The 57,671-nt window shown below is 40.5% G+C and carries 51 protein-coding genes (1 of these 51 running past the window's edge); 29 read left to right on the top strand and 22 right to left on the bottom strand.

Annotated elements, in window-relative coordinates; all coding sequences use genetic code 11:
- The 8 genes from UYI_RS0130655 to UYI_RS0130620 form a co-directional block, all read left to right on the top strand.
- On the top strand, window positions 1-1,765 hold the 3' portion of the coding sequence (locus tag UYI_RS0130655; RefSeq protein WP_016870511.1) for a trans-splicing intein-formed DNA polymerase III subunit alpha N-terminal partner DnaE-N. It extends 869 nt beyond the left edge of the window; the window shows 1,765 of its 2,634 coding nt (coding positions 870-2,634); its start codon lies off the left edge, out of view; it ends in the stop codon at window positions 1,763-1,765.
- Window positions 1,766-2,486: 721 nt separating this feature from the next.
- Window positions 2,487-3,239 (top strand): alpha/beta fold hydrolase, encoded by a 753-nt coding sequence (locus UYI_RS0130650; protein ID WP_016870510.1) that lies wholly within the window; start codon window positions 2,487-2,489, stop codon window positions 3,237-3,239.
- Between the two features lie 315 nt (window positions 3,240-3,554).
- Window positions 3,555-4,601 (top strand): type I glyceraldehyde-3-phosphate dehydrogenase, encoded by a 1,047-nt coding sequence (gene gap / locus UYI_RS0130645; RefSeq protein ID WP_016870509.1) that lies wholly within the window; start codon window positions 3,555-3,557, stop codon window positions 4,599-4,601.
- A 363-nt stretch (window positions 4,602-4,964) separates the two neighbouring features.
- Window positions 4,965-5,426: a cupin domain-containing protein gene (locus tag UYI_RS0130640; protein ID WP_016870508.1), complete on the top strand. Its 462-nt coding sequence runs from the start codon at window positions 4,965-4,967 to the stop codon at window positions 5,424-5,426.
- Window positions 5,427-5,531: 105 nt separating this feature from the next.
- Window positions 5,532-6,482 carry a branched-chain amino acid ABC transporter permease gene (locus UYI_RS0130635; protein ID WP_016870507.1) on the top strand — a complete coding sequence of 317 codons (951 nt, stop codon included), beginning with the start codon at window positions 5,532-5,534 and terminating at the stop codon, window positions 6,480-6,482.
- 63 nt (window positions 6,483-6,545) lie between these two features.
- Window positions 6,546-7,316: an ABC transporter ATP-binding protein gene (locus UYI_RS0130630; protein WP_016870506.1), complete on the top strand. Its 771-nt coding sequence runs from the start codon at window positions 6,546-6,548 to the stop codon at window positions 7,314-7,316.
- 93 nt (window positions 7,317-7,409) lie between these two features.
- Window positions 7,410-8,141 carry an ABC transporter ATP-binding protein gene (locus tag UYI_RS0130625; RefSeq protein ID WP_016870505.1) on the top strand — a complete coding sequence of 244 codons (732 nt, stop codon included), beginning with the start codon at window positions 7,410-7,412 and terminating at the stop codon, window positions 8,139-8,141.
- A 33-nt stretch (window positions 8,142-8,174) separates the two neighbouring features.
- Window positions 8,175-8,738: a Uma2 family endonuclease gene (locus tag UYI_RS0130620; RefSeq protein ID WP_016870504.1), complete on the top strand. Its 564-nt coding sequence runs from the start codon at window positions 8,175-8,177 to the stop codon at window positions 8,736-8,738.
- A gap of 337 nt (window positions 8,739-9,075) precedes the next feature.
- On the opposite strand, the gene UYI_RS0130615 is transcribed toward UYI_RS0130620, so the two are convergent.
- On the bottom strand, window positions 9,076-11,121 hold the full coding sequence (locus UYI_RS0130615; protein WP_016870503.1) for an elongation factor G: 2,046 nt from the start codon (window positions 11,119-11,121) through the stop codon (window positions 9,076-9,078).
- Between the two features lie 278 nt (window positions 11,122-11,399).
- Between UYI_RS0130615 and UYI_RS0130610 the strand changes: the two genes are divergently transcribed.
- Window positions 11,400-12,308, top strand: coding sequence for a tetratricopeptide repeat protein (locus UYI_RS0130610; protein WP_016870502.1), 909 nt, complete (start codon window positions 11,400-11,402; stop codon window positions 12,306-12,308).
- 56 nt (window positions 12,309-12,364) lie between these two features.
- Here the strand turns inward: UYI_RS0130610 and lgt are convergent, their stop codons facing one another.
- Complete coding sequence (lgt, locus tag UYI_RS0130605) at window positions 12,365-13,222, bottom strand: prolipoprotein diacylglyceryl transferase (protein ID WP_016870501.1); 858 nt, start codon at window positions 13,220-13,222, stop codon at window positions 12,365-12,367.
- A gap of 519 nt (window positions 13,223-13,741) precedes the next feature.
- On the opposite strand from lgt, the gene coaD reads away from it, so the two are divergent.
- Entirely contained in the window at window positions 13,742-14,257 is a 516-nt protein-coding gene (gene coaD / locus UYI_RS0130600) for a pantetheine-phosphate adenylyltransferase (protein WP_016870500.1), read from the top strand.
- A gap of 68 nt (window positions 14,258-14,325) precedes the next feature.
- Entirely contained in the window at window positions 14,326-14,895 is a 570-nt protein-coding gene (locus UYI_RS0130595; RefSeq protein WP_026086276.1) for a hypothetical protein, read from the top strand.
- Window positions 14,896-15,019: 124 nt separating this feature from the next.
- On the opposite strand, the gene UYI_RS0130590 is transcribed toward UYI_RS0130595, so the two are convergent.
- Both UYI_RS0130590 and UYI_RS39910 read right to left on the bottom strand, forming a co-directional pair.
- On the bottom strand, window positions 15,020-15,832 hold the full coding sequence (locus UYI_RS0130590; protein WP_016870498.1) for a carbon-nitrogen hydrolase family protein: 813 nt from the start codon (window positions 15,830-15,832) through the stop codon (window positions 15,020-15,022).
- Window positions 15,833-15,875: 43 nt separating this feature from the next.
- The gene (locus UYI_RS39910; RefSeq protein WP_016870497.1) at window positions 15,876-15,998 is read right to left on the bottom strand and encodes a hypothetical protein; all 123 of its coding nucleotides are present in this window, start codon (window positions 15,996-15,998) and stop codon (window positions 15,876-15,878) included.
- A gap of 244 nt (window positions 15,999-16,242) precedes the next feature.
- Between UYI_RS39910 and UYI_RS0130580 the strand changes: the two genes are divergently transcribed.
- A complete protein-coding gene (locus UYI_RS0130580; RefSeq protein WP_016870496.1) occupies window positions 16,243-16,836 on the top strand; it encodes a MarC family protein in 594 nt (197 codons plus the stop codon).
- A gap of 25 nt (window positions 16,837-16,861) precedes the next feature.
- On the opposite strand, the gene UYI_RS0130575 is transcribed toward UYI_RS0130580, so the two are convergent.
- Entirely contained in the window at window positions 16,862-17,644 is a 783-nt protein-coding gene (locus UYI_RS0130575; protein WP_016870495.1) for an ABC transporter permease, read from the bottom strand.
- Window positions 17,645-18,017: 373 nt separating this feature from the next.
- On the opposite strand from UYI_RS0130575, the gene UYI_RS0130570 reads away from it, so the two are divergent.
- On the top strand, window positions 18,018-19,100 hold the full coding sequence (locus UYI_RS0130570; protein ID WP_016870494.1) for a class I SAM-dependent methyltransferase: 1,083 nt from the start codon (window positions 18,018-18,020) through the stop codon (window positions 19,098-19,100).
- Window positions 19,101-19,596: 496 nt separating this feature from the next.
- Here UYI_RS0130570 and UYI_RS0130565 read toward each other — a convergent pair whose 3' ends face one another.
- The 4 genes from UYI_RS0130565 to UYI_RS0130550 form a co-directional block, all read right to left on the bottom strand.
- The gene (locus UYI_RS0130565; RefSeq protein ID WP_016870493.1) at window positions 19,597-20,796 is read right to left on the bottom strand and encodes an FG-GAP repeat domain-containing protein; all 1,200 of its coding nucleotides are present in this window, start codon (window positions 20,794-20,796) and stop codon (window positions 19,597-19,599) included.
- A 746-nt stretch (window positions 20,797-21,542) separates the two neighbouring features.
- Complete coding sequence (locus tag UYI_RS0130560; RefSeq protein WP_016870492.1) at window positions 21,543-22,727, bottom strand: FG-GAP repeat domain-containing protein; 1,185 nt, start codon at window positions 22,725-22,727, stop codon at window positions 21,543-21,545.
- A gap of 480 nt (window positions 22,728-23,207) precedes the next feature.
- Window positions 23,208-24,470: an acyltransferase family protein gene (locus UYI_RS0130555; protein WP_016870491.1), complete on the bottom strand. Its 1,263-nt coding sequence runs from the start codon at window positions 24,468-24,470 to the stop codon at window positions 23,208-23,210.
- Between the two features lie 212 nt (window positions 24,471-24,682).
- The gene (locus UYI_RS0130550; protein ID WP_016870490.1) at window positions 24,683-25,288 is read right to left on the bottom strand and encodes a Uma2 family endonuclease; all 606 of its coding nucleotides are present in this window, start codon (window positions 25,286-25,288) and stop codon (window positions 24,683-24,685) included.
- A gap of 252 nt (window positions 25,289-25,540) precedes the next feature.
- On the opposite strand from UYI_RS0130550, the gene pepP reads away from it, so the two are divergent.
- The 4 genes from pepP (at window position 25,541) to patX (ending at window position 29,920) form a co-directional block, all read left to right on the top strand.
- Window positions 25,541-26,848: a Xaa-Pro aminopeptidase gene (pepP, locus tag UYI_RS0130545; RefSeq protein ID WP_016870489.1), complete on the top strand. Its 1,308-nt coding sequence runs from the start codon at window positions 25,541-25,543 to the stop codon at window positions 26,846-26,848.
- Between the two features lie 409 nt (window positions 26,849-27,257).
- Entirely contained in the window at window positions 27,258-27,449 is a 192-nt protein-coding gene (locus tag UYI_RS35465) for a hypothetical protein (protein WP_071588901.1), read from the top strand.
- Window positions 27,450-27,729: 280 nt separating this feature from the next.
- Window positions 27,730-29,505: an FAD-dependent oxidoreductase gene (locus UYI_RS0130540; RefSeq protein ID WP_016870488.1), complete on the top strand. Its 1,776-nt coding sequence runs from the start codon at window positions 27,730-27,732 to the stop codon at window positions 29,503-29,505.
- A gap of 109 nt (window positions 29,506-29,614) precedes the next feature.
- Window positions 29,615-29,920, top strand: coding sequence for a heterocyst-inhibiting protein PatX (gene patX, locus UYI_RS0130535; RefSeq protein ID WP_016870487.1), 306 nt, complete (start codon window positions 29,615-29,617; stop codon window positions 29,918-29,920).
- Window positions 29,921-30,502: 582 nt separating this feature from the next.
- Here the strand turns inward: patX and UYI_RS0130530 are convergent.
- Window positions 30,503-31,558 (bottom strand): class I SAM-dependent methyltransferase, encoded by a 1,056-nt coding sequence (locus UYI_RS0130530; RefSeq protein WP_016870486.1) that lies wholly within the window; start codon window positions 31,556-31,558, stop codon window positions 30,503-30,505.
- Window positions 31,559-31,901: 343 nt separating this feature from the next.
- Here UYI_RS0130530 and UYI_RS0130525 point away from each other — a divergent pair, with 343 nt between their 5' ends.
- Window positions 31,902-32,102: a hypothetical protein gene (locus UYI_RS0130525; RefSeq protein WP_016870485.1), complete on the top strand. Its 201-nt coding sequence runs from the start codon at window positions 31,902-31,904 to the stop codon at window positions 32,100-32,102.
- A gap of 506 nt (window positions 32,103-32,608) precedes the next feature.
- Here UYI_RS0130525 and pyrR read toward each other — a convergent pair.
- From pyrR to UYI_RS0130505, 3 genes are all read right to left on the bottom strand, one after another.
- Complete coding sequence (gene pyrR, locus UYI_RS0130515; protein ID WP_016870482.1) at window positions 32,609-33,166, bottom strand: bifunctional pyr operon transcriptional regulator/uracil phosphoribosyltransferase PyrR; 558 nt, start codon at window positions 33,164-33,166, stop codon at window positions 32,609-32,611.
- Between the two features lie 107 nt (window positions 33,167-33,273).
- Entirely contained in the window at window positions 33,274-34,239 is a 966-nt protein-coding gene (gene cbiB / locus UYI_RS0130510; RefSeq protein ID WP_016870481.1) for an adenosylcobinamide-phosphate synthase CbiB, read from the bottom strand.
- A 70-nt stretch (window positions 34,240-34,309) separates the two neighbouring features.
- Window positions 34,310-34,753, bottom strand: a complete 444-nt coding sequence (locus UYI_RS0130505; RefSeq protein WP_016870480.1) for an Rrf2 family transcriptional regulator — start codon at window positions 34,751-34,753, stop codon at window positions 34,310-34,312.
- Between the two features lie 398 nt (window positions 34,754-35,151).
- Here UYI_RS0130505 and UYI_RS0130500 point away from each other — a divergent pair, with 398 nt between their 5' ends.
- Complete coding sequence (locus UYI_RS0130500) at window positions 35,152-35,565, top strand: AbrB family transcriptional regulator (protein WP_016870479.1); 414 nt, start codon at window positions 35,152-35,154, stop codon at window positions 35,563-35,565.
- Between the two features lie 87 nt (window positions 35,566-35,652).
- Here the strand turns inward: UYI_RS0130500 and UYI_RS0130495 are convergent, their stop codons facing one another.
- Complete coding sequence (locus tag UYI_RS0130495) at window positions 35,653-37,557, bottom strand: chloride channel protein (RefSeq protein ID WP_026086275.1); 1,905 nt, start codon at window positions 37,555-37,557, stop codon at window positions 35,653-35,655.
- A 457-nt stretch (window positions 37,558-38,014) separates the two neighbouring features.
- Between UYI_RS0130495 and UYI_RS35450 the strand changes: the two genes are divergently transcribed.
- Window positions 38,015-38,389, top strand: a complete 375-nt coding sequence (locus UYI_RS35450; protein WP_071588899.1) for a hypothetical protein — start codon at window positions 38,015-38,017, stop codon at window positions 38,387-38,389.
- Window positions 38,390-38,600: 211 nt separating this feature from the next.
- Here the strand turns inward: UYI_RS35450 and UYI_RS0130485 are convergent, their stop codons facing one another.
- Window positions 38,601-40,220, bottom strand: a complete 1,620-nt coding sequence (locus UYI_RS0130485; protein ID WP_016870476.1) for an ArnT family glycosyltransferase — start codon at window positions 40,218-40,220, stop codon at window positions 38,601-38,603.
- Window positions 40,221-40,478: 258 nt separating this feature from the next.
- Between UYI_RS0130485 and UYI_RS0130480 the strand changes: the two genes are divergently transcribed.
- Both UYI_RS0130480 and UYI_RS0130475 read left to right on the top strand, forming a co-directional pair.
- Window positions 40,479-42,044, top strand: a complete 1,566-nt coding sequence (locus tag UYI_RS0130480) for a hypothetical protein (protein WP_016870475.1) — start codon at window positions 40,479-40,481, stop codon at window positions 42,042-42,044.
- Window positions 42,045-42,287: 243 nt separating this feature from the next.
- Complete coding sequence (locus UYI_RS0130475) at window positions 42,288-43,781, top strand: ArnT family glycosyltransferase (protein WP_026086274.1); 1,494 nt, start codon at window positions 42,288-42,290, stop codon at window positions 43,779-43,781.
- Window positions 43,782-44,008: 227 nt separating this feature from the next.
- Here UYI_RS0130475 and UYI_RS0130470 read toward each other — a convergent pair whose 3' ends face one another.
- Window positions 44,009-46,015: a glycosyltransferase family 39 protein gene (locus tag UYI_RS0130470; protein WP_026086273.1), complete on the bottom strand. Its 2,007-nt coding sequence runs from the start codon at window positions 46,013-46,015 to the stop codon at window positions 44,009-44,011.
- Between the two features lie 291 nt (window positions 46,016-46,306).
- Here UYI_RS0130470 and UYI_RS38475 point away from each other — a divergent pair, with 291 nt between their 5' ends.
- A complete protein-coding gene (locus tag UYI_RS38475) occupies window positions 46,307-46,834 on the top strand; it encodes a ribbon-helix-helix domain-containing protein (RefSeq protein ID WP_016870472.1) in 528 nt (175 codons plus the stop codon).
- A gap of 281 nt (window positions 46,835-47,115) precedes the next feature.
- On the opposite strand, the gene gloA2 is transcribed toward UYI_RS38475, so the two are convergent.
- Together gloA2 and UYI_RS0130455 are read right to left on the bottom strand one after the other, a co-directional pair.
- Window positions 47,116-47,502, bottom strand: a complete 387-nt coding sequence (gloA2, locus tag UYI_RS0130460) for an SMU1112c/YaeR family gloxylase I-like metalloprotein (RefSeq protein ID WP_016870471.1) — start codon at window positions 47,500-47,502, stop codon at window positions 47,116-47,118.
- Between the two features lie 85 nt (window positions 47,503-47,587).
- Window positions 47,588-48,832 carry a vWA domain-containing protein gene (locus UYI_RS0130455; RefSeq protein ID WP_016870470.1) on the bottom strand — a complete coding sequence of 415 codons (1,245 nt, stop codon included), beginning with the start codon at window positions 48,830-48,832 and terminating at the stop codon, window positions 47,588-47,590.
- A gap of 258 nt (window positions 48,833-49,090) precedes the next feature.
- Between UYI_RS0130455 and UYI_RS0130450 the strand changes: the two genes are divergently transcribed.
- The gene (locus tag UYI_RS0130450; RefSeq protein WP_016870469.1) at window positions 49,091-49,771 is read left to right on the top strand and encodes an ATP-dependent Clp protease proteolytic subunit; all 681 of its coding nucleotides are present in this window, start codon (window positions 49,091-49,093) and stop codon (window positions 49,769-49,771) included.
- Here UYI_RS0130450 and UYI_RS36095 read toward each other — a convergent pair.
- Window positions 49,768-50,004 carry a hypothetical protein gene (locus UYI_RS36095; RefSeq protein WP_016870468.1) on the bottom strand — a complete coding sequence of 79 codons (237 nt, stop codon included), beginning with the start codon at window positions 50,002-50,004 and terminating at the stop codon, window positions 49,768-49,770. The two genes, UYI_RS0130450 and UYI_RS36095, sit on opposite strands and share 4 nt — an antisense overlap.
- Before the next feature lie 85 nt (window positions 50,005-50,089).
- Between UYI_RS36095 and UYI_RS0130440 the strand changes: the two genes are divergently transcribed.
- Window positions 50,090-50,692: an ATP-dependent Clp protease proteolytic subunit gene (locus UYI_RS0130440; protein ID WP_016870467.1), complete on the top strand. Its 603-nt coding sequence runs from the start codon at window positions 50,090-50,092 to the stop codon at window positions 50,690-50,692.
- Window positions 50,693-50,808: 116 nt separating this feature from the next.
- Here UYI_RS0130440 and UYI_RS37855 read toward each other — a convergent pair whose 3' ends face one another.
- Window positions 50,809-50,970 (bottom strand): hypothetical protein, encoded by a 162-nt coding sequence (locus UYI_RS37855; protein ID WP_162140434.1) that lies wholly within the window; start codon window positions 50,968-50,970, stop codon window positions 50,809-50,811.
- A 46-nt stretch (window positions 50,971-51,016) separates the two neighbouring features.
- Between UYI_RS37855 and UYI_RS0130435 the strand changes: the two genes are divergently transcribed.
- Window positions 51,017-51,616 (top strand): J domain-containing protein, encoded by a 600-nt coding sequence (locus tag UYI_RS0130435; protein ID WP_016870466.1) that lies wholly within the window; start codon window positions 51,017-51,019, stop codon window positions 51,614-51,616.
- Here UYI_RS0130435 and rnc read toward each other — a convergent pair.
- Window positions 51,608-52,297: a ribonuclease III gene (gene rnc, locus UYI_RS0130430; RefSeq protein WP_016870465.1), complete on the bottom strand. Its 690-nt coding sequence runs from the start codon at window positions 52,295-52,297 to the stop codon at window positions 51,608-51,610. The two genes, UYI_RS0130435 and rnc, sit on opposite strands and share 9 nt — an antisense overlap.
- A gap of 106 nt (window positions 52,298-52,403) precedes the next feature.
- On the opposite strand from rnc, the gene UYI_RS0130425 reads away from it, so the two are divergent.
- The 3 genes from UYI_RS0130425 to UYI_RS0130415 all read left to right on the top strand — a co-directional run bounded on the left by UYI_RS0130425 (window position 52,404) and on the right by UYI_RS0130415 (window position 56,025).
- Entirely contained in the window at window positions 52,404-52,973 is a 570-nt protein-coding gene (locus UYI_RS0130425; RefSeq protein ID WP_016870464.1) for a Uma2 family endonuclease, read from the top strand.
- A 357-nt stretch (window positions 52,974-53,330) separates the two neighbouring features.
- Window positions 53,331-53,807 carry a hypothetical protein gene (locus UYI_RS0130420; protein WP_016870463.1) on the top strand — a complete coding sequence of 159 codons (477 nt, stop codon included), beginning with the start codon at window positions 53,331-53,333 and terminating at the stop codon, window positions 53,805-53,807.
- 442 nt (window positions 53,808-54,249) lie between these two features.
- A complete protein-coding gene (locus UYI_RS0130415) occupies window positions 54,250-56,025 on the top strand; it encodes a protein kinase domain-containing protein (protein ID WP_016870462.1) in 1,776 nt (591 codons plus the stop codon).
- Window positions 56,026-56,298: 273 nt separating this feature from the next.
- On the opposite strand, the gene psbC is transcribed toward UYI_RS0130415, so the two are convergent.
- Window positions 56,299-57,657, bottom strand: coding sequence for a photosystem II reaction center protein CP43 (psbC, locus tag UYI_RS0130410; RefSeq protein ID WP_026086272.1), 1,359 nt, complete (start codon window positions 57,655-57,657; stop codon window positions 56,299-56,301).
- Between the last annotated feature and the right edge of the window lie 14 nt (window positions 57,658-57,671).

The raw sequence follows: 57,671 nt of genomic DNA, 5'->3' as shown, positions 1-57,671 counted from the left end.
TTATCCGATTCCATCTGGTCATACTGCTGATACTTACGTAGAAGAAATTGCCTGGCAAGGACTCCTACAAAAACTAAATCGTAAATCCCGTAACGAAATAGATCAAGTTTACAAAGAGAGGCTGGAATATGAATTAAAAATGATTCAGCAAATGGGTTTTTCCACCTATTTTTTAGTTGTGTGGGACTACATCAAATTTGCTCGAGATCATGATATTCCGGTTGGCCCAGGTCGTGGATCTGCCGCCGGTTCTTTGGTAGCCTACACAATGGGAATTACCAATATAGATCCTGTACATCATGGCTTACTCTTTGAAAGATTTCTCAATCCAGAACGGAAATCAATGCCAGATATTGATACGGATTTCTGTATTTCTCAACGGGATAAAGTCATAGAATATGTAACAGAAAAATATGGCACAGAAAGAGTAGCCCAAATTATCACTTTTAACCGTCTGACTTCCAAAGCAGTCTTAAAAGATGTTGCCAGAGTGTTAAACATTCCTTATGCAGAAGCAGACAAAATGGCAAAATTGATTCCCGTTTCACGAGGAAAACCAGCTAAGTTGAAGGTGATGATTTCTGATGATACTCCCGAACCAGAATTTAAAGCTAGATACGAAAACGATCCGAGAGTGCGCCATTGGGTAGATATGGCAATTCGGATTGAGGGGACTAACAAAACTTTTGGTGTTCATGCAGCAGGTGTAGTCATTTCTGCTGATCCATTAGATGAAATTGTTCCACTCCAAAAAAATAACGATGGTTCTGTTATTACCCAGTATTTCATGGAAGATTTAGAATCACTGGGTTTGTTAAAAATGGACTTTCTCGGCTTAAAGAATCTAAGCATGATTCAGAAAACCATCGAATTAATTGAAAAGAATCATGGATTTAAAATTGATCCCTATGTAATTACTGCCCAGGAAAGAAAAGCCCAGAAAATATTAGCAAAAGGTGGAGAAGGTGCAAAACTTCCCCCAGATGTGAAGAAAACCTATGAATTATTAGAAGCAGGTGAATTAGAGGGTGTATTTCAATTAGAATCTTCTGGAATGCGTCAGATAGTACGCGATTTGAAACCTTCCAATATAGAAGATATTTCTTCGATTTTGGCACTGTATCGACCAGGACCATTAGATGCGGGGTTGATTCCGAAATTTATTAACCGCAAACATGGTCGCGAAAAAATAGATTATGAACACACAATTTTAGAACCGATTTTAGATGAAACCTATGGAATTATGGTTTATCAAGAGCAAATTATGAAAATTGCTCAAGATATGGCTGGATATTCCTTAGGTCAAGCTGATTTGCTGCGGCGGGCGATGGGTAAAAAGAAAGTCTCAGAGATGCAGAAGCAGCGAGAAAAATTTATTGATGGCGCAGCAAAAAATGGTGTAAAACAACAAATTGCTGAGGAATTATTCGAGCAGATGTTAAAATTTGCCGAATATTGCTTGAGTTATGAAACTGAAATTTTGACTGTAGAATATGGATTTTTGCCCATTGGGGAAATTGTAGAAAAAAGAATTGAGTGTAGTGTTTATACTGTTGATAATAATGGTTATGTGTGTACACAAACTATTGCTCAGTGGCATAATCGCGGCTATCAAGAAGTGTTTGAATACGGTTTAGAAGATGGTTCAGTAATTCGAGCAACAAAAGACCATAAATTTATGACTATTGATAGGCAAATGTTGCCGATTGATGAAATATTTGCCAGGGGATTAGATTTACTACAAGTGAAAGGATTGCCGGAATAAAATTATAGAAGTAGGAGAAAAATTTTTATTCTAAGAAAACGAACACCGATACACAACAAATAAAAGTTTTTCCTTTGCTGAAATAATTCAGGATAAGTTCGGTAATTATGTAGCAAATTTATACGAGTTTCTCCAATCAGATATCAGTGATTATAAGGAGTATGATTATTTAACTACTGGTTGTCCAACTTGGAATCTCAATCTGATTGAGAGAGAAATATCGAGTTTGATAGACTAGCAATTGATGAAGATAATGAAAGATATTTAAAGAGAAAATGAGTAAATACGTGAATAAATAAGTTCAATAAATAATTTTGCTTATAAATCTTTTTTTTAGCTCAATAAGTTTCAAAGTACTAAATGTATATCTGTACAAAAGTTTAAATTTTGAGTAAGAAAAACCAGAATTTAAGATTTAAGACTTAGAATAATCTTAAACATTGAATTCTGAGTTGATTTATTGGATATATAAATTGAACTCAGAATTAATCATTCCGAAGATAAAATTGCTAGCTTATCTGATTTGATCGAGGAGTTTAGTAAAAAATATTTTCTTTATATTCCCACTGCAAATTTGAGGGAAGAACTCACAAAAATCTTGATAATGAATTCATAATTCCTAATTAACTTAGTCAGTCAGAAATTTTTTAAATACGCATTTGCCTTACCTACTAAAAAATAAAACTTCAAAACTCTTAATATCAAATCTAAATAGGTATTTATGTCTAATTTATGTAATGTTCTTTGGTTAAACGCTAGTCCAAGTTTGAAGGGTTTAGATAAACCATTACTTCAATACCTATCTAAGCATGTTGTGGTGGCACGATGGGAATACTTTCAAACCAAAGATGAAGCTTGTTCCCTAGATGCAGCAGTAGCACTGCTGTATGATTTTTTAAAATCGCACGATCAACCGGTGGATTTGGCTGGTCATGGTATGAGTGGGGCGATCGCTTTATTATTTGCCCGTCGCTATCCGCAAAAAGTGCGATCGCTAGCGTTGTTGGCTGTTGCATCTCAAAGCGCAAACACTTGGCAAGCGCATTATTATCAGCAACGTCTGTTGTTTCCTCTTAGCCGTGAGCAAGTTTTGGTAAACAGTGTTCGGACTCTGTTTGGCAATCAATCTCCCGCAAATACCAAAAAGCTACTGACTGCCCTGATTAGAGATTTAGACGAATCTCCCACACCCCATTCTCTGTTTCGATTGGTTCACTTACCCAAGGCTGGGGTTTCTATGCCGATGCTTGTATGTGGTAGCAAGAACGATCCAGTTGTCACCCCACCAGAGTTGCAAGATTGGCAGAACTGGTTGAAGCCAGAAGATATACTCTGGGAATGTCCTAAAGGGTATCATTTCTTTCACTACTTTTATCCTCAACAGGTAGGCGAACAAATGTTGAGTTTTTGGCAACGCTTCACCCAGAATTCAGAAACTACTCAAAATTCGGAACTCAGCCTGTCTGTGGAATAAGGACAAGGGAGACAGGGAGGACAAGGAAAGGGGGACAAAGGGAATTAGTTACTATATTATTCTCCCCACACTCCTCACACTCCTCACACTCCCCACACTCCCCACTGCCCCTAATCCCCACCAGGGGCCGGTGAGTTCCCCATCTCCCCACCTCTCCACAATCCCTACCTCCCCGATCCCCCAAACTAAACCTTAAAAGATGCCAAGCAAAAACGCGATCGCCAAATGAGACTGTCAGGATCGAAAAAGCAAACAGTAATATGTAATTTGCTTTAGTTTCTCCTTTGTTCAACTTCCCAGAATAGGAGGTAAATCTTGGCTAAGTTAAAAGTTGGTATCAACGGGTTTGGTAGGATTGGGCGTCTGGTATTTCGTGCTGGCATTACTAACCCCAACATAGAGTTTGTAGGCATTAACGACCTTGTACCACCAGATAATCTTGCTTACCTGTTGAAGTATGACTCTACCCACGGGATGTATAAGGGTAACGTTGAGGCAAAGGATAATGGCATCGTAGTTGATGGGCATTTTGTTCCTTGCGTATCAATTCGGAATCCAGCAGAATTGCCTTGGGGTAAATTAGGTGCAGATTATGTAGTTGAATCTACAGGACTGTTTACCAACTATGAAGGGGCAGCAAATCATCTGCAAGCCGGGGCTAAGCGGGTAATCATTTCTGCCCCGACTAAAGATCCAGATCGAGTCAAAACCTTATTAGTGGGTGTCAATCATCACTTGTTTGATCCAGCTAAAGATACTGTTGTATCCAACGCCAGTTGTACTACTAACTGTCTGGCTCCCATCGCTAAGGTAATCAATGATAATTTTGGTTTAACAGAAGGATTGATGACTACAGTTCATGCCATGACTGCTACTCAACCCACAGTCGATGGCCCTTCCAAAAAAGATTGGCGCGGTGGCCGTGGTGCTGCACAAAATATTATTCCCTCTTCTACCGGGGCAGCGAAAGCTGTGGCGTTAGTTTTACCGGAGTTAAAAGGCAAACTGACTGGCATGGCATTCCGGGTTCCCACTCCCGACGTTTCTGTGGTTGACTTAACCTTCAAAACTGCTAAAGCTACTAGTTATCAGGAAATCTGTGCAGCGATGAAAGCAGCAGCCACAGGCGAACTCAAAGGTGTATTAGGCTACACAGATGAGGAAGTAGTTTCCACAGATTTCCAGGGAGATAGTCACTCTAGTATCTTTGATGCTGGTGCTGGTATTGAACTGAATCCCAACTTTTTCAAGGTTGTGGCATGGTATGACAACGAGTGGGGTTATTCTAATCGAGTCATTGACCTGATGTTAGCTATGGCACAAAAAGAAGGCATTTTACAGGATCTGGCAGTAGCGGTTTAACAGGTATCATCACCACCCAGCATTTATCCCACCTTGGAATACATTGGGAGTCTCATAGTGAATTCACTATTAGCCCGGAATTTAAACTCCGGGTGGGATATTGGGCAATACAGTTCAGTTAGTACAGTACAATTCAATTTTTGGAGATCCCCCATTATCCCACTTTTCAAGGGGGTTAGGGGGAAGAAAAATCTTAACTAAACCGATTGGCCTTAAACGCACCAGGGACACAGAGTCTTTCCTAAAGAGAATTCGCTACGAATTAATCAAATGCTGTACTTAGTGCTGTTTTCGCAAAGCTACCACCGTTTTTGATTCCATGCAATAATCCACAACAGACTTGTCTCCTCACTTACTAACTTCATGATTATCGATCTAGAAAAAGTACCCACTGAAACAGGCTCAAATTACCCTGATGAATTTAAATCAATGGTTGCTGGAAGAATTCGCCAACGATTAGGCAATTTTGCTGGATTGAAGAACTTTGGGGTAAATTTAGTGAAGTTAGAACCTGGAAGTTCTTCTGCTTTGCGACATTGGCATTCTCATCAAGATGAATTTATTTATGTTTTGGAAGGCGAACTGACATTAATTACAGATGTGGGTGCAGAAGTTCTGAAACCAGGAATGGCGGCAGGATTCCCAGCAGGTGAAGCCAATGGACATCATTTGGTAAATCGTACATCAACGATCGCAGTTTATTTGGAAGTAGGCGATCGCACTCCCAACGATGAAGCTACCTTTCCTGATGATGATTTAATCACCAAAGCTAGTCCTGATGGTAAATCTAGAATTTTTGCTCATAAAGATGGAACATTGTATTAAGGGATCGGGGATTAGGAGAGTGTGGAAAGTAGTGAACAACTAACTGCTATTGTACAGACGCGATGTTCCTCGCGTCTGTACCAACTAACAACTAACTACTAACAAATGGCTGATTTTATTGCTACCTATGGTGCTTTAATTGTCTCTATGGTTTTGGGGGCACTGCTAGGACTATCGTTGTATTTACCATTAATGGCTGGGCAATTGTCTTTAGCTAGCCCTGGATTTTATGCTTTGGGTGGATATATAGCAGCGATTCTTTCCACAACAGTTTTTACTTCTAGCGGTAATCTTTTTCCAATTCCATTACTGTTGTTGGAAATGTTAATTGCTGGGGTAGTTTCGGGATTACTGGGGATAGCGGTAGGAATTCCTGCTTTGCGATTGCGGGGAATTTATTTAGCGATCGCCACTATTGCTTTTGTAGAAGTTTTGCGGGTTCTTTCCCTCAATTTGGATATCACAGGTGGTGCTGTAGGAATTTTTGGTATTCCCCAACCTTTCCAAACACCTATTGAATATTTGTGGATTGCCCTACCATTACTAATCATTAGTATGGTGTTAATTTACCGTTTAGAACGTATTCGTGTGGGTAGGGCTTTAACTGCGATTCGTGAAGATGAATTAGCAGCAAGTGCAATGGGAATTAACCCCACCTACTATAAAGTTTTAGCTTTTACACTGGGGGCAATTTTGGCTGGAGTAGTTGGTGCCATTAGCGCTCATTTCCTCAATACCTGGAATGCCCGCCAAGGTACATTTGATGCCAGCATTATTTATCTAACTTTCGTCTTAATTGGTGGTTCGAGAACTTTTTTAGGTGCAGTAGTAGGAGGCATGTTATTTACAGCCTTACCAGAAGTTTTAAGAAGCATCGCAGATACAGGCGGTTTACCAACTTGGCTAGCGCAATTTTTAAGAGATGGTAGATTAATTATTTTTGGTTTACTAATAGTTTTAGGAACCATCTTTTTCCCCCAAGGACTTGTCACCCCAGATATTTTTAAAAGACGTAAATTTGTGAAAATAAGAGATAGGAACCAAAAGGTAAATTAAAAGGGAACAGGGAACAGATAAACCAACTATTGACTAAAACCTAAAATTTAGTACAAATGACAAATGACCAATGACATTATTTTAGAAGCAAAAGCCTTGACTCGCCGCTTTGGTGGTTTAGTGGCAGTGAATAATGTATCGTTTCCAATTAAAAAACATGAAATATTTGGATTAATCGGCCCCAATGGTGCTGGGAAAACGACATTATTTAATTTAATTACAGGCTTAATCCCACCCTCAAGTGGACAATTAAGTTATCATAATCGAGAAATTTCTCAATTACGCCCCCACCAAATCGCTGCTTTAGGTATTGCTCGAACTTTTCAAAATATTCGCTTATTTGGTGAACTTTCAGCACTAGAAAATGTAATTATTGCTCGACATTTGCATATTCACAGCAATATACTTACAGGTGTAATAGGAGTACCACCAGCATCCACAGAAGAACGTAAAAGTAAGCAGAAAGCTTTAGAATTATTAGAACTAGTTGGTTTGCAACAGCGCGCGGAAGAAAAAGCTAAAAATTTTGCCTATGGTGATCAGCGTCGCCTAGAAATTGCCCGTGCTTTAGCCCTAGAACCACAAATTTTGCTGCTTGATGAACCCGCAGCCGGAATGAACCCCAGTGAGAAGCAACAACTGAGTGAGTTTATTCGCAACCTGCGCGATCGCTTTGATTTGACAATTATTTTGATTGAACATCACGTACCCTTAGTCATGGGATTGTGCGATCGCATTGCTGTTTTAGATTTTGGTCAATTAATTGCTTTAGGAGAACCAACTGTGGTTAAAAATAATCCAGCGGTAATAGAGGCGTATTTAGGGAATGAATAGTTCATATTATTTTTATGTCTTGGTGTCTTAGTGTTTTATTAACCACCAAGACACTAAGACACTAAAAGTTTTAGAAACCACAGATGCACACAGATGAACACAGAGAATCAAAAAAGCTACCCAATTTTGGAAATCAAAAACCTATATGTTAATTATGGTGGTATTCAAGCACTGCAAAATATTAATTTAGTTGTCAATAATGGTGAAGTAGTCACTCTCATCGGTGCTAACGGTGCAGGCAAAACTACTACTCTTCGGGCTATATCTAAAATTATCAGTCCTAAAAGGGGTGAAATTATTTATAGTGGCCGCAATATTACCCGTCGCCAACCTCATGAAGTTGTACATTTGGGTATCGCCCATTGTCCAGAAGGACGCAGAGTCTTAACGCGACAAACTGTTTATGATAATTTGCTTTTGGGTGCATACATTCGTTCTCAGCAAGCAGAGATAAAAACTGATATTCAGCAGCAATTTGAACTATTTCCACGTTTAGCACAAAGACGCAATCAACTAGCGGGGACTCTTAGTGGCGGTGAACAACAAATGTTAGCGATCGCCCGTGCTTTGATGAGTAGACCAAAACTTTTATTATTAGATGAACCAAGTTTAGGTTTAGCTCCAGCAATAGTTAGGGAAATATTTAGTATTATTGAGAATTTACGTGCCACAGGCGTGACTATTTTATTAGTTGAACAAAACGCCAATTTAGCATTACAGATTGCAGATCGGGGATATGTTTTAGAAGCTGGTTGTATTACTCTCACAGGTGCAGCTTCTAAATTAATTACTGACGAACGAGTGAAAAAAGCTTATTTGGGATGATTTAGTAAATAAAGATTTGGGAGACTAAGACATATGGTACAGCTACCAACTAAAACCCTAACTTTGGAAGAGTTTCTCAAGTTACCAGAAACTAAACCAGCTAGTGAATATATTAACGGACAAATAATTCAAAAACCCATGCCACAAGGAAAGCATAGCATTCTTCAAGGTGAATTAGTTAGTTCTATTAATGCCGTAGTCAAGCCAAAGAAGACTGCTCTTGCTTTTCCAGAGTTGCGGTGTACATTTGGTGGACGTTCAATTGTTCCGGATGTAGCAGTTTTTGCTTGGAAGCGAATTCCAATAGATGAAAATGGAGATATAGCGAATGTTTTTAAAGCTGCTCCAGACTGGATTATCGAAATTTTATCACCGGACCAAAGTCCGACAAAAGTGATTGGTAATATTTTACATTGTCTCAAACAGGGCTGTCGTATGGGTTGGTTGATCGATCCAGATGAGCGATCGCTTTTAATTTACCCACCAGGACAACAACCTGAAATTTTACAAGAAGAGCAAGAAATATTACCAGTTCCTGATTTATTTGGGAATTTACAATTAACTGTAGGTCAATTGTTTGGATTGTTAAAGCTCTAGATTCATTTAGCTAAAGCCCTGCTAGATAAGCATCATTTCTATGCAGCTTCACATATAATTGGTATTAGCTTACTAATACAGTAACAATCTTTTGTATAGCTTCTACTTGATTTCACTGATTGATCGCTGGTATCGATTTCCTAAGTAAACCTTATCCATCTTGAAAACTGGAGTTTCTCTAGAAAACAATTAGTGTGAATCACTGAGTTTAGTAGACAATGAAACAGGGATGCTCAAAGTAAAATGCGATCGCTGGAATGAAAAACAAAATTAAAGACACCCATAATGGGTGTCCCAAAATCAATAACTCTGAAAAAGCGTTGAATTGAATCCCAAACTATTTGCTGTTACCATTACCTCCATTACCACCGTTAGTAGTCAGAATCTTTTCAGCCAGTTTATCGGGAACTTCTTGGAGATGGTCAAATTCCCAGTGGAACGAACCAACACCGAGAGTTTGCGATCGCAACTCTACAATAAAGTTATGCATCTCGGCTTGAGGCAAGTAGGCTGTAATACTATCCCAACCTTGCCAATCATGGATGGCTTCGTAACCTAAAATCTGCCCCCGTCTACCAGTCACCAACTGCATAACTTTCGAGGTGAACTCGCTGGGGGTTGTGACTTGCACCCGCAGAATTGGTTCTAGGAGGGTAGGTTGACACTGGGTAATTCCGGTTTGCATTGCTACACGGGCAGCTTGCTTAAATGCTTGTTCGGAACTATCGACCGTGTGGTAAGAACCGTTGGTTAAAGTTACCGCCACATCTACAACCGGGAAACCCAAAGGCCCGTGTGCTAAAAATTCCCGCACACCCATTTCCACTCCGGGAATATACTGTTTGGGAACCACGCCACCAACAATAGTTTCCTTAAAGTTAAAACCTTCACCCCGTCCTAATGGTTTGATATCGAGATAAACATCGCCAAACTGACCGTGACCACCACTTTGGTGTTTGTAGCGTCCGTGAACTGATGAAGCTGGTTTGCGGATAGTTTCTTTGTAAGGTATTTGTGGCAAGTGAGTTGTCATCGGCAAATTATACTTGCGGCGCAGGCGGTCTAGTGCCACTTGTAAATGAATTTCGCCTTGTCCCCAGAGGATTACTTCGTGGGTGTCGCCGTGTTGTTCCCAAGCAAGAGACGGGTCTTCTTCTAACAACTTGGTGATCGCACCACTTAGCTTCACTTCATCGTTGCGTTTTTCGGGAATAATCGCCAGGGCATAAACTGGTTCTAGTTGTCCAGTTTTAGGCAATTCCTTGGCAGCATTATTAGAGACTGTATCTCCTGTCTTGATACCTTCCATCCGGCTTAAAGCGACAATTTCTCCAGCCTCTGCTGTGTTAACTTGTTGTAGCTGTTGCCCCATGAGACGATAAATACCACCAGCGCGGACACCGTTGAGGACTATGCCATCGGTTAATTTACCTTGCCAAACCCGTACTAGGGAAAGTTTTCCGCCTTGAGGAGTGTAATAGGTCTTTAACACCTGGGCTATGGTAGCGCCATCTTTTTGTTTACTTAAGCGACGTTCGGCTGTGGTTTCTGGTTCAGGTGCTTCTCGTACTAAGGCTTCTAGTAGGGGTCTAACTCCGTAATCTTGTTCAGCAACACCAAAGAATACTGGTACTACTAAATCTGCCCCTAATTCCATTTTTAAATCTTTGAGGATTTCCTCTTGGGGCGGTTCAATGTCTTCTAAAAGTTCTTCTAGTAAGTGGTCGTCAAAATTTGCTAAAGCTTCGAGCATTTCTGCTCTAGCAATGTGTTCTTCTTCTTTTAGTTCTTCGGGAAATGGAACTGGGTCAGCAGGCGCGCCAGAATGGTAATGATATGCTTGTTCAGTAACCAAATCGATAAAACCAATTAGCTGTTCCCCTGCCATAATTGGGTATTGGTGCGCGACGAGGGGACGGCTAGAAACCGCTTTGAGGGCGTGCAGCGTTTCCAAAACGTGGATATTCGCCCGATCCATTTTGTTGACAAAGACTAGGTGGGGAATTTCCCAGTCATCCAGGAATTTAAATAGAGGAGCAAGGGTGAGGACGCGATCATTGATGGGTTCGCAAACTACAATTGCCGCATCAACTCCAATTAGAGCGTTGTAAGTTTCTTGAGCAAATTCTACACTTCCAGGGCAGTCAATAAAGGTGAAGCGAGTGTCATTATATTCAGTGCTTGCACTGCTAACTTCTACACTCATTTGGCGATCGCGTGCTTCTTGAGAGCTATCGCCGACTGTGTTACCATCCTTAACGCTGCCTTTGCGAGAAATAGCACCTGTCACAAATAACAAGCTTTCTAGTAAAGTTGTTTTCCCGCTCAAATAAGGGCCGACAATTGCTACATTTCGCGAACCCGATTTCACTTTTTCGTTCATAAAAACTCCTTTGCGGTCTTATGTCCATAACCGCCTTATATTTGAGTTATGAAGAGTTCAAAACCGTTATTTAGGAAATTATCTCGCCTTTAAATTGACATTAACTCGCCTTTAACCAACCGGCAAACAATCGTATTTTGTTGTAAGATTTTGGTCATTAAAAATTAAAATCTACGAATTTATTTATATAAAATTAAAGTTTAGTAAAAAGATTGCAAAATCAAGCAAATATTTGTTAATAAAACGTAACTAAACGCAGTTGCGAGATAGCAAAGTATATGCGAGTTAAACTCTATAAATATCACTTCCAGACATGGGCGAGTTTCATATTTATAAGTGGAATCATTCTCTTACCTTCCCCTAGTCTTGCTCTTCCTCCCTCTTTATTAGTGCAGAATGCTCCTAGCAACGCTACAGACTATTTAAATCAGGGATTACAGGCTGTGCAGACAGGGAGAATACAAGATGCGATCGCCTATTTCCGCCAAGCTGCCCAATTAGATCCCAATCTCGCCCCAGCACATTACAATCTAGGTTTAGCACTGCGGCAAGCTGGACAATTACAACCTGCTGCGGATGCATTTTATCGAGCCACCCAAGCCGATCCCAAGTTTGCTTTAGCTTATGCGAATTTGGGCGGCGCGTTGTTAGAAGGCAATAATTTACAACAGGCAAATGATTATTTACAAAGAGCAATAGAACTTGATCCCAAATTGGGTGTGGCTCATTACAATTTAGGATTGGTGAGAGAACAGCAGCAAGATTGGGATAAAGCGATCGCATCCTTTAAAAAAGCGATGGAATACAGCAAAAATGCACCAGAACCAGCTTATCATCTAGGCATATGTTATCTTCAGCAAAACAAACTCGATAAAGCTAAAGATGCCTTTCGCAAAGCAATACAAATAAATCCCAAATATCCAGAAGCTTATTATAGTCTCGGCTCACTTTTGTATAGTCAAGGCAAATCAAAAGATGCCCTAGAAGCCTTTAGAAAATCTGCTGAAGCTAACTCTAATTATCCCAATGCTTATTACGGTGCGGGATTAGCTTTTATACAATTGCAGCAATACGCAGATGCAGTACAAGTATTACAATTTGCCAGAGATTTGTATAAAGCTCAGAATAATCTCGAATGGGCAAACAAAACCGAGCAATTGTTACAACAAGCGCAAAGGATGAATTAGGGATCGGGGATTGGGAGGTGGGTAGCTTCTCACACTCCTCCCACCTCCCCACTTCCTCAATCTTGGGGAGGTGAAACAACATCTGGTAATGGACGTTTAGCGATATATAGCCACGCTAAGCCACTCAATCCCAAAATAATGCCGATTAAGCTTACCACTTGTGCGATTCGTAATGGCCCAAGCATCAAGCTATCAGTCCGTAAACCTTCAATCCACAGGCGTCCCAGACTATAGGTTGCCAAGTAAACCATAAATAACGTGCCTGTTTTTAAGCGTGGTTTACCCCGCAGCCCTCTAAAAAACAATGTCATCAACAAGGCAAATACCATTAAATTCCACAGTGATTCATATAGAAAAGTGGGATGAAAATATTCAAAATTAGCTAATTCTGGTGGACGACGCTCTGGGGGAATATAAAGCTTCCAGGGTAAATTCGTCGGAGCGCCAAAAGCTTCCGAATTGAAAAAATTACCCCAACGTCCGATTGCTTGCCCTAAAATCAATGAAGGAGCCACTAAGTCTGTCAGCAGCCAAAAAGAGACCCGCTTGAGTTTAGCAAAGATTAAAGCTGCCAGAAGACCTCCTAGAATCGCCCCATGAATAGCAATACCACCTTGCCAAATAGCGATAATCCGCTCCGGATGCTGGGCATATTCTGGCCACTCAAACAAAACGTAATATAGTCTTGCTGCTGGAATTGCCCCAATCACTAGCCAAATTGACAAATCACTTAGTAACTCTGGATTCACATTCCGACGTTTTGCCAGGTATTGCGAAAGAGTCACGCCAATTAAGACTGCTGATGCAATTAACAAACCATACCAACGAATAATAATCGGCCCTATTTTCACAAAAATCGGGCCAGGAGATGTAAACACAAACGCCAAGGGCAAGGCGGAAAAATCCAATGCCATGCAGAAGTACCTAAAAAGAATATTTAAAAGTCTTGAGTTTTGAATTGTCTGTGGTGAGTAGATAGTGTTTGTTGGTAGTTGGTTGCGATAAACAACAATCAACAAACAACGAACAACTACTAACTACTAAAGCCACAGCTTAGATTCTAAGTTCTATTAGCTCAATCAGAAAGGAAAAAATTTCGGTAAAGATTAAAGGGTGAAGGAAAAAGGGTTTTTAAATTCCTTGAACCCTTATCCCTTCACCCTGAAGCAACTTTTGCAAGAGTTCCCCGGCTGAATATTGATTCGACCTAATTTTCCGACGATTCCAGCTGTTCGTTCGCGATCGCCTTAGGTAGATAAAATATCAAAACTAGTTTACAAAGTTTAATATTTTGTCTGGCGATCACCTAATTTGCAACCCTTTGGCCTTTTTGTAGGCGATTGTGAGAATTTCTAAAACAAAAACTTACCTCTGTGAATAATGAACTGTGATTAGATATAATCACCTAAACAACTGTGAGGCGTCGTTAAATTGTGATTGCCATTTATCCAGGAAGTTTCGACCCCATTACCTTGGGACACCTAGATATCATTCAACGTGGTAGTCGTCTATTTACGAAGGTAATTGTTGCTGTACTGCGAAATCCTAATAAAACGCCACTGTTTAGCATCCAAAAAAGGCTAGAACAGATTCGCCACTCTGTTGAGCATTTACCGAATGTGGAAGCTGATGCTTTTGATGGTTTGACTGTTAATTATGCCCACATGCGGGGAGCTGCTGTTTTACTGCGGGGGCTAAGAGCAATTTCAGACTTTGAAATTGAGTTACAGATGGCTCATATCAATAAAACTCTTTCTATAGATATAGAGACTGTTTTTCTGGCAACATCTAATGAGTATAGTTTTTTAAGTAGTAGTGTGGTAAAAGAGATTGCAAGATTTGGTGGCTCCGTTGATCATCTTGTTCCCCCGCACATTGCCCTGGATATTTACCAATGCTACGCCCAAAACCATCCCGTATCGAACCAAGTCAAAACGGAAGCAGTTTAACCCCACAAGAATTGAACGAACAGAGTTCCTATGAAGAATCTACACCAACGGCAAGCATAGATATTCAAATGGAACTCAATCGTTTGGAAGAAATGATTCTCGCTAGCTTTCACATTCCCCTGACGCGGCGCACGTTAGTAGATGAAGAAAAGCTGCTCGATCAGCTTGATTTTATCCGAATGTGTTTACCGACTGCTTTTGCCCAAGCAACAGATATATTGCAACAAAAAGAAGAAATCTTGTTGCAGGCAGAAGATTACGGACAGCAAATAGTAGAAGCCGCACAAGCCAAAAGAGCGCAAATATTGGATGACAACGACATTCTCAGACAAGCAGAACGAGAAGCCGCAGAACTACGGCGACAAGTGCAACAACAATGTGAAGCAATGTTACAAGAGACTCTCGAAGAAATTGACCGTAAACGCCGCCAGTGTCAGCAAGAATTAGAGGAAATGCGACAAGCAACGATCGCAGAAGCAGAAGCGATCGAACAAGGTGCAGATGAATATGCCGATAGCGTTCTCGAGAGTATCGAAGAACAACTTCACGATATGTTGCGAATAGTTCACAACGGCAGACAGCAGTTGCAACCAAACTTGCCACCACCACGAAGTTCTCAATTTCCGAAAAATGGGTAATGAAGGAGGCAGCTATGCTGAGGGCAGGAGGCAGAGGGCAGATGGCAGGAAGCAGAAGCATAAATACTAATACTTCAGCCTTCACCCTTTTGATAATTTATAATTAATAATTCATAATTAATCCTTAAAATATCCGATGTTGCAGACTAGGCATTTGACGGCGGACTTGTTCTAGTCGTGACGGGTTAATTTCTGCGATCGCAACTCCTGGTTTTTCTCCAGCATCAGCTAAAATTACTCCCCACGGATCGATAATCATTGCATGACCGTGGGTTTGACGGCGGTTATAGTTGATTCCTGTTTGAGCTGGGGCGATGATATAACTGGTATTTTCAATTGCACGGGCTTGCAGCAGCACCTGCCAATGATCTTTGCCTGTGAAAGCAGTAAAAGCCGCAGGTACAAAAATCACATCCACTCCCTTGGATGACATATAGCGATAAAGTTCAGGAAAACGAACATCGTAACAAACAGAAAGTCCGATATTTCCTAGCAATTCATCAGCATAAACTGAAGGTAGTTCTGTGCCAGCCATCACCGTGGTGGATTCTCTGTAAGTATTGCCATCAGGAACATTAACATCAAATAAGTGTACCTTGCGGTAACGCGACAATTCCTGCCCGTTAGGATCAATAAGTAAAGCAGTGTTATAAACTTTGCCTGTGCCTTCTACAGGAATGGGAAAGCCACCACCCAAAATGGTAATTTGATAACGCTGGGCCATCGTTTTCAAAAATGCTTCTGTTTTATGTGCGATCGCCTCAGCTTGAGCAAGTTTGTCTTTCTCTTCTCCCATATAAGGAAAATTTTCTGGCAAACCCACCAACTCAGCGCCCTGACGCACAGCTAAATCAATTAATTCTTCTGCTTGTGCCAAGTTTTTTTCTAGTTCAGGCACACTTGTCATTTGAATAGCAGCAGCTAAATAAGATTTCATAGATTTAACAGCTATTTAATAGTTAATAGTTAATAGTCAAGGGTCAAGAGTCAACAGTCAAGAGTTGGTTGTTGGTTGTTGGTTGTTGATTGTTGATTGTTGGTTGTTGGTTGTTGGTTGTTGGTTGTTGGTTGTTGGTTGTTGGTTGTTGTACCAGACGTGCCATGGCACGTCTGTACAGTAGTTAGTTGTTTACCACTTCTCACATCCCTCATACTCCTCACACCTCCCCATTGCCCCCCAACCACAAAGTGGGGACCCCTAGCCCCCCATTGCCCCTAATCCCCACTCCCTTAGGGGAGTGGGGGCCCCGATCTCCCCATCCCTCCACCTCCTCTTCCCCTGGATGCTTGGAAAAAAACCTACATTCAGGTTAGGTTGTTATAAAATTTTGATAATTTCTGTCTACTGTGGATGCGTCTGTTCTAATCAAAACTTTTGTTGCTGTTTTTGTGCTTGCTGATGCGATCGGCAATGTACCAGTAGTTTTAGTTCTCACTAAAGGTATGGAACCAGAACAAAGAAATAAGGTGATAGATAAAGCTATTTTGGTTGCAATAGCAGTACTCTTAATCTTTGCTTTTGGTGGTCAATTTATTTTAAGTTACTTGGATATCAGCATGGGATCATTAAGAGTAGCTGGGGGTCTACTACTATTGTTAATTTCTTTACAAATGCTCCAAGGCGACTTGGATACTCCAGTAATCGACAAAGAGCGTGATGTGGCAATTACTCCTTTGGCTTTACCCCTCCTAGCAGGGCCTGGTACACTTACTACCGTGATGTTACTGATGTCAGAGTCTCCCAATCCGCATATTAGCGTGATCGTGGGTATTGTTGCGGCAATGTTCGTCAGTTGGTTAATTTTGCGACAGGCAAATTTTATTGATCAATGGTTTGGTGCTGAAGGAGAAGTAATTGTGACTCAGCTTTTAGGCTTTTTACTAGCAGCATTGGCAGTGGAAATTGGTAGTACAGGGATAAGGGAGTTATTTTTGAGTTAAATTTTGAGTAGCGATCGCTCTGTTGCTAACTGGAAGCACTAGTATAAAACCGTAATGCAAATTGCCAAAACTTATTGGCAACAAAAAATAGCAGCAAAGCCAGCACTCCCGCACCAAGCATCCAAGTAATTTCGCTGCGACCTAGCATAGCTTCTGCTGGTACTGTAGTTAAAAAGGCTACAGGTACCACAAATGTGAAGAAAAAGCGATAAGCAGCCGGATAAGCTACCATTGGATACCTACCAGCTTCCAACAAACCGCGCAGTACCTCGGTAACATTATAAATTTTGACAAACCAAATACTGGTAGCTCCCAGCATAAACCAGAGGCTGTAAAGTATGATTAAGCCAAAACACAACGGCACAGTACTTAAGAGGTAGTCACCTATCCCTAAATGCAACTTTGTACCTGCGTAGGCAACCAATATAGAACCAAAAACCAAATCTGGTAGTCCCCAAGGTGAAAGAGTATGGGTAGAAAGCCAAAATTGACTGGGGATTGGTTTTAATAAAACAAAGTCGAGGGTTCCTTCTTGGACATGACGAACAATGCGATTGAGGTTAGGGGCAAGAAAAGTTGCCGAAAAGCCTTGCAACAGAGTAAAAATTCCCAGCACAAGCAAAGCAGCTTCCCACGACCAACCAGCAAAGGTGTAGCCTTGTCCGTAAAATAAGAATAATCCAAATAAGCTGCCTGCTAAATTGCCCAGGCTGCTGAGGGCAGCTAAAAGGAAGTTAACACGATACTCCATCTCAGCCGCGATCGCTGTACTCCAAAATATTCCTAGTAATTTTAGGTATTTTGACATTACTTATGCCTGTATTCATCACTTATCATTAATTTAATTGGTATTGTTTTGCCAGTGATCTAGCAGCCTAACTTGCTGGGAGAATTAACTTCTCAACTTCTCTTTTTCTCTTGCTCTTGGCGCACTTGGCATCTTGGCGGTTTATTTCTCTACTCCATAAAGTTTCCTTACTAGACCACTAGTTCCATTATTTGATGAAAGAAAATAGAGCTAACACATTAAAATTTTAATTTTATAGATTTGACATTGAGTAAATTGTCGGAAAGCCGTAAAACAAAAAAGTACAGTAAAGAAATATAAATTCATTTAGTGACTGCGTAAATATCTCATGCAAGCAAGATGAATACACAAAGACCTAAATGAAGATAAAATTATGGCTTTACAAACATTACAGCAAATAGATCAAAGTAAAGCAGAAGCCTTTGCTCAAGGGATGTTGGGCATTCTTAACAGTAGCGCGATCGCACTCATGACTTCCATTGGTCATCGTACAGGATTGTTCGACACTTTAGCACAGTTGCCAGCATCAACTAGTCAGCACATAGCAGACACTGCGGGATTGAATGAAAGGTATGTACGCGAATGGTTAGGGGCAATGGTGACGGGTGGGATTGTGGAATATGATCCGAGCGATCGCACTTACTTGTTACCCCCAGAACATGCCTTATTCTTAACACGATCTGGTGACATCAATATGGCGGCAACGCTGCAAATGATCCCAATATTGGCAACAGTTGAAGACCAGATCATAGAATGTTTTTATAAAGGCGGAGGAGTTCCCTATTCAGCTTATAAGCGCTTCCATCAAGTGATGGCAGAAGAAAGCAACCAAACAGTGGTAGAGGCTTTGATCGATTCTATTCTTCCCCTTGTCCCAGGTTCAATAGAGGCACTACAAACAGGCATTGATGTATTGGATGTTGGTTGTGGTAGTGGTCATGCTATGAATAGACTAGCCCAAATATTCCCCCAAAGCCGATTTACAGGCTATGACTTTTCCACAGAAGCGATCGCTACAGCCAAAACAGAAGCCCAAAATCTTGGTTTAACCAACGTTCAGTTTCAGGTAAAAGACGCCGCTACTATAGACGAAATTGCTCAATACGATTTAATTACAACCTTTGATGCCATCCACGACCAGGCCAAACCTGATGTAGTACTATACAACATTGCCCAAGCATTGCGTCCTGATGGTACATATCTCATGCAAGATATTCGCGCTTCTAGTTATGTGGACGGCAATCTTGAGCATCCTACTGGCCCGTTTCTTTATACTGTCTCTTGTATGCATTGTATGACAGTTTCTCTCGCCATGAACGGGGCTGGACTTGGTACTGTCTGGGGTGAGGAAAAAGCACTAGAAATGTTAAAAGCAGCAGGCTTTAACAGCGTTGAAGTTAAACGCCTGGAACACGACATACTAAATAACTACTACATCGTCAAAAAAATTAGTTAGTAGCTTTAGCGAGGTACTTCAGGCAATATGTGTAAAGTATGTGCGCTAACTTTGCGTTACCAACAACCCAGTTCAACTAACTCCCAGATCCCAAATATAAACCAATTTTCTACCTTGATCTTGGCCAAACAATCAAGATTCCAACCAAACAAGACATCTGATATTGTGTCTGGTTAAACACTCACAGCACTTTGTATTTAAACAGAGTACACTCGTGCCTAATCCTACCCTTGATAAGTTACCGTGTATACACAAGGGGGTATCACCTCTCACTGAAATTTTTCGTTATTCCACCAGATGTAGAGACGTGCCATGGCACGTCTCTACAAACTAATTTTTGGGCTAAAGTAAAGGTCAGATCCACTATTCGCAGCTGCAAGATCACACGTCTCTACAAACTAATTTTTGGGCTAAAGTAAAGGTCAGATCCACTATTCGCAGCTGCAAGATCAGGGGAGAGTGCGCTGTCTTCGGGGTTGTTTAAACTGAATAACTGTTAAAAAGCGCTCCATTCAGTACCGACTTGTGGTAGAAAGACACCATTAGCAGTTGTGCCATTCATAAACCAAACTGCAACTTCACCAGTTTCACCATTGCGCCAGAAGACATCTGTCTTGCCATCACCATCATAGTCACCGATGTTTGGTTGCCAAGATGCACTAGTCGCAGGTAAGAAAGCCGCAGTCCCGATTGATGTGCCATCCATTAACCAAGCGGTATTTTCACCTGTCGTTTGATTGTGCCAGAAGACATCTGTCTTGCCATCACCATTGAAGTCACCAATATAGGATTTCCAAGCAGAGTCCTGTTTAGATAAATTACCCTCACTGATGAAGATACCGCTCATCAGCCAAACTTTATTCTCGCCTGTTTCGTAGTTACGCCAGAGGATATCACTGTTGCCATCGTTGTTGAAATCACCAACGTTAGCCTCCCAGTTACCTTCCAATTTGCTGAGAGCATATTCTGATGTATTGGTGCCATCCATGAACCAGACTTTATTTTCACCAGTGATGTTGTTGCGCCAAAAGATATCGTTTTTGCCGTCAGCATTAAAATCAACCACACTAGAAGTCCAGGTTGTATCAGTAGTAGGTAAAAAAGCGGCAGTTGTGACATTTGTACCATCCATCAACCAGGTAGCATTTTCTCCAGTTTGAGTATTACGCCACAAAACGTCACTCTTGCCATCACCGTTGAAATCCGCAATGTTATAAGTCCAGGCTGGGTTGATTGTTTGTACACTAGCTTGAGCAGCAATGTTTGTGCCATCCATTAGCCAAATTACATTTTCACCACTGTTTTTATTGCGCCAAAAGATATCTGTTTTGCCATCACGGTTAAAATCGGCATAACTAAAGTCCCAAGAAGCATCTACTGTAGTTACAGTAGACGCTCTGGGGTTGCTGCCATCCATCAGCCAAATAGCAGTTTCACCAGTTTGGGAATTACGCCAGAATTTGTCAGCTTTGCCATCTCCATTGAAATCTGCAACAATGGCTGCGTTACTGAATCTAGGATTAGGATTAGGATTTTTTGCTGCTATTGAAGATTGATTTTCATCATTGACACTTGAAGAACGCCCCAGGTTAAAACTTAGATTGGGAACGGTATTGTTATCAAAAAGATTTGTAGAAGCATATTTTGATGCTGTAGTTTCTATAGACAAATTCAAGGAAGAATTGGAGTTAGACATAATGTTTGTGTATGGCTAGTAAAAGGAGTTAGAGTCTAGATCAGAATTTAGAATTTGGAATGCCGAATTGTGAATCGTGAATGCACAATTGTTCATCAAATTTTCACTTGTTTTTAATGTTTTTTTTGTCAAAAAATAACATCTAACACTTTTAACAATGTTGTTTATGATTAACATTTTTAAATTCAATAGAAAGTCAAAAATACGTAGATGTGGAGCTGTTTTCTATCAGGAAAACCTGATAAAATTTTTAAACTTCTGCCTTCTGCCTTCATTCGACAATTCAGATAAGAAGCGGGTGGTAGATGCCTTTATACTTGCACAAAATTGCGATCGCTCTATCTAGTGGTTAGTCTCAGAACTTTATTCCTGAAATTTTCAAGCACTAAAGTGCTGACTACAAACTTTGAGCTAGTCATTGAAGATATTTTTATCACACATATCTTGCACTTTGTTTTGAAGTACGCCTAGAACTAAAGTTCTAGACTAATAGCAAAAGTCATCTAAAGATGACTGAGTAGTAGAGTTTAGCTAAAAGCCCTGGAATTTCATTTCTTGACGTTCAAAAATAGGTGCAAGAGTGATTCTCCAAGAAAATAACCCGCTATGAATGAAAATTTTTTGGCAGTGTAGATATTTATTTCGGCGCTTACTGTCAACGAGCAGGTATCAGTGATCAGTTATCAGTTATCAGTTATTAAATTCAATTCTCACTGTTGACTGTTAACTGTTCACTGTTTACTGGACTAAAAGGTATACCATTCTTTGCCAAGGGTAGGTAGAGCTGTAGGAGTAGAGTCAGTACCAGTCACAACTACAACGGCGTTTTCACCTGTTTCGTAATTCCGCCAGAAGATGTCGGTTTTACCATCACCATTGGTATCACTGATACTAGGTGTCCAAGCCCCACTGGGTGCATCGGCAGCAACTGTAGTGAGAACATTGCTACCATCCATGATCCATATCTGGTTTTTGCCAGTTTCCTGGTTGTACCATAAGATATCAGTCTTACCATTACCGTCAAAGTCACCAATTAATGGTTTCCAACTAGAACCTTCGAGCGTAGGTAGAGCAGTATCACTAGCAACGGTTGTACCGTTCATTAACCAAACTTTGTTCTCACCTGTGGCTGTATTGCGCCAGAGAATGTCGGTTTGGTAATTGAGGTCAAAATCACCCAGGGTCGGTTGCCATTCAGTGCCTAGTGTGGGCAAAGATGCACCAGTGGCGTTTGTACCATCCATCGTCCAGACGGCGTTTTCACCTGTGGCTTTGTTGCGCCAGAAGATATCTGTCTTACCGTCGCTGTTGAGATCAACAATGTTGGCTGTCCAGTTGGAATCGACAGTCTGGAGAAAAGACGGAGTGGTTACTTGTGTACCATCCATTAACCAAGCGGCGTTCTCACCGGTTGTTGTGTTCCGCCAGAGGATATCGGTTTTGCGATCGCCATTGAAATCTGCGATCGCTGGTGTCCAATCTGGACTTAGTGTTGCCAAGGACGCTTCAGATACAACAGCTGTACCATCCATCAGCCAAACTTGGTTTTCGCCTGTGGCTTTGTTGAACCAGAGTAAGTCTGTCTTGTCATCACCGTTGAAATCGCCGATTTTAACATCCCACTCTGTACCCATTGTCTTGACAAAATCCGCAGAGGCGACGTTTGTGCCATCCATTAACCAAATGGCATTTTCACCAGTTTGAGAGTTACGCCAGAACTTGTCGTTCTTACCATCACCGTTGAAATCCGATACAATTGCCGCACTCGTGAATACAGGATTAGGATTCTGTAGATTTGGAAGATCAAGCTGAGAGTTTGCATCTGAAGAACTCCTATAGCTTGAGTAAGTCTCTGTTTCTAATTGACTTTTGCTTGTGTATTTGTCTGTTGAGATTGGAGCGCTACTAGAAGTAGAAATCTGATCGGACATGGCGTGTGTTTGAGACAAGTGGTCATAAACCTTTTAACTGTTTTTTTCTCTTTGATTCAAGTGTTAGTTAATAACATATTTAGCTTCTTAATATTTTCTTAATAAATGTCATAAATTACCTAAAATACAAGCTTTTGCTAGCTATTTTTTAAAAAAAATAAGTTCAAAATAATAACTTTTTTTAGATTTGAGTGCTAATTATAAACAAATTGTTAACTAAACAAACATCTACAAATTATCAACTGTTTTTTTATGGAGTCTAATAGTTAAATAATAAACATGTACTAACAATCTTTGAGTATTTATTATTTTTTATACACTTATAGAACAATAAGTAAATCTTAAGTAGGGGAGGCAAAAAGCGGCGTGGATGTTCCTCCCGCTTTATTGCCGTTGCGTTAGGCACTCACATAAGTTTTTTCGTGAAAAACTAGATCAAAATACGCACCTAACACACCCTACTGGCTTTATAAATAACCTCTAATTAGAAGAAGAACGATAAATTTTCCATTTTGTTGCTGGTAATTCTACTAAGTAGTATGTAACAGTAGCTAGTATTACTGATAAAATCAGTGTTGCTACTAGTCTATGATAAAAAGCTTCAATAGGAATATTTGATGTAAATAGTGAATAAATTTTTCCTAAAATTGGCATATGCCAAATATAAACTCCATAAGATAATTTTCCAAAAATTTCTAATGTTCGGAGAGGATTTTTTAATACAGAAGCAAATGATAGTTTTTCATTTTTACTGTAAATCTGATAATTATCTGATTCAAAAGCAAAAATCAAAAAAGATGTAATAATTGCGGTTAATGGATGAAAAATAAAGATAGTTGTGATTGTTCTCCAGCCACCAGGACGATTAGGTAGTCCCCATAATTCTTGATGATATAAGTGATGAGCAGTGAATAGATAAAGTAAAATTATCAAGATAAAGGCTATATATTTTTGATTCCAAAATAGCCTGTAATTAAATCTAGATTCTATGTTGTGAGATTTTGGCTTTTGATATTTAATCAATGCATTGACCAAAAAACCACATAAAAAGACATCAAGATTATTAAAGATGGGAGTATACCAATATTTAAATGCATATCCCATTTGATTAATTATTTGATAAGAGAAACTGAACCAAGATAAGGTTTTGATGAAAAATACTATTAATATAATTAAGATTGCTGTTGCAATAACATGCTTTTGTTTGAAGACTAAAGATTTGCTCAAATTATAGATAAAAGGAACGAGTATATAAAATTGTACTTCTGTAGAGAGAGACCAAAAAACATCATTAAATGCTACAGGTGAAGATGCAATATAAGGATTATAAGTGAAAGTACAAACCCGCAGTAGATATCCCCAATTATCAAATTTCAGAACATCAGGATAAACAAATATAGATAAAATCAAAACAGCAAAATAATAAAGAGGTAAAATTCTAATAGCACGATTACGCCAAAAATGAATTACTCCTGTGACATCGCTAAGATAACGCTCAGTGTAAAAGGCTTTTCCCATTAAATAGCCAGATAAACAAAAGAAAATCCAAACTGCTACTGCACCATGACTAAAGATGAGCCAACTAAAATCGTAATGTTGATAAATCAATGCATTTCGGGGAGGGGCACAATGGATAATTACTACCATTAAACAGGCAAAGCCGCGTAGAGCCAATAGGACATCTAATCGATTGTGATTTTGAATAACCTTTGGCAAATACGAGTAATGTATTGATTTTTCCATTGACAGTTTTAAATCAGTTAACAGTGAATAATTGAATTTGATAACTGATAACTGATAACTGACTTAGCATGTTGCCAAATTGGCAAAAATATAATTTTAAGTTTGTTGGTAGTTAGTGGTTAGTGGTGAGTCCCCCATGAGCGACTGACGAACCCGTAGACACGTAGTGGCTTCCCGTAAGGGTAGGGTTAGTAGTTTTTAGTATCTTCTACCTACCATACCTGGCTTAAATCCAAAACAAATCCTGGTAATAAAGACTCTCCACCCAGTGTTTGAGGATTATCTAATTCCTCAATAATATTGCCAGAACGGTAAATAAAAACCTTGCGTTGTTTTCTGTCAATTAACCAGCCTAATTGTGTTCCATTTTCAATGTATTCTTGCATTTTGTCTTGTAAAAGCTGCAAACTATCACTATCAGAACGTAATTCAATGACAAACTCAGGACAAATAGGTGCAAATTTTTTCCGCAACTCTACTGGTATAGCTTGCCAACGTGTACTTTTTATCCAGGCTGCATCTGGCGATCGCACTGCTCCATTTGGTAAAGTAAACCCACCACTAGATCCAAAACCAACTCCTGTTCCATCTTGCTTTGTCCATACCCACAACTGACCAATTAAGTTAAAGTTACGTTCATCGGTTTCGGAACCCGTGGGGGGCATAATAACTAACTCTCCAAAGGCATTGCGTTCAATGCGAAAATCCCGGTTTAGCTGACAGAGTTCGTAAAATTGGTCATCTGTCATTTGAATCGCTGGATGTAACTGTAGCACCATTGGTAGAATTTCTGTAGCTACGGCTGAGTTAGTCATCATAAGTATGCAAGCACGCTACCTGTCTTTACGATATCTCTTCTGCGATCTGAGTTGCAAAATGGGTGCAAAAGCTGCGCTTAATTAAAAATGAAAGATGTAAAATTTATAATTTATTCGCCTAAATTTTTAATCTTGAATCTGTAATTTTTCACTCCGTAAGGTTATGGCGGTGTCAGTAAAAAATACTAACGTGGTTGTAGTTAACTAGTATTAACTTTAGACAAAATTAGATAAGTTCTTTATAGCGGAATCATGCAGACAGAATATAAACAGCGTCGGGAAGCATTAATGGCCAAGATTGGTAATGGTACTGCCATCTTTCGCAGTGCGCCAACAGCAGTAATGCACAACGATGTCGAATATAACTTTCGTCAAGATAGCGATTTCTTTTATCTGACTGGGTTTAACGAACCGCAAGCAGTAGCAATTTTAGCACCCCATCATCCAGAACATCGATTTGTGTTGTTTGTGCAACCCAAGGATAGGGAACAGGAAATTTGGAGTGGTTATCGCTGTGGAGTAGAAGCAGCCAAGGAAATATACGGTGCGGATGAAGCTTACCCCATTGCGGAACTAGATGAAAAACTACCGCAGTATCTTGAAAAAGCCGATCGCATTTATTATCGCTTAGGACGCGATCGCGCTTTTAACGATAAAATCCTCAATCATTGGCAACGCTTAATGCGGACTTATCCGAAGCGGGGTACAGGGCCGATCGCGATCGAAGATACTAGTCCCATCCTCCACAGTATGCGTTTGATTAAAAGTCAAGCAGAATTGGAGTTCATGCGTAAAGCTGCTGACATTGCAGTGGAAGCACACAACCACGCCATGCAATTTACTGCACCAGGACTTTATGAGTACGAAGTTCAAGCAGAAATTGAACACATCTTCCGCAAGCGGGGTGCGATGGGGCCTGCTTATCCTTCGATTGTTGCCTCTGGTGTCAATGCTTGTGTACTGCACTATGTAGAGAATCATCGGCAGATGCAGGACAACGAGTTACTGCTGATTGATGCTGGTTGTGCCTACGAATATTACAACTCAGATATTACCAGGACATTTCCTGTAGGAGATAAATTTACCCCAGAACAAAAAATCTTGTATGAGATTGTTTTGGCAGCCCAAAAACAAGCGATCGCTCAAGTGCAACCAGGTAATCCTTATAATCTATTTCATGATACCGCTGTCCGTGTTCTCACAGAAGGTTTAGTAGAAATCGGCATCCTCAAAGGCGAAATCGACAAATTAATAGAGGAAGAAAAATACAAACCATTTTACATGCACCGCACTGGCCATTGGCTAGGCTTAGATGTGCATGATGTAGGAGTTTACCAGCATGGCGACAACCCGCAAATTCTGCAACCAGGTCAAGTGGTGACGGTGGAACCAGGACTTTATATAGTACCAGATACTAAACCAGCAGAAGACCAACCAGAAATAGATCAACGTTGGGTTGGTATTGGCATTCGGATTGAGGACGATGTCTTGGTGACTCCGACGGGAAATGAAGTTTTGACTGCTGGCGTACCCAAAGAAATCGAAGACTTGGAGAGTTAAAACTCTAGTCACCAACGGGTAATCATATCGGTGTTCATCGCCTTGTACGGTGGTCGAGTTTTCAAAAAGATTGTGGCGTAGCGGCAGGGATAATGATTGTCGAACACGGATGAACACAGATGAACACGGATGGTTTTTATCGCTGTGTATAGGTGGTCGATTTCTAAAACACCTAGTAGTTCACCAAATTGATTTTGACAGTTTGGCTAGATCCCCGACTTTTTAAAAAAGTCGGGGGTCTGAGGTCTCGCAAGCTGTCAAAACTTGTGTGGTAGAGTACTAGAAGTATAAAGTAAATAACAAGTACATTTACTTATCTACCTCTGGAACGAAGGAGATCAGTTTGGGTCTTTGTCATAATTTAAGTAAAGTTAAGATTTTTAAAATTTACTTTAACAAACACCTAATTATGATCTCGCCTTTGAAAAATCCCCTGCCATCGGGAGAGTATGCGGCTAGCAAAGTCCTGATCTCTTTTTATAAGGACAGATGGGTTCCCATTACCTTTTGTCGTTTCGTAGATGCGATCGCTCTGTACCGTAAGGCAGTACAATCAGGAAGCGAAATTTTTATTTTTCCACCTGATTGCAAACTTTCTTAATACAGGAAACTTTGAAGCAGGCGATCGCGCTTTCTATTTCTACTGCTTTCATTGTGTGTAAAAAGCTTTGCGTCATACGTAAACATTACCAAATCGTAGCCGTAATCATACTCTATAAGCTCTCTAGAATAACCGCATAAGAAAATATATCTTCAGCATAATTAATACTTAAATCAGCAATAATATGCTCTCGTGGTCGCTTTTGCTTGACTATTTTACTGATGTTTATTTTTACTTTTTGCATCATATCAAATTGTCAAAAGGCCAGCGAGGTTAACAGATGCTGAATCAGACATACACAGCCGATGTCTTAGTAGTCGGTGGTGGAACAGGCGGAACTGCTGCTGCTATCCAGGTGGCGCGACGGGGAGTAAAAACTATTCTTGTTAGCGAATTTTCTTGGTTGGGAGGAATGCTGACATCTGCGGGTGTGTCTGCACCAGATGGCAATGAACTAGAAGCTTTTCAAACAGGTTTGTGGGGTGCCTTTTTACGAGAATTGCAGCAGCGACAACCAGGAGGATTAGATAATAGCTGGGTCAGCTTTTTTAGTTATGATCCGCGTGTAGGTGCGGAGATTTTTGCAGATTGGGTGCGGGAATTACCGAATCTGCTTTGGATTTCTGGATATGTGCCTTTGGAGGTTTTACGGGAAGGAAATTGTATAACTGGCGTTAGGTTCGCAGATTTTACTGTTAAAGCCCAGGTGACTCTCGACGCTACAGAATTAGGAGATTTACTGGCTTTGGCAGATATATCTCATCGCTGGGGTTGGGAATTGCAGTCGGAGTTTGGAGAAATTAGCGCCCCAGCTGAGTTTAATTATCTCACAGAAAAATATCCTGTGCAAGCCCCAACCTGGGTAGTGGTGATGCAAGATTACGGTGAAGTTGTTGCCCCAGAAATTCCGCCTGCACCAAAGTATGATCCATCACTGTTTGCTGGTGCTTGGGATGACTATGGTGCTGAGAATTTTTTGAACTATGGTCGCTTACCAGGAAACAGCTTCATGATGAATTGGCCGATTCACGGTAACGATTACGGTGAAGGTGTAGGCAGATTAATCCAGTCTGAAGCAGCAAGACAAGAATTTCAAACAGAATGCTTTTGGCATAGTCAGAATTTTGCTCATTATATTCAAAATCAGCTTGGTTGTCGCTACGGTTTAGCAAATGATATCTTTCCCCAAATCCAAAATCGAACAAGTGCTTACGCACTACATCCCTACTACCGCGAAAGTCGTCGTCTAGTAGGGCTAACTACTATTAGAGAACAGGATATTTTGCCTGTAGCAGGAGGTAGTGTAGCAGCGTTAAATATAGATGCGATCGCGATTGGTAACTACGCCAACGACCATCATTATCCTAGTGTCAAGTTCGACTTACAACCAAAATCCATTCGTTGGGGAGGGCGCTGGACGGGAACTCCCTTCACTATTCCTTACCGTTGTCTAATTCCGTTAGAGACAGATGGTTTATTGGTATGTGAAAAGAATATTTCTGTGTCTCATATTGCCAATGGCGCGACTAGATTGCAACCTGTTGTTATGGGTATTGGTCAAGCAGCAGGGATGGCTGCTGCTATTTGTATAGAGTTGAATTGTCAGCCCAGAGATTTACCCGTTAGAGTCCTACAAACAGCTTTACTACTAGATCAAATAGCACCTGCGGCAGTGATTCCGTTATTCAACCTTTCACCCACCGATACGAATTGGTTACACTGGCAACGCTATTACTTAGACAATCCAGAAGCCTATCCATGTAGTGGATATTGTCCTGCTGATTGTGATTATCAGTATTTTTACGACAGTATAAAAACTGGACATGAACAACATTTTAACTGTTTTCAAGGTATTTTTCACTGCTTAGATCAGCAAGATTACAGATTCACAATTACGATCCCAGCTTCATACAAAGGCCAAATTTGGCAGCTTGTGACTTTGCGATCGCACATCAACGAGCAGCTACAAGCTTTCTCCCACGGGCAAAAACTCAATCTTTGGGGCCGCCTCAATCATGCTGGACATTGGTTACTAGTAGAAAATACTCATTGCTGAACAAAATATTTTTTTAGTTAAAAACAATACTTTTTTCCCTAAATCGTCCGGAAGCAGTAAAAGAAACTCAGTATCAGTGAAATGAAGAGTTTTAAAATAGACACTTGTTATGCGTGCTGCCATTTCACTTTTGGTTACAGGTCTGTTACTGAGCAGCTTAGCTGCCAACAGCCAAACAGTTACCAATTCCCTATCCAATATGTTGCAATCTCACTCTAGTTCCCACCTATTAATCTCAGCAAAATCTAAACAGCCCAAATCTCCTTATCGGGGTAGTGGACGCGATCGAGACAGAGAAAGAGTGTCTTATCTGTTACTGTCTTCAAAAGCCAATCCTCCCAAAAACCGTCCCGCGAAGGGTGGTTCCCGTAGAGATTTAATGGAACATCCTGGTAAAAAGCATGTTGTTGTCTAACAACCACATACTCAAAATCATCTTTAGGCTAGTAGTTTTGTTGGTAGCAAGGAATTCAGATTACACCCAAACACGATGTTTTACTTAAACATCTGTTACACACCTTCTATAGCAAGTATATAACAATTAAGACACAACAAAATCAGGTAATAGCTCTGTATCCATTCTGTAATCTCCGTGTAAATAAAGGGTCTTCCACCCTTGCGAACAGAAGGCAAAATCAACTAAAATCCGTACTGCAAACAGCATCACTCCTCAAAGCAAGTAAATATATCCCGATCACAAACCTCAAAGAATCAGGAAAAGGGTGTCACTTCGTCTACCAGTTCCGCGCCAGCACATCTGTTTCAGATATATGTAGATCATTAGGGAAACAGGCAAAAAAGCAACTCCCTAATATCCTACTCAGGCTTTTATATGTGTTGAGCTACTGGTATCTTGCATCGGGAAACTAGAATTTTGTTGAGGTTGCAAACAACATTACTATTACCAAATAAAAGAAATAGGGGCGTGGGTGTGTAGGGAAAAGAAAGCAGCTAGTTCTTCCCCTTACACCCTTACGCTCCTCCCAAAGGGGCTTGATCAAAATGGCTTGTGAGCAATCAAATATTTGCTCATGAAGTGAACTTGCACTTCTACATTCTCAAAACCAGCTTTTTCTAAACGCTCTACTAAATCATCAGTCATGTAATGCTTATAGTAGGGTTCATGGTAAATTTCGTGGAAATTCTCCATCAGAGGTTCCATTTCTGGAGAATCGCTCATCTGAATAGAGTCACAAATTATGAATACTCCTCCTGGTTTTGTTACCCGGTAGCATTGTTCGATGACTCGCTGGCGTACCGCCGCCGGCAACTCATGGAAAAGAAACACAGAAGTCACTGCATGAAAATAATTATCCAGGTAGGGTAACTCTTCAGCATTCGCCTGCAACAGTTGTGGTAACTCTCCTGGGATTTGGCTTAACAATTCATTTGCCTTTCGCAAATAAGCTGGTGACAAATCCGTACCAAACAGTGATGCTTGCGGTAAAGCTGCACGAATCATCTTTAAAGTTCGGCCTGTTCCACAAGCTACATCTAAAACACGTACCTGGCGGGATGGTGTATCAGCAAAAAATCTTAACCCTTCTTTGAGAGGTGCAAGAATTCGCCGTCGCATTGGATCGGCTGTACCGCCGAACAGAATTTCTACCTGCAAATCGTAGAGATTGGCTGACAAGTCACTCAAGTAGCCATCAGTTTGGTGATGGAAATTCTGTACATAGTAACTGGGATAACCAGAAGTTTCGACATTTGGGGGAAAGTCTTGATACTTCTTCTGCTTAGCCCGTTCCCACATTTGGAATATATCTAGGCAGACTACTGGATAGTATTGGAAAAAGTCTTGCCAAGGATTATCAAACAGCAAGCTCGTAGGATATACACCCTGCTGTGCATCCTGCCAATCAATTTCCAGTAAATTATCCAGCCTTTGTTGAAGTTTGGGTATAACTTCAGTGGGAATGGGTTTGGTTTGCTGCTCAACAGGAGAAACTAAATTCAACAACCGTGCGCTCAATGTTTTATGAGCCAAACCAAAGTAGTTTTTGCTCTGCTGAAAAGTTTGATAAGTCAGCTTCGTCAATGTGTCGGACATGTGAATGGCTAGGCTTTTATTTATTTTTATTTATGTAACTTAAATAATTGTAACTATGAATTCATTAATCTTGAATCTTGAGAATGATCTATTAACCAGATTTTTTCTCATTAACCAATACTTAGTGGAGTGGGCAAAGATTCACCACTCCAGCCATACCAATAAAGGGCTATGAAGATGAAACAACAGTAATAAAAATTTTTTCTTTTGCCCTTAGCAGTCATTAAAATATGAATTTTTATTAAAATGTATCATTCCGTAACTTATTATACAGATTTTTACTGCTATCTTATTAATAGGGATAAACAAATCAATCAAATAAAACAACAGGGAGGACTCTGGTATGTCTACCCAAGACAAAGCTCGTGCTTTAATGGTGCGTCATTATCAGCTGATCAAAAATCGGCAACAATCGATGCTAGAACGTGCAGGGGAAGAATTGGGTCTTCCTGGAGAAATGTCTCACTACTGGAACCCGACTCAAGGGAAAATAGACCCCAATGCTCGCATAACCTATGACCGCAGTAATGCTGCGATGAGTTAAATAATTGTTGGTAGTTGATGGGTAGAGACGCGAGGAACATCGCGTCTCTACATTTAGTAACCTGAGTTCGGGTTAAGAACTTTAAGATCAAAGCCATTCCATCTGAAGATACAGCTGGCGAATAAGGGGTCAGACCCCCCAAGAGTGAAGAAACAGAGGAAACAGGTAACAAACAGCAAGTAAGATGAAAAAGGTACCCGGTCGAGGGGTATCTTTTTTAGCAAGAGAAACTGTGACCAAAGTACAAGCAAGTGTACCTGGAGAGTCAGCAAATGATTAAAGAAAATAATTTGCTAGTTAAGCACAATGAAAACGTAATCTAGCAAAAGAACTAGTGCGAGTGTGAACTGGAGCCAGATGATTTGACCAAGCAAAAAACCGACTTAGATTGATTGCACAAGCACTAGCAATATGTTGTAAATGAGTTTTAGCGAGTCCAAAATAGCGCGTGCGTCGTAAATCAAATCTGCCCACACCTTGGGAACGGGGATCTTAATTTTTATAAACTAATCTGCAATCAGTTCAACTGCATCTGTTCCATCTATATCTTGTAAATAAACCTTGACAATTTCTTCTTTGGCCGTGGGTAGCTGTTTACCGACAAAATCTGGATGTATTGGAACCTCGCGATGGCCTCTATCTACCAGTACAGCTAGACGAATTACTTCTGGTCTACCATACTCGTTTACAGCATTTAAAGCAGCACGAACTGTTCTTCCTTTAAAGATCACATCATCTACAAGTACGACAATTTTATCTGTTAAATCAAAAGATATCTCGGTCTTTGCAGGAGTCCGCAGCCCTATCTGGTCGAGGTCGTCGCGATAAAATGTTATATCTAAGGCTCCTACCGGCACAGATACACCTTCAAGTGCTTCAATTTGACGTGCTAGTAGTTGTGCTAAGGGTACTCCTCTGGTATAAATACCAAGCAGCACTAACTGGGATAAATCGCGCGTCTTTTCCACAATTTGAGAAGCAAGGCGATTTACGGTACGACGGAGTTCCTCAGATGAGAGAATCTCAACCACTTTAGCTTTGGTAGAAACGGTAGAAATTGTCATATACCAGTATCCCCCGAGCAAATTTTATACTAAAAAACTGAGTCATCAGGAATCGTAGGAAATGAGAAGCAATCAAGCTACCAATTCCCTATTCCCTATTTTCATGATTACCTTTTTATGGCAAATAACAACAGAGTCATTACCCCTAACCATAACAAAAAGCAATATCGAGTTATTTGCAACGCTTGCTCAATACTAGCCGGGGTGATTGGATGAGTAGCTTCTCCCAACAAAGGTTTATGTTTAGCCACGCCGCGATACCAATTAGTTCCTCCTAGCTGTACACCTAAGGTAGCAGCATAAGCACACTCACTCCAACCAGAATTGGGACTGGGATCATTAGGTGCATCGCGCTGACAAATGTGGATGACATGCAAAGGTTTACCCGACAGCAGTGCTATGGTGATGACTGTTAATCGACAAGGAATCCAAGTGAAACCATCTTCTAAGCGCGCACTAAACCAGCCCAAATAGGTATAGGGTGCTTGTGGATAACCTACCATTGAATCAAGTGTACTGCTAGCTTTATATGCCAAAGCTAAGGGAACTGGGCCAATCAATGGCAAAAATGCACCAACTATTGCATAAAAAAGAGGAGCTGTGACTCCATCAATTGCATTTTCTGTGACTGTTTCCAGAACTGCTCGTAAAATTTCTAATTCTGTGAGATTTTCCGTATCTCGACCAACATAGTTACTCAGGGTACAACGAGCATCCTGGATTTTTCCTAATGTTAAAGGTTGTAAAACTGTTTGGGCTGCGACTCGCAAACTTTTAGCAGCAAAACAACTAGCTAAGAGAATGATTTCTATGGCAATTCCCAACAACGGGTGTAGGGATTTAGTAGTTTGTATTATCAAATAGCCAAAAATCCCGCTACCAATGACCAAGAAAATACCTAATAATATTCCTGCTAAACGTTGTGTGAGAGGATTGTAACAATATGTTAAAGCAAATTTGCTGAAGCAAGAAATTATCCACCCCATTACTCGCACAGGATGAGGCCATCCCCAAGGATCGCCAATGATATAGTCTAAATAAGCTGCAAGGATTAAAACAATCACAGAATTCATTTGTCATTTGTTATGTTGTATGTTGTTTTGTGTTACAACCAACAACCAACAACCAACGAATAACTAATGACTAAATAATAAAACTGGCTTCTTCTCCAAGGGAGGCTTGCCAACTGCGAGCATCGTAATAAAGGTCTGCCAAAGTAATACTGTACAATGCTTCTTTCAATTTTTGGTGCAGCCTTTGCCAAAGAGTAAATGTTACCCAATCTTCTGTTTGTCCTGGGGAAGCTTGATGATGAGGTAAAGGTTCTATTGTTTCACCAACTGCTTCTAATATTTCGCCTAAAGATATTTGTGCTGGTTTCCTTGCTAGTTGGTATCCGCCGATGCTACCACGAATAGATTTTACTAACCCAGCACGACGCATTTCTATTAGCAGTTTTTCTAGGTAAGGAGCAGGGATATCTTGACGAGAGGCGATCGCTTTAGTGGAAACAGGCCCATAATTCGCTTGTAAACTCAAATCTAGCAAAGCTTTGACACTGTAATGTCCTTTGGTAGTTAGTTTCATTCTCGTAAAGTTTTTATTTGTTGTTTGTTGTTTGGTGTTTCAATCAACCACCAACAACCAATAACTAAGGATCAGTTTTACTTATCGTTCTGTGTGCCAATTATCAAACAAGTGTAAGTAGACTACTTTTTTAGCTATGCTTTAGGAAACTTAAACAAATATAGATTACAGTGTAGCAGTCTTTCATAAACTAGAGATATTTATCAGCTTCAGCCATATTCTTTAAATTAGATTGCATAGTAAATATTAATAGACCTGCAAAAATTTGCTGATTTGTGTAATATACTTTGCGGTAGCTGATATAAAAATAAAAGGATTGTGTTATCACTTCCTCAAGGTCAGCTAAAATAAAATCGATTCAACTCACTCAATCGTTCGTTCATTTTCGCTCTAAGTTGATGGCTAAACAGAAAAAAATTGAACCCCTAACCGGCGAAGAGTTGCTCAAGAAAGTCAAAGAACTAGAAAATCTGAGCAAAGAAGAAAAAGCTAAACAGTGTGGCTACTATACTGTGACAAAAAATGGTATAGAGCGCGTCAACATGATGAAATTCTTGAATGCTCTAATTGATGCCGAAGGCATTCAGTTAGATAGCGCACCTAGCGCAAATGGCCGTGGAGGACGCAGTGCTAGCTACAGAATTAGTGTGCAGTCTAACGGCAATTTGTTAATTGGTTCTGCTTACACCAAACAGATGAATCTCAAACCCGGAGATGAGTTTATCATTACTTTGGGTAAAAAGCACATTCGTCTGAGACAGATAGACTCAGATGAAAGAGAAGAGGCCGAAGTTCTAGAAGCAACAGCATAATATAGTTAATGGTCAAGTGTCCAGAGTCCATAGTCAATAGTCATAGTCAATAGTATTGACCATTGACTATTGACCATTGACTAATAACTAATGACTAGCGACCACATCTGTTGTTGTTACCAATGGTAGATAGTGGCAGAGAGCTTTACGGGTGACTGCCACATTACAAGTTAAAGCAATTTGTTCCCGTTCTAGTAATCCTAAAATTTGTTCGGGGTTATCTGACGCTACTACTGGTAACTGATGCAAGCCGCGAAGAGACATGCGATCCAAGGCTTCAGATAAGGGTTCATCTTGATGAGCATAGAGAATATCAGTGGTACAAATATCAATTAGGGTTTGATTGGATAGATCGCCTTGATTTGCAGTTGATGAATCTGGGTAAGTTTGCCAAGCAGAAAGGGTACGGTTGATATCTTCTAAAGAGAGGATACCAACTAATTGCCCTAATTCATTTACTACTAAAGCACTGCGGGTGCGATCGCGTGTCATTTCTAAAGCTGCCTCGATCACTGTCATGGTTGCTGGCAGTTTTTTCGGACAAGGATGCATAGCTTCTTGGACAAGAATTTGCTGTAAAATTTCTGCTTGTTCGTCTTTCAATTCCGAAAGACCTATTTGTTGAAGATTGGAGTTGGAGTTTGAATTGGGCCTTATCCGCTCCACTAGCCAAACACTTAAACCGACAGCTGCCATTAACGGTAACACAATGCGGTAATCCCGCGTTAATTCAAATAATAATAAAATTGCCGTTAATGGCGCTCTCACACTAGCAGCAAGTACGGCAGCCATTCCTACCGTTGCATAAGCAGGGGGTGCTGCCATAAAACCACTCATTGCAGGCGCTACATTTGCCAAAATTTTTGCATAGGCAGAACCTAAAGAAGCACCCAAAAACATTGCGGGTGCAAATACACCACCAACAAAACCACTGCCAACACTAATTGCTGTTATAACCAATTTTACTACCAACAGCAAAATTAACAGCTGCAATGAAAACTCTACATCTTGTAGCATTGCTTCTACTGTTTCATAACCAATACCTAAAATTTGCGGTAAATATAAAGCGCAAATACCAATAATAAGTCCACCAATAATAGGATGAATAGGTAATGGTATTTTTCCTAAACTAGAAAAACCAGGAACTTTACCTGCAAAGCAAGCTTTTGCGAGGCGAATTAATTGCGTATAAATTAAAGACACCAAACTTGCCCATAAACCCAAGCCAAGATAGAGTGGTAACTCTAATGGACTACGGACTTGGTAAACAGGTAAGGCAAAAGCGGGTTGTCCTCCCAAACCAATATGAGCAATTAACGCTGCGACTACTGCTGCTAGTAGCACTACACTTACCGCAGAAGTCGCAAATGATGTTGCTCCCAATACTACTTCTAATGCAAAAAAAACACCTGCGATCGGAGCATTAAATCCAGCTGCTAAACCAGCAGCTGCACCAGCACCTAATAATAGACGCTGACGTTCTTGTGATACTTGTAAAACCACAGACAGCAGCATCCCAAAATTGGCGCCAATTTCTACACTAGGCCCTTCTGGCCCCAAAGAAGCACCACTTCCCAAGGAGACAGCTGCTGCTAACATTTTGGTGACTGGCCGCAGCTGTCGTTTGATTTCTCCCTTTTGAGAAGCAGCAATCAATGATGAAAGTCCGGGGCCAAAGTCTTGGGTTCGCCAGCGCATTAAACCAACAATTAGTCCACCTAAAATAGGAACGCAAGCTAAAGTCCAAGCACCCCAAACACCGATCACACTCATTAAATTTTCCAGCATCAAATGATGGATCAGCTGGATTAAATAATGAAATGTCACCACACCCATACCACTACCACTGCCAATAAGCAAGGCTAGAAGTAACACAACTGTTTCTGGAGATGGTTGAAAACGATTAACTAAATAGGTTAAACGGAAGGAAGGGAAACCAAAGGTAGGTTTTTCAGTCACCTTCCTGAGTTCTGTCGGAGGCAGGAGAGTCATTGAGTGAGGAGTAAATCTAATAAAAAATTTAAATTTTTATGTCTTACTTTTCATTGTGAGTGATCATTTAGCAACCAGACAAGTCAGGAGATAGGGTAAAGGAAAAAGGTTATACCAATTTTGGATTTTGGATCGGGAGTCTTTGCCAAAAGGCTAGATCCGAAAGATCAAATAATACTAACTATCCCTATTTGGTTAAAGGTACAAATAATGACTTTTACCGTTCCCCCTTCACCTTTACCCTACTACTGGAAAAAGTCAATTTGGGCAAAGTATCTATATATCTTTGCGAAATTTACAAAGCTTTGGTTAAAAATTTTCTAGTGTGCGACATTTATGTGGCGATAATGCTTAAATGAGAGAGAATTATGGTCGGGGAAATCTACACGCATTTTCAGCAGGAATTCAATATAGCTATTGTTATGAAGCCAGTAAGTGGACTAAGCGGACGAGGTAGATGAATACACACACTTTTGATAATCATTATTTAACTTGCCCCATTTGCCAGAATTCTACGCCCATACCAGTAAAAAGTTATGTTGGATTGTTTAGCTGCCCGTATTGTCACCAAAGGCTAGTTGTTTGTAAAAGCGGCCACTATGTCCGTGATCCGTTCACCTTAAGACAGATGATGATTTCTTCGACATTACGCCGTCAAAGCCGACCTCTAGCCAGGATCATCCGAGATTTCTTCGTTGTCAAAAGTCCTTTGCTAGCTGTGGTTGTAGGAAGCGCTATTGTTTTTGGTATAATTTCTATGTATCAGCAAAATCGTAACAGCGACATCTCGTCACCAAAGATAGAAATAGAGGAGGGAAGAAAATCCCAGTGAGTAATGCTCCTGGGATGGATATCCTCTTCCACAGTTTTCAGTATTAGTATATCAAAAAATATACTTGATGATTGTTGGTAGTTGGTTGTTAATTGTTGTTTGGAACAACCCTACTCTACCTTGAAGCCTATGAACGCGTCTACGTGACAGGAACCGCCTTTGGTAGTGGGCTTGACTCACCAACAACCAACAACGAACAACCAACAACTAACTATTTAATATCTTTTGTCACCAGTTTCCACCCTTCTGCTTGGCCTATAACCTTGAGTGAATCAAGTTGAAGAGCATAAAAAGCCGATTTGTCAAGTAATAAATAAGGTTGTTTTTGATTTTGCCAATAATCTTGCAGTTGTTTAAAAGAAGCAGGAACAATATTACGATCGCTATAAAAATTCAATGAGGGACGGTGTTCAGGGTTAGATGTATAAATTTTTGCGCCGGATGGTGTTGCTTCGCGGATCATGTTGGCCACTGGTTGAACTGGATAACGTTCTGCCAATTCCCAAACCCAGTAATTAGATTTCATAAATAAGAATAGCGAAACATAAGACCCCCAAAACAAAACTTTGAGAAATTGGCGATCGCCTCTTTCTGCCAAAATCGCTGCTAGGGCCATTGTCATTGCTACGGCTGCAAAAATTAGCTGTAACTGTAATTCGGATTTTGCTGTTGGTACGAAACTGAAATAAATACTACCAGCAGTTGCTACCAAAGCCAGCAAGGTTAAAGTTACTACCCAAAATCGTGGGTAAGATGATAGCACAGGTAAATCTTCAATTTCCCCTAGTTTCGCTCCGATTACCAAGGCAAGGCTAGGATAAATAGGAAATACATACCAGGGAAGTTTTGTTTCCATCAGAGAAATAGTAACTAAATAAACTCCCATCCATACCAACACAAGTTTTGCCCAACTGAGGTTACGGTTTTCTGTGGCTAAATGCAAACTGGATGGTAAAAAAATTAACCACGGCCAAGTATATTTAAGAATTTCCAATAGATAATACCAGGGTGGGCCGGAATGGCCTTCAACAGATGACCAAATGCGATTGAGAGATTGGCTGAACATACCAACATTGGTAAAGGTGCGACCATACTCCCACCATTGAGCTACATACCAAAAAGCCACGGGTATACTACCTATGAGCATTCCTACCCACATATAACCACTAGTCAGCAGTCGTGGTGTATCCCAAAACAGAAATGCGACTGCGACAGCAGCTAACAGTAGGCCTAACATACCCTTGGTAAGGCAGATTAAGCCGAAAGCGATGCCGACACCAAGGCAATAACGTAAATTGCGCCGCGATCGCAACACGCACAACATCATCAATATAAAAAAACATACCACTGCCCCATCCAACATGGCTAAGCGCCCGTGACGCACCACTGGCAGCATTGTTAAGTAAACTAGAGCGCTGTAAACAGCGCAAGAACGTTGACGAAATATTTCTCTACCTACACAATACAGCAATGGTACTGATATTGCTGTTAAAATTGATCCTGGTAAGCGGGCTGTCCACTCGTTCACACCACCCAAGGAGTAAGCCCCAGCAATCAACAAATGCATTAACGGTGGTTTGTTGTGGTATGGTTCACCTCCTAAGGTTGGGTAAAGCCAAGCCATTGAACCAGCAGGGGCGTACAAAATCTCTTTGGCAACCTGTGCCACAGTTCCTTCATCCCAGTCTCGTAGCGGTAATCCGCCTAGATTTATGGTAAAAAGTAATACAGCTGCTACCAGCAGCACTATTATCCATGTCCAATCAATCCATTTGTTTAGCGATCGATATTCCTTTTCCAGACGACCCCAAGTAAAGCTTCCTTCTTGCATATTCTAGGATAATAATTTGGCTTGCTGGTTCGATGAAAAAAAGACGTTCGTGCATCTTCATGTGTTGCCATTTTGCAACAAATAGAGTCTGAAGTTCCTCCTTGTTTTTAAATTAACTCAATTTTTGCTAATTAATCATAATATTTTTTGACAACTTTTCTGACGTTACTCTTAAATTGATTTCAAGAGCATTTATGGAAGAATTGACACGAAAAATACTAACTATAAATCTTGATTTGGTTATCGTGGAGAAAATAAATGAATCTACCTTTTATTTTAGATGTAGTAATTGGTTTAATTTTTATTTACTTAATGTTGAGTTTATTAGCTTCAGAAATACAAGAATTAATTGCTACTGTGTTTCAATGGCGTGCTGAACACTTAAAAAAATCAATAGAAATTTTATTAGCTGGTGATGTTGATAGTGCAGAAGAAGCTCACGTCATCCAACTCGCAAATAGAATTTATGATAACCCCTTAGTTAAAAATATTAATCAAGAAGCAAAAGGATTATTTGTCACCATACCTCGTAAGATTACTTGGGCAATTGGTTCACTTTATCGGATGGTGAAAAAACCTAGACCAGGGACAGATAAAAGCACAAGTATTTTTGGAGGTAAAAAACATACCGGGCCTTCTTATATACCTGCTGATGTTTTTGCGACAACTCTTGTGGAGACTCTACAAATACCAGCGTTAGTGCAAAAATTAACAGAATCAAGGCTGAAAAAATTTAAAGAAGAAAGATTAGCTGAAATCGAAGAAATTATTATCAAATTACAAGAACAAACAAGTGGTGACGAAAGCCTCGCCAGTTTTTTCAGTAATATTTACAAGGAATTTGCGGAACTCCGTTCAGAATTTGAAAAAACTTGTTGGAACTTTCACCAAAAAAAAGCTAGCTTGCAAACAAGCCTGAATCGTATGGCGGAAAGTTTTGATAGATATATAGAATCTTTTCAAGCAGAGATGCCTGAGAATGAATTATGTGGTAAAGCTTTACGAAGACTAAAGTTTTGGAAAAAAGATATTTTTGATGATATCGAACAAGCAATATTACTCGGAGGATTACAACCAAATATTAATGAAGTTGTCCAAACAATTGACCAAAGTAGCGATATATATAAAGAAATCAAAGCCGCAATCCAGGATCAAGACAGCGAAACGCACCAGGGAGTTAAGAAGGCATTCCAGACAATTGAAACTACAGCCATTGAAAATTTACCACCGTCTGTAGTTCAAAATCTTGCCGTTTTAGCAAAGCGCGCTCAAGCAAGAGTTAAAACTACAGAAGAAGGAATGAATGCACTGCGCTTAGAAATTGAAAATACATTTGATAGTTCCATGGAAAGAGCTTCTGGAGTATATAAACGCAATGCGAAAGGAGCAGCGATTTTAATAGGTTTAGCGATCGCTATCACTGCAAATGCAGATGCAATTCATATGATAAGCAGATTATCGAAAGATTCTGCTCTCCGGGATACTATTACCAATAGTGCTGGAGAAATAGTACTACGGAATAGTACAGTTGATTTAGATCAACTTAGGCAAGAAGCAGACGAAGTTTTAACAAATATTTCTTTACCAATTGGTTGGAGTGATGCGAATTTAGAACAGCAAATTAAATGGACGCGACAATCAAAAACTACTTTCCCTTATCTCAAAATATTAGCTTTGATTCCTGGCTGGTTACTTAGTGGGATTGCTATTGCCATGGGTGCGCCATTTTGGTTTGATTTACTGAGTAAAATTGTGAATGTGCGTAATGCAGGTAAACGTCCTGATAGTTATGCAAGAAATGTAGATGAGAAGGAAGAAGAATAGGGAAGTTAAGTTTTTTAATTTGTAGTTTTTTTAAACGCGGAGGAGCGCGGAGTAAGCGCAGAGGTACGTAGAGGAGTTGCTTTGTAGAGAGTTTGATAGGATTTTAGTTGGATTATTTATACTACCCCGGTTTGAAAGCTGGGGTTTTTTTGTAATCCCAAAAGTATATCAACGGCTTGTAAAAGGGTTATCTTGTCCGCCATAATAATGCAAGTTAAATTTTTAAATTTTGGACTTACCAAAATGAAAAAAATAAGCAACATTCTTCCTGTGGTGTGTTTAATATTTGTGAGTTTATGGTTGAGGTTGATTAATTTAGGCTACTCGAATTATCAAGGTGATGAAATTAAAGCACTATATAGACCGAAAGTAGGGCAAAATATGATTGGTTTTTTACTCAATCAAAGAAAGGGACCAATTCAATTTTTTATTACATATATTATGAGTATTTTTAATCCTGAGTATGATAATGAGTTTCTACTTAGGCTACCTTTTGCCATAGCGGGTATATTGGCTATTTATTTTTTTTACAAGTTTATCAAACTAGAATTTAATAAGAAAATAGCTCTTTATTCATCTTTATTTATTGCAATTAATGGATTATTTGTAGCTTTGACAAGAATTGTTCAGTATCAATCATTTGTAATCTTATTTTCTGTGTTGACTTTATATCTAATCAGTTTGTCCACAAAGTTTACAAGATGGAGAATTTATGGTTTGTATTTAGGTATGTTTTGCTGGGGAATTTCTATTCTTGCACACTACGATGGTATATTTATTACACCATTTGTAATTTACTTAATTTACAGATGGTATCTTGACTGTGAGCCTTCCCATAAAAATAAGCAACTCCTGTATTTACTTTTAGCAGGGACTATTTTTTTAGTATCAATATCTATATTTTATCTACCCTTCTTTTTCTCCTTATCAGAATCTACTAAGGCTTACTGGTTGGAAAGAATAAGTAAGCAGTCGGTAAGTTCTACTCGAACATTTATGACTTATAATCCGTTGTTTATTATATATGTATATGCTGTTTTAGGTTTATTAGGTCTATTTAAAATTAAAGAAAATTTTTCAGTAGTATTGTGGTTCTTGTTTCCTCTTTTAGCTCTGGAGACTTTAGTTAGTAATCCTGGTACACACATCTATACCTATATTTTGCCTTTCTCTGTTTTAACGGCTTTTGGTTTGGAAGTTTTTCAAAGTTTCATCTTTAATAAATTTCCTGCAAAATATCAATATATTCAGAGTTTTTGCTTAACTTTGTTATATGTGCCGTCCTTTTTACTATCTCATGTATTATTTATAGATAACAAGAAAGAATATCCTTGGGAAAATAAAAGGGTCTTATTTTTAGAACTAAAAAGACAAAGTAGACAAAGTTTATTTGGATTTCCCTATTATAGACATTGGGAAAAAGTAGGCTCATTTTTAGAAAATACGGGCAGAAATGGTTACTTTATTACTAATGAAAAGAAAAGTATTACACGATATTATATACCGACAAATTATAAAAATATAGAATTACATCCATATGATGACAAAGTTCCCGGTGATATTTACATAATATTTATACAAAATCCTCAAAGTGGTAACAAAAAAATATTAGATAAAGACCAAAGTTTTTGGGAGGAACGATATCGACCTGTAAAATCTTTTTCTAATTATGGAAGAGTTGTCACGACAATTTATCGCTTATCATCTGCTGATTGGCAAAAAATAGTCACTCAATAGTAGTGGTTAGTAGTTAGTGGTTAGTAGGGGCGAAGCATTTGTATGAGTATCTTTACTGAAAACTAAATATCTTGGTACAAATGCACGCGGCCTACAGTGGTTAGTAGTTGTTCACTACTCCTCATACTCCACCCTACCCTACGGGAACGCCTGACGGCGAACGGGAAGCCGCGCAAAGCGCGTTACACACCTCCCCATCACCCTATCACCCCATCACCCCATCCGCATCACTTCACCACTTCAACTTCACCAATCACTTGTCCCTTTTTGAAGGAGAATCCCTCTACCTCTAACTGATAGCGTTGTGGTGATGTACTGGGAGAAATTTTCAGCTTGTGGACATCTCGTAGTATTGTACCTGGAGTGATATTTTCTGGAAACACGTACCCATCTATTAGGGGTGTGCTGGAAAAGTTGGAAATATGATTTTGGCGATCGCGCAAACTGATTTTAATAGAAATATCTCCTGGCAATGGTGCAAGAAATTCCCAATAGAATGTGACAATCAATTCATCATTGGTAGATATCTTAGTTTGATTTAAGTCGTAACCTAACAAGCGTACTTGTTCGCCAAAAGACAAAGATAAGGGAAATTGGATGCGCTTTACATCTTCAGCTAAAGCTAATGGTCCAGGATAAACCCATGCGTAATCTATATTTTGCAGCCGTACGGTATATAAAGGTTGCTGCTTGGCAAAGTAAGCCAACATCTTGGGTTCTGGCAATTGACGTTGCAATTGATTCTTGTAGAATACTACTCGATTAGCCTGTGTCCAAGGTTGAACACCAGATGGAATCCGCTTATCTACTGGTAAAACTTGACCGTAGAAGTAACTAGAAAAATAGCGACTATACCAACTTGCTACTTTGATTTCCTTTACATTGGGAGACTGGTTTAACCATTGGGCAGCTTGTTCTAAACCCTCTCCTTGACCAATCATAAATATATTTTGGGCTGCTACTGCACCCCCAAACAAAGGATTGTAGTAAGTCAAGTAGTAGGGATGATAGGGGAAAAGTAAGACAAGTTGCAACGCAAAGATGATCAAATAACCCCACTGCAAACTCTTCTCCCTTAAGGGAAAGAGTTTGTTTAGCCAACGTGTCACCCCAGCAATGATTTCCAACCAACCAACCGCGGCAAGTATCGCCAACATTGGCAAACAAAGATTGATATAACGGTCGATTTTGTTGTCACTGGCTGACAATATCAGTATCACCCAGATAGCGATTAAGGCGATCGCTACGATCGCAGGCATATTTTTTTGCCGACATCGTAGCTTGGGTATCAGCAATACTAGACTTGTAGCCACCAAACCAACTTGTAATATTGGTGAGAGACGATATACCAGCACTAGGGGATAAAATAGAATTCCTGGGGAGTGGGTAAGTTGTCCTAAGAAAAACAGAAATCCCCGATCTGACTCTTGCAAAACACCATCACGTATCCTGTCAAGAACATATCCAGGTGAAACCCACATTGCGGGAAAAATCAGGATAAATGTAACTAAAATTGTCGCCAGCCAAAGTCGAAAACCTCGCAACTGCTGTTTCCAGCCTCTTGAAGGAAAAGTATCTTGCCAAACTCCTAACTCAATCAATCCGATAATAATTGCAATCGCAGGTAATAAAAACAATGCCGTGATTTTTGCCGCCGTTGCTAGTCCTAGAAATACCCCCGAAGCTAAAATAAATTTGCGTCCCCTATCTTTTTGCAAATAAAGTAGAAATAACAGCACAGCCAAAATAGCAAAATCAGCCTGTAACGCATCAGTAGTAATAAAACGCTGATATGCCAAAAAGAATGGTTCTAATAACAAAAGAATAATTGTGCAGAAAGCGATCGCTTGCCCTAATAACCGCTTTATGAGTAAATATATACACACCATACAAGCAGAAGTAACCACTGCCTGCACCAAACGGGGAATAATATATAAATTGATCGGAAATTGTTCTAAATTCAGACAAGCCCCAATATCTGGTGGTAAATCTACACCCAGAAAACCAGGAAAAAATTTGTTTAGCCAACAATTCGCCAACATCCCACTACCAGTTAGCCACATATTAGGAACCCCTGGATGGTGCTTGAGAATTGTATGAGTTAAATCTCCCTCAAACAAACGTTTGATAAACTGACTACCACGATAAATCCATAATCCCTCATCAGTATTGAGAGAAGCGGTAATTGCTAAAGTACGTGACACCAGTGAGATTAGGAAGATGACAAGTGACATTAGTTAGTGGTTAGTGGTTAGTGGTTAGTGGTTGTAGAGACGTGCCATGGCACGTCTGTACAGTTGTTAGTGGTTACATATACTGACGTATAAATATTTAGCTATTTTTCAACCCAACGGCAATCGCTGTATTCCTTCTCTGTTCCCTGTTAAGAGTTCCCTTTCCTAAATAGATAATTTATTTTGCATGACTACTTATATGTACCACTAACCGCTACCTACGTTAGATTAACTGCTTTGATAGTTTAAAGCTATAGTAGAAATCATAAAAGATATCCATTGGATAGCCAAATGAAAAGAGTAAAGCAATATAGAATTAGACTCACAGAAGAAGAAGATGAATTATTAAAACAAGTAGCTAGAGAAACAGGTCTGAGTGTAGCTGATGTCATTCGACTAGGGATTAAGTATCAAATTAGAGATTTAGAGTATAAAAGACTTACAAAACTCCGAGAAGACTCAGGCTTTCTCAAAAACTGGGAACAGTACTTTGGTCAATCCATTATTCAGGAATTTGGCAGCAGATGGCAAACAGCTTTGCAAACAGCTTATCTGCAAACTTTGATGGAATACAAAGACTCTATTTGTTACATAGATGAGAAATTTGAGATTATTTCTAGTATTACCGAAGTTGAAAAAAGTAGCGATACTACTCCCATCGTTGAAGAAACATCCCCTGAAAGCATATCCGAACAGAAAGTAAAAGAAGATATTTGTCAGTCTTTGGCAAAATATTTAGGGGGTGAGTGGAATGGTGATGAGGGAATAGTGCAGATATTTCTCAATGGTCTCAAAGCTGACCTGCTATATAGAGAATAAAATGACGCGATCGCATCGAATCAAACTATGTTCCCAATGCAATCAACCCGCATCAGTTCTTTATCGTGTCAAACATGAACAAGACGGTGAATGGGTATTTGTTTGTCCTCAATGTTGGTTTTCTGTGAGTGAAAATAACCCATTTTATGTTTATGGTGGGACGTGGAAGGCTAATAAAAAGCGGTAGTAGAGGTTTGTAATTTAGTCCAAAAGAGGATAAAAAAACGAACACAGATGGACACAGATTAACACAGATGAATATTGATAAAATTACTATATTTCTAAAGTTCATATATCTCTAAAGGTAAAGCATCAGGGTCTTGAAAAAAAGTAAATTTCTTCCCTGTAATCTCATCAATTCTAATCTCTTCAACCTCAACACCCTTAGCTTTTAACTCACTGACAACTTCCTCAATATTCTCCACTTGAAAAGCTAAATGTCTTAAACCACAAGCCTCCGGCTGACTAACTCTTTGCGGAGGATTCGGAAAAGAAAATAACTCAATTTGATCATTCTCCCCCACCCGTAAATCTAACTTATAAGAATTCCTCTCCCTCCTAAAACTCTCATTAACAATAGAAAAACCTAAAACTTCCGTATAAAACCTCTTAGAACATTCATAATCAGAACAAATAATCGCCACATGATGAAACCCTCTACTCTTCATCCTCTTCTCTGGTGCGTCCTCTGCGTCTGGTGCGGTTCATTTTTTATCATATAGGGTAGGCAAAAAAGCCCACCCCCATAAACAACTAATCCTGCAAAACCGTCTTCGAGACAATCCTAGTTTTCTTGCGATCGCTTTCCGATAACTCTTCCCCAGATTGCAACCTCGTCGCAGAAGTTTGTAACACCGTCGCTGCACCCACATCTCCCATTTGCAAAGCCGTTTTAGCAGCAGTTTGCAACATCGTTGCAGCCCCAGCGCGATCGCCTTGTTGTAATTTTGCCTCAGCCAACTGTGTTTGCCGATACTTAGCTAATGCCAAAATATGCTGTTGTACCTCTGGATTTGCTTCACCTTGATAAGCTGGAATCACATTCACCTCCACAGGCATATTTTCTGAGAGTAACCCAGTCTGATTTTGTGCCGGATCATCATAGCGTACTTGCACACGAGCAATTACATATTTACCAGCAGGGAACTGTCCCAAATACATATTGGCTAAAACCACTCTTTCTGTGTCCTTCATCAAATCTCCCAGACGCACAGCAAAACGCCCATCAGCTTCTTGTTGTACTGGTAATTCAATCGTATCTGGAGACACTTGGGCCACAGGTTTAAGTTCTGCTAGCCGCACTTTTGGCATGAAAGAAAATAGCAAATAAGCATTAGTTAATGCCACAGCTTGCACTCGATTAAAAAGGCGGGCAAACTCATCTACAGCCTGTTCTGGTCGTTGAATATAAGATAAAGTTCCACCACCAGCATCGGCAATTTTTTCAAGAATATCTTGGTTCCAATTGTCACCAAATCCCAAAGTATTCAAAGTTAAATTGTAGCCTGCGGCTAACTGAGCAAATTTCAAACAACGTTTGTTGTCCCCATGTTCATTTTCACCATCTGTTAATAAAAAGGCTTGAGAAACAGTTTCTTTTTTGCCCTTTGCTAGTTCCTCAATACCCAAACGTAATCCTTCATCGATCGCAGTACCACCATCAGCAGCAAGGCGATTTATTTTCTGTTTAATAGCCTCCCGATCACTAACAATTTGATTAGGTACTAATACTTTAGCGCGGTGATCAAAAACAACCACACTCAGGCGATCGCCCTCCTTAAGGCGATCAACAATTTGGTTAGCCGCTTTCTTGACAGTTTCTAGCGGTCGCCCACTCATTGAACCACTATGATCAAGGATTAGGCATAAATTCAGTGGTACATTACGATCACTAACTTCTGCGATCGCAGACAGCGAAATTGCCAACTGACGTTGGCTGTTCATTTGATTGGCATCCAAATTGCCATCATTTAGCGTCGGCAGCAAACTAACCTTCATAACCTCAGGTTTCCATCCAGGATATACATATTTATAAATAACTTCAGGGGACAATATCCCCTCTACGGAAAAGATATTTAGCAAAATAGTTATTTGTTAGTGGTTGGTAGTTGGTGGTTATTCCAAACAACAACCAACTACCAACAAACAACAATAAGGACTAATGACTAACCTAGCGAGAAATCCACACCTCCAACAACACTAGCATCGCGTTAGGATGTATTACAGTTAACGGCATTATTTCAAGCAACAGTTCCTATGGACGTTTCTCCCATCAAGGCTGTGCAAGCCCCCTACTACGGCGATAACTTCTACCGCACGCCGCCACCAGATTTGCCCTCTTTATTATTAAAGGAGCGAATTGTCTACCTGGGAACTCCCCTATTTGCAGAGGTGACAAAACTCATCATTGCTGAACTGCTGTATTTGCAGTCCGATGATCCAGACAAACCAATCAAAATTTACATAAACTCTACGGGTACTTCTGATGGGAGTTCTGGTCAAATGGGGCGGCTATTTGGTTTTGAAACCGAAGCTTTCGCCATCTATGACACGATGAAGTACATTAAGCCCCCTATCCATACTATCTGTATCGGGAAAGCAGTAGGTATGGCTGCGGTACTTCTGAGTGCTGGTACTAAGGGTTGTCGTGCTAGTTTGGCCCATTCCAGCATTGTCTTGCACCAGCCCAGAAGCTTTGCCCAAGGACAAGCAACGGATATTCAGATCCAAGCCAAAGAGGTACTCAACAATAAAACGGCGATGGTAGACATCCTCTCACGTAATACGGGACAACCCAAAGAAAAAATCGTGAAGGATATGGATCGTCACTTTTACATGACTCCCCAGCAAGCTGTGGAATACGGTTTGATAGACCGAGTTTTTGAAAAAGCCGACGAAGTCGCCAACACCCCAGCAACCACTGCTGGAATTCTCTAAATAGTTGTTTGTTGATTGTTGTTTGTTGATTGTTGTTTGTTGATTGTTGTTTGTTGATTGTTGTTTGTTGATTGTTGTTTGTTGATTGTTGTTTGTTGTTTGAAAAAACCAATAACTAGCACCCAACAACCACCAACTACGAACAAACAACCACCAACAACTAAATAGTTGATTGTTGATTGTTGTTTGAAAAAACCAATAACTAGCACCCAACAACCACCAACTACGAACAAACAACAAAATTGGTTGTTTGTTCTTCCCAATCAACCACCAACCACCAACAACTAACCAAATTAATATTGACAAACGGAGTAAAATATGCCAATAGGCTATCCAAGTGTTCCCTACAGATTGCCGGGGGAACAATTCACCCAATGGATTCACATTTACAGTCGTCTTGCCCGCGATCGCATCATTTTTCTCGGCGAAGAAATTGATGATAAACTCGCCAACGAGATTATCGCCATCATGTTATATCTCGATTCCGAAGATCCAGGCAAAGATATTTATTTATATATAAATTCTCCTGGTGGTGCGATTGACTCTGGATTGGCAGTTTACGACACTATGCAACACATCAAATCTGATGTGGTGACTATTTGCGTAGGTTTAGCTGCTTCCATGGGTTCTTTTCTCTTAGCGGGTGGTACAAAAGGCAAACGCCTAGCTTTACCTCACTCCCGGATCATGATTCACCAACCCTTGCTTCCCGGTGGTATGCGTGGACAGGCAAGTGATATTGAAATTGAAGCTAGAGAAATTCTGCGTATCCGCCAGCAGATGAACCAAATTTACGCCCAAAATACTGGTCAACCGCTAGAGAGAATTGAAAAAGACTCCGAAAGAGACTTTTTCATGTCTGCTGCGGAAGCAAAAGAATATGGCTTAATTGACAAAGTGATTGAGGAACGACCGAATTAGAGATCGGGGATTCGGTGATCGGGAACTAGGGACAAGGAGGACAAGGAGGACAAGGAGAATTAGTTACTATATTATTCTCCTCACACTCCCCCCACCTCCCCATCTCCCCACTGCCCCTAATCCCCAACGCCAGGTGCTTTATGCCGGGAAACCCGTCCACCGCACTGGCTCCTCCGTGTCGGTCGTGGGGTCCGGTGAGTTCCCCATCTCCCCACCTCCCCACCTCCCCGTTCCCTAAAAATGGCAATTTGGTCTTTATGATTGGGTACTTCAAGCATTAAGCTATATGCTGATAGCTGATACTAATGCTTCTTGTAGATCACGATGGATCTTGGAGATTGCTACCGTTTGTTAGGTTTAAGGTCGGGTGCTTCCTTTGCTGACATTAAAGCGTCTTATCGACGATTGGCGCAGCAGTATCATCCCGATATCAACCCAGATGACAACAAAGCCAAAGATAAGTTTATTGCCTTGACTGAGGCATACAGGTTGCTATTGCAGGTGGTAGATCCACAGGAAATAGCCCCCCACCAAACTCAGACAGCAACTGTAACTCGCCCAGAACCTACTGTTACAGAAAAGCCGAAAACAACACCGAAAACCAAACCGACGCCACAACCGCCTCAAGTGTCGGAAATAGAACAGCAATTGAAGTGGCAAACTTACGAACAATTGCAAATATTTTTGAAACAAAGAAGGTTTCCGCAAGCGATCGCCTTAGCGGAAGCTTTAGCAGCACGTTTACCTGAAGACGCAGAAGTACGTCAATGGCAAGCGATCGCTTATCAAATTTGGGGAAGGGTGTTAATCAAAGAAAATCAACCACTTAAAGCCAAAATATATTTGAAAAAAGCCTTGAAAACAGACCCCCACAACAAAGCTTTGTGGAATGAGGTGCAGCGTGACTTTCAAAAATTAGAGTAGATTTTCTGAAGTTTCCTTCACCTTCACCAAAGCATCTTCAGCAGCAGCCTTCTCTGCATCTTTTTTGCTGCGTCCCCTACCTACTCCATAAACTTTTTCACCCACAAATACCCTAGCAACAAACTCAGGCGCGTGCGAAGAACCCCCTACCTGTTCTGTGACATACTTAGGTGGAGTAGGGGTAATATTCCGTTGCACCCATTCTTGAAAGCGATTTTTTGAGTCTACATTGGCACGAATTTCAACAATATTATCTGGTACAGCATCAAACAGTGGTTCCACAACTGCCCGAATCGCCTCGATGTCAGAATTATTATCTAAATAGTAAGCACCAACCACCGCTTCAAAGGTACTACTGAGTAAATTCGGATTTTGAAAACCGCCATCAAGAATCGCACCTTTACCTAACCGCATTCGTAAATCTAAACCTACCTCAATTGCAAACTTAGCTAGTTGCTTCTCATCTACCAACGCTGATCGCCGCCTAGTTAATTCATCTTCTCCTTTTTCAGGGTAACGGCGATAGAGATACTGGCCACTGAGGAAATTGAGTAAAGCATCACCAAGAAATTCCAAACGTTCGTTGTGTTCGCCTTCAGTTGGGTTTTCATGGACATAGGAACGATGTGTCAGCGCCTGGCGTAGAAGTTTTTCATCACGGAAGATTAAAAGTTTGTGCATCTCGGGCAATTTCTCTTTCATGCCATTATTATCGAAAAATTTCAATATCAATATTGTTTTAGAAAAGTTAGCTTAAAATGTAACGCTATTGAAAAGGAGAGCCGTTATGAACCAGACAGCAAGCGATCGCGTGCGCTGGACTACCACAGACATAGACCTCCTACCTGAAAACGAGGGTACGCGCTATGAGATTATAGACGGAGAATTATTCATGACCAGAGCGCCCCACTGGAAACATCAACGTACTTGCTTAAATATCACTTTAGAACTTGAGGTTTGGTCACGAGCAAGTGGTTTGGGACAAGCAACTATTACTCCTGGTGTGCTGTTTTCGGAAACTGATAATGTCATCCCGGATGTGGTTTGGGCGAGTCATGAACGTTTAGCGGTTTTGCTGGATGAAGCGGGACATTTGACAGGCGCACCGGATTTAGTGGTAGAAGTGTTATCCCCTGGTGTGGAAAATGAACGCCGGGATAGAGAAGCGAAACTCAAACTTTATGCTTCGCGGGGAGTCAAGGAATATTGGATTGCAGATTGGCGATTGCAACAAGTTGAGGTTTATCGGCGGGAAAATGCAAGGTTAACATTAATTGCAACGCTGCTGGATAATGATGAATTGAGTTCACCATTGTTGCCTGGTTTTAGTTGTGCTGTAAGCCGATTTTTTGTGTAATTAATTTTTACTCAACTGTTAATAAAAACCCAGCTTTAGATTTGGATTCAGCAAGTAAGTGTTATATTTTTCAGTAATTTAACTCTTAATAATTGCCTGAATGAACTGAGGTATATTCTACTCAAATGCAAAGTGGTAGCAAAGTGGTATGGTGCGTTATGGACATTCATCCTAACGCACCAGGAATCTAGGATGGTGCGTTGCGCTACGCGACAACACATCCTACTACTACAAAATTTTTAATACAGTTGTGCGATCGCTCTACTTCTGTGGGAACCATAACAACAGATGACTCTTTTGCACCTGGGCGTAGCAAACTAGTCATTTCTCCAGTACCATCACCACAGAAAATTGAGTATGGCTTATCAAAATGTTACTGCTACCCTTTCAGAAGCGGATATCCAAGAAATCAAAGCAGCACTACAAACAATTCAACAAAAGTTACCTTTTTTGATTACCTTGAGTAACGAAGAAAGACGCAAGTTAGTCAAAATGGGTGATAAAAGTCTGGCTTTTGTCAACAATAGTCTCACTGCTGCTCAGTCCAACCGCGACATTCTACCACCGAGTTTTGATTTAGAAGAATTTGTCCGGGATTATCAATTAGCCAATTCTCTCACAGAAGTTTTACTCAGACTGCGCCAACTAACAGAACAAGTCGATGATACCCTTTTGGCAGTTGGTAGCGAAGCCATGAGCAGCAGTTTAACGGTTTATGATTATGTCAAAACAGCTGCGAAAAAGACTCCTGGATTAAAAACCCTGGCTGAACAGTTAGGCGAACGCTTCAAAGCAATTAAAAACAAATCCGTTAAAGCTAATTCTGTCTCGTAAGCAGAAAATAGACTCGTTGATGAGTATTATGATCTCATCAATGAGTCTTGGCAACTGATGAGCGAGGAGCAAAACCTGGTTGATGAGTCTTTGCATGTCGTGATTGAGTCTTTAAGTCTCATATGCGAGTATTAATAACTTTGTAAATGAGTATTTTTAGCTTGTGCGTGAGTATCAGAACTTCGTTAATGAGTATTTTTAGCTCGTGTATGAGTATCAGAACTTCGTTAATGAAAATAAGATCCCCGATTTCTCTAAGAAATCGGGGATCTGGGTATATATAGATAGTAGCTATAACCCTATCTGGAGATTAGGAGAGGGTTTTTTATGAGTACTGAATAATTCGGTAGACTCGACATCAGACAAGTTTCACACTTGGAAGCATAATGGAAAATAGCGCTTTACGTTGTTCTTAATTTGACAGCAAAAGGATGTCAAACAGATGCTGCTCAATAACCGCTATCAAGTTCTTAAGACTTTGGGAAGCGGTGGATTTGGTGAGACTTTCTTAGCGGAAGATACTCAAATGCCCTCCCACCGCTGTTGTGTAATTAAACAACTCAAACCCATTCAGAATAACCCCCAGATTTACCAACTCGTACAGGAGCGGTTTCAACGGGAAGCAGCTATTTTGGAAGACTTGGGTGGTTCTACTGACCAGATTCCCACATTGTATGCTTATTTTCAATTAGATAGTCAATTTTACTTAGTTCAAGAGTGGATTGAAGGTGACACGTTAACGTCGAAGATAAAACAGCAGGGCTTATTTAGTGAAGGTGCTGTCCGGGATATATTAGTACATTTGTTACCAGTTTTAGAGTACGTACATTCCCGGCAGATTGTTCACCGCGATATCAAACCGGACAATATTATTTTGCGTCATCGCGATCACAAACCTGTACTAATAGATTTTGGTGCAGTACGGGAATCGATGGGAACGGTGTTGAATTCTCACGGTAGTCCCACTAGTTCGATTGTGATTGGTACACCGGGTTATATGCCTAGTGAACAAGCAGCAGGTAGACCAGTTTATTCTAGTGATTTATATAGTTTAGGCGTAACGGCTATTTACTTGCTCACTGGTAGACAACCCCAAGAACTAGAAACAGATCCACGCACCGGGGAAATCATTTGGCACAATCACGCTGTGAATGTTAGCCCCACACTGAAGAATGTAATTGATCAAGCAATACAGTATCATCCCCGCGATCGCTTTGCTAGTGCCAAAGAAATGCTAGATGGCTTACAGGGTGTAGTAAGTCCAATTCCGCCAACAGTACCTGTCCTGACTCAACCACCGACGTCGTCTCCACCACCTCCCACTATCAGTTTAGATACACCACCCAACCATAAAAGTACTAGTCGCAATAGTATCTTCATGGCAAGTGCGATCGCAGGCGGTTTAATTGGTGGATCTGTGATTATTGGTTTGGCTTTAACGAAGTCTTCTCAACCGTCTTTGGAACAGCCAGTAGTAAGTTCACAGACTCCGCAAACCTCCAAATCTCAAGTTGCAGAAGAAAATAAAGCTTCTTTATCACCTTCTAGTTCATCTATAAATAAAACCCCTCAACTTCAAAAAGAGTCAAATCCTACCCCTGTTCCCAGTTCTTTTTATTTCTTAGCAGATTCTGCTTACCCAAATTCACAAACTGCTGCTAAGCAAGTCCAAGCTTTACAAACAGCAGGTTATCCCCAAGCGGGAATGTTTTGGATACCAGAATATCCAAATTTGTCAGGACAAGAATTATTTGAAGTTTACGTAGGCAAGTTTAGCGATCGCAACAGTTGCATCAACCTATTGAAAACTTACGGACAGGACAACTCCCAAGCCTATTGTGCTTTCGCCAGTCAAGATACAAATACATCACCAGACAGGTTGTATTTCAAGGATATTTCTACTCCATCAACACCATCAGTTGCTAGTACCACTGTCAAAGATTATGCCTGGCTTTCTCAAAGACTCGTAACAGACTCAGATTTAGATGCAAAAGATGGATTTGAGTTGGATATTATGCGAAATTCTATTTTTGCACGTCACGGTCGGCGTTTTGACACTCCCGGCTTGCAAAAATATTTTGATAGTCAGCCTTGGTATCGTCCCACATATTCACCACAGGAATTTCCTGCTAACTTACTATCAGAAATAGAGCAGCAGAATGTTGAGTATATTGCAAAATATCAAGATCGTTATCAGCGCAGATATTTTAAGAAATAGTTATTAGTGTAGGACTTACGCGAGATGTGACCGAAAACCTTATTCTTGCGTAGCGGTAATTCATGAATTACCGCAAATGCGCGTTATGTTTTGCGTAAGCCCTGTAGTCGTTCATGAACTTGTAGTACACACCACCTATTAAAATTAGGATTCCTTCTGCCCTCTGCCTTCTGCCCTCTGCCTTATTTTCAGAGTAGTGTAAATAACGAAAAAGCTCCTGCTTTGACACAGGAGCCTGTTAGCTATTGATTGTCAGTGATGAAACTTTAAAACCTAGTCGAGGTCTTTCATGAACAATACTGGTTCAGTTTCACGGTCAATACCTTTCTCGAAACCACCAGCAGCAGCACGAGCGCGACCAGCGTGCCACAAGTGACCTACTAGGAAGAAGAAAGCTAATACGAAGTGAGAAGTTGCCAACCAAGCGCGGGGGTTGACGTAATTGAAGGAGTTAGGCTCGGTAATAACTCCACCCACGGAGTTAATAGAACCATTAGGAGCGTGGGTCATGTACTCAGACGCACGACGAATTTGCCAAGGCTGTACGTCGTTCTTGATCTTGTCGAGATCCAAACCATTAGGTCCACGCAGAGGCTCTAACCAAGGGCCACGGAAATCCCAGAAGCGCATGGTTTCACCACCAAAGATGATTTCACCAGAAGGAGAGCGCATCAGGTATTTACCAAGACCGGTAGGACCTTGAGCGGATGCAACGTTAGCACCAAGTTTTTGGTCACGAACCAAGAAGATGAAAGATTGAGCTTGAGAAGCTTCAGCGTTGGTTGGGCCGTAGAACTCGCTAGGATAAGCGGTGTTGTTGAACCAAACAAAGCAAGAAGCAATAAAGCCCATCAGGGACAAAGCGCCCAAGCTGTAGGAAAGATAAGCTTCACCAGACCAAATGAAAGCGCGGCGTGCCCAACCAAAAGGCTTGGTGAGAATGTGGAAAATACCACCGAAAATACAGATTAAACCAACCCAGATGTGACCGCCGATGATGTCTTCCATATTGTCAACACCAACAATCCAGCCGTCGCCACCGAAGGGAGATTTAAGCAGATAACCAAAGATCACAGCTGGGTTTAATGTGGGGTTGGTAATCACACGCACATCACCACCACCAGGCGCCCAAGTGTCATAGACACCACCAAAGAACATTGCCTTCAGCACCAACAAAAAGGCGCCAATTCCCAAAATGATCAGGTGGAAGCCGATGATGTTGGTCATCTTGTTCTTGTCTTTCCAGTCGTAGCCAAAGAAAGAGGAGTACTCTTCTAAGACTTCTGGACCACGGATTGCGTGGTAAATTCCACCAAAACCCAGGACGGCGGAGGAGATCAGGTGTAGTACACCGATGACAAAGTAGGGATAGGTGTCTACAACTTCACCACCAGCACCAACTCCCCATCCCAAAGTTGCCAAGTGGGGTAGTAGGATTAAGCCTTGTTCGTACAAGGGCTTTTCGGGAACAAAATGAGCGACCTCAAATAAGGTCATTGCACCAGCCCAAAAGACGATCAAACCGGAGTGGGCAACGTGCGCGCCCAGTAGTTTACCGGAGAGGTTAATGAGACGGGCGTTACCAGCCCACCAGGCAAATCCGGTGGAATCTTGGTCACGTCCGGCCCCCAAAACGCCAGGTCTAG

Origin of the sequence: Fischerella muscicola PCC 7414 (assembly GCF_000317205.1) — a bacterium.
GTDB lineage: Bacteria > Cyanobacteriota > Cyanobacteriia > Cyanobacteriales > Nostocaceae > Fischerella > Fischerella muscicola.
The sequence above is the reverse complement of the archived record's forward strand: the minus strand, read 5'-3'. Positions and strand labels throughout refer to the sequence as shown.

Excerpts from the sequence above, each read along its gene's own strand:
- UYI_RS39910 (WP_016870497.1), bottom strand. The coding sequence starts at position 15,998 with ATGGCACGTCTGGTACAACAACCAACAACCAACAACCAACAACCAACA.
- lgt (WP_016870501.1), bottom strand. The coding sequence starts at position 13,222 with ATGGCATTGGATTTTTCCGCCTTGCCCTTGGCGTTTGTGTTTACATCT.
- patX (WP_016870487.1), top strand. The coding sequence starts at position 29,615 with ATGCGTGCTGCCATTTCACTTTTGGTTACAGGTCTGTTACTGAGCAGC.
- UYI_RS0130550 (WP_016870490.1), bottom strand. The coding sequence starts at position 25,288 with ATGATGACTAACTCAGCCGTAGCTACAGAAATTCTACCAATGGTGCTA.
- UYI_RS0130450 (WP_016870469.1), top strand. The coding sequence starts at position 49,091 with ATGGACGTTTCTCCCATCAAGGCTGTGCAAGCCCCCTACTACGGCGAT.
- UYI_RS0130530 (WP_016870486.1), bottom strand. The coding sequence starts at position 31,558 with ATGTCCGACACATTGACGAAGCTGACTTATCAAACTTTTCAGCAGAGC.
- rnc (WP_016870465.1), bottom strand. The coding sequence starts at position 52,297 with ATGCACAAACTTTTAATCTTCCGTGATGAAAAACTTCTACGCCAGGCG.
- UYI_RS38475 (WP_016870472.1), top strand. The coding sequence starts at position 46,307 with ATGAAAAGAGTAAAGCAATATAGAATTAGACTCACAGAAGAAGAAGAT.
- UYI_RS0130485 (WP_016870476.1), bottom strand. The coding sequence starts at position 40,220 with ATGCAAGAAGGAAGCTTTACTTGGGGTCGTCTGGAAAAGGAATATCGA.
- UYI_RS0130575 (WP_016870495.1), bottom strand. The coding sequence starts at position 17,644 with ATGTCAAAATACCTAAAATTACTAGGAATATTTTGGAGTACAGCGATC.
- UYI_RS0130470 (WP_026086273.1), bottom strand. The coding sequence starts at position 46,015 with ATGTCACTTGTCATCTTCCTAATCTCACTGGTGTCACGTACTTTAGCA.
- UYI_RS0130595 (WP_026086276.1), top strand. The coding sequence starts at position 14,326 with ATGGAACTCAATCGTTTGGAAGAAATGATTCTCGCTAGCTTTCACATT.
- UYI_RS35450 (WP_071588899.1), top strand. The coding sequence starts at position 38,015 with ATGAATACACACACTTTTGATAATCATTATTTAACTTGCCCCATTTGC.
- UYI_RS0130615 (WP_016870503.1), bottom strand. The coding sequence starts at position 11,121 with ATGAACGAAAAAGTGAAATCGGGTTCGCGAAATGTAGCAATTGTCGGC.
- UYI_RS0130565 (WP_016870493.1), bottom strand. The coding sequence starts at position 20,796 with ATGTCTAACTCCAATTCTTCCTTGAATTTGTCTATAGAAACTACAGCA.
- UYI_RS0130625 (WP_016870505.1), top strand. The coding sequence starts at position 7,410 with ATGAACACAGAGAATCAAAAAAGCTACCCAATTTTGGAAATCAAAAAC.
- UYI_RS0130480 (WP_016870475.1), top strand. The coding sequence starts at position 40,479 with ATGAATCTACCTTTTATTTTAGATGTAGTAATTGGTTTAATTTTTATT.
- UYI_RS0130425 (WP_016870464.1), top strand. The coding sequence starts at position 52,404 with ATGAACCAGACAGCAAGCGATCGCGTGCGCTGGACTACCACAGACATA.
- UYI_RS0130620 (WP_016870504.1), top strand. The coding sequence starts at position 8,175 with ATGGTACAGCTACCAACTAAAACCCTAACTTTGGAAGAGTTTCTCAAG.
- UYI_RS0130570 (WP_016870494.1), top strand. The coding sequence starts at position 18,018 with ATGGCTTTACAAACATTACAGCAAATAGATCAAAGTAAAGCAGAAGCC.
- UYI_RS0130475 (WP_026086274.1), top strand. The coding sequence starts at position 42,288 with ATGAAAAAAATAAGCAACATTCTTCCTGTGGTGTGTTTAATATTTGTG.
- UYI_RS0130495 (WP_026086275.1), bottom strand. The coding sequence starts at position 37,557 with ATGACTCTCCTGCCTCCGACAGAACTCAGGAAGGTGACTGAAAAACCT.
- UYI_RS0130435 (WP_016870466.1), top strand. The coding sequence starts at position 51,017 with ATGGATCTTGGAGATTGCTACCGTTTGTTAGGTTTAAGGTCGGGTGCT.
- UYI_RS0130525 (WP_016870485.1), top strand. The coding sequence starts at position 31,902 with ATGTCTACCCAAGACAAAGCTCGTGCTTTAATGGTGCGTCATTATCAG.
- UYI_RS0130540 (WP_016870488.1), top strand. The coding sequence starts at position 27,730 with ATGCTGAATCAGACATACACAGCCGATGTCTTAGTAGTCGGTGGTGGA.
- UYI_RS0130630 (WP_016870506.1), top strand. The coding sequence starts at position 6,546 with ATGACCAATGACATTATTTTAGAAGCAAAAGCCTTGACTCGCCGCTTT.
- UYI_RS0130650 (WP_016870510.1), top strand. The coding sequence starts at position 2,487 with ATGTCTAATTTATGTAATGTTCTTTGGTTAAACGCTAGTCCAAGTTTG.
- pyrR (WP_016870482.1), bottom strand. The coding sequence starts at position 33,166 with ATGACAATTTCTACCGTTTCTACCAAAGCTAAAGTGGTTGAGATTCTC.
- UYI_RS0130415 (WP_016870462.1), top strand. The coding sequence starts at position 54,250 with ATGCTGCTCAATAACCGCTATCAAGTTCTTAAGACTTTGGGAAGCGGT.
- UYI_RS0130555 (WP_016870491.1), bottom strand. The coding sequence starts at position 24,470 with ATGGAAAAATCAATACATTACTCGTATTTGCCAAAGGTTATTCAAAAT.
- UYI_RS0130440 (WP_016870467.1), top strand. The coding sequence starts at position 50,090 with ATGCCAATAGGCTATCCAAGTGTTCCCTACAGATTGCCGGGGGAACAA.
- UYI_RS0130610 (WP_016870502.1), top strand. The coding sequence starts at position 11,400 with ATGCGAGTTAAACTCTATAAATATCACTTCCAGACATGGGCGAGTTTC.
- gloA2 (WP_016870471.1), bottom strand. The coding sequence starts at position 47,502 with ATGAAGAGTAGAGGGTTTCATCATGTGGCGATTATTTGTTCTGATTAT.
- UYI_RS0130640 (WP_016870508.1), top strand. The coding sequence starts at position 4,965 with ATGATTATCGATCTAGAAAAAGTACCCACTGAAACAGGCTCAAATTAC.
- UYI_RS0130455 (WP_016870470.1), bottom strand. The coding sequence starts at position 48,832 with ATGAAGGTTAGTTTGCTGCCGACGCTAAATGATGGCAATTTGGATGCC.
- UYI_RS0130505 (WP_016870480.1), bottom strand. The coding sequence starts at position 34,753 with ATGAAACTAACTACCAAAGGACATTACAGTGTCAAAGCTTTGCTAGAT.
- cbiB (WP_016870481.1), bottom strand. The coding sequence starts at position 34,239 with ATGAATTCTGTGATTGTTTTAATCCTTGCAGCTTATTTAGACTATATC.
- UYI_RS0130635 (WP_016870507.1), top strand. The coding sequence starts at position 5,532 with ATGGCTGATTTTATTGCTACCTATGGTGCTTTAATTGTCTCTATGGTT.
- UYI_RS37855 (WP_162140434.1), bottom strand. The coding sequence starts at position 50,970 with ATGCTTGAAGTACCCAATCATAAAGACCAAATTGCCATTTTTAGGGAA.
- UYI_RS0130590 (WP_016870498.1), bottom strand. The coding sequence starts at position 15,832 with ATGAAATCTTATTTAGCTGCTGCTATTCAAATGACAAGTGTGCCTGAA.
- UYI_RS0130560 (WP_016870492.1), bottom strand. The coding sequence starts at position 22,727 with ATGTCCGATCAGATTTCTACTTCTAGTAGCGCTCCAATCTCAACAGAC.
- UYI_RS0130500 (WP_016870479.1), top strand. The coding sequence starts at position 35,152 with ATGGCTAAACAGAAAAAAATTGAACCCCTAACCGGCGAAGAGTTGCTC.
- pepP (WP_016870489.1), top strand. The coding sequence starts at position 25,541 with ATGCAGACAGAATATAAACAGCGTCGGGAAGCATTAATGGCCAAGATT.
- UYI_RS0130420 (WP_016870463.1), top strand. The coding sequence starts at position 53,331 with ATGGCTTATCAAAATGTTACTGCTACCCTTTCAGAAGCGGATATCCAA.
- UYI_RS35465 (WP_071588901.1), top strand. The coding sequence starts at position 27,258 with ATGATCTCGCCTTTGAAAAATCCCCTGCCATCGGGAGAGTATGCGGCT.